This window comes from Pseudarthrobacter sp. NIBRBAC000502771 (assembly GCF_006517215.1).
Taxonomy (GTDB): domain Bacteria; phylum Actinomycetota; class Actinomycetes; order Actinomycetales; family Micrococcaceae; genus Arthrobacter; species Arthrobacter niigatensis.
This window is the reverse complement of sequence record NZ_CP041187.1, coordinates 2824477-2879571: the sequence shown is the minus strand read 5'-3', so window position 1 is coordinate 2879571 and position 55095 is coordinate 2824477. Positions and strand designations below refer to the sequence as shown.

The following is a 55095-nucleotide window of genomic DNA, read 5'->3' as shown; positions in this document are numbered from 1 at the left end:
TGGTGAAATTTTGCCCCAAATCGCAGAAAGTGGACAAAGCACCCCTTCCGAGCAGGTAAGCTATTTGAGTTGCGTTTCCAGGGAGCCGCTACGGTGGAATTCCCTTGAGGCACATGGTGGGCGTAGCTCAGTTGGCAGAGCGCCTGGTTGTGGTCCAGGAGGTCGCGGGTTCAACCCCCGTCGCTCACCCTCACGGGGCGGCACATGCAGCCGTCAACAAGGGAGGCCGCACCGGATATCCGGTGCGGCCTCCTTTGTCGTGCCCCACCGGGTACATGCATTGCAGCCGGGGACACCGAGAAGCCGAAGGACAACTGATATGACTGTTCTGCCTATCACCATCTGGGGCGAGCCTGTGCTGCACCGCCGCGCCGCCGAGGTGGAGGTTTTCGACGACGATCTGCGCACCCTGATTGCCGACATGTTTGAAACCAACGACGCAGCCAACGGAGTGGGCCTCGCCGCCCCGCAGATCGGTGTCGGCAAGCGGATCTTCGTCTACAAGTACGCAAACGACGACGGCGCTCCCCCAAGCGGCGTCCTGGTGAATCCCGTCCTGACCCTGTCCAAGGTCTCCGGCGCTGCTCCCGACCCCGACGAGGAGGAAGAGGGCTGCCTTTCCTTCCCGGGCGAACAGTACCCGCTCAAACGGGCGGAATGGGCCCGCGTGGAAGGCTTCGACGGATTCGGGGAACCCGTCCGGTTCGAGGCCACGGGCTGGTTTGCCAGGGTCATCCAGCATGAATACGACCACCTCGACGGCAAGCTGTATGTCAACCGGCTGATGGACCGGTATTCGCGCAAAGCCATGAAGCAGGCCAAGAAGAACGGCTGGGGCGTGCCGGGGCTCACCTGGATGCCCGGGGTGGACCCTGACCCCTTTGGCCACTGACCGTGTCCGGGCGGCGTCCGGTCAGCCTGCGGTGATGGTGGGCTGCTGGGGGCAGGAGGATAGGACCCGCCGCATGGCGTCTTTCTCTGCCGCCGTCACCCACAAGCCGTAGGCGGCTTTCACGGAGATCTGCCGGGCCACGTAATGGCAGCGGATTGCCGTGTTCTTTGGAAGCCAGGTAGCGGCGTCACCCGCACTCTTTTGCTGGTTGGCGGCGCCGTCCGCTGCGACGAGGTTCAGCGGATCATTGGCCAGGCTCTGGCGTTCCTTGGCCGTGAGCCGCTGGGCTCCCTTTTGCCAGGCGTCACCCAGGGCCACCACATGGTCGATCTGGACGGCGCGGCTGCTCTCGGATCCGCGCCGGAAGTCCACGTCCTGGCCCGTGTAGGGTTCCCGGAAGTGCCCGGCCGTCACTTTGCAGGAGGACCCCTCGGAGAACACAACGCCGGCAAGGTCCCTGCGAAGGATGTCGTTCCGCGTGTCGCAGCCGTTCCGGTCGACATCAAGCCAAGCCTGTCCGAAGGCCTCACGGCTGTAGCCGGTGTTGGGCGCCCTGCCTTTCACGGCCAGGCCGTCGAGGGCTGCGAGGGCGCTGCCGGAGGGCACCGGGTTGGGCTCCTGGACCGGTTTCATCCAGGCGGCGTCGAAGACCGGCGCCTCGGTGGGGCCATCTGCCGCCGGTCCGGCTGCCGCGAACTGGCCGGTGGTGAAGAACCAGACCAGGGCCACGAATATGGCTGCGGCGGCGGTGGCGAGCAGCACCCAGGCCTGCCGCGAACGGCGCCGCGCGCGGCGGTACGCAGACCAGCTGATGGTCACGGGGCTGACGCCGGGAAGGGAAAGTCGGGCACCCCAAAAGCCTAGGACAAAGGGCGCGCCCGGCCACTGATATCCACACTGTTGGGGAAGAGTGATGGGTCACAGCGCCCGGGGCTGCCCCGGGTTACTGTTCCCTGGTGACGCGCCGAAGGTCTTCTTCCGCCACGGCCAGCAGGCTCTCGAGCTGGCGCACCCGGTCATCGCTGACGTCCCCGGTCTTATGGGCGTCCCTGGCGCGTTCCAGCAGGCGCAAGGCTTCCTTATGGTTGGCCTTGGCCACGTCGAGTGCGTGCTCGAGGGTGGTTTCGTGCTGAAGTGTCGATTCGTTGTCCATGCCACCAGTGTGGTCCGCTTTCCCGGCTGATTCCAGTGAACCAGCCGGGAAAGACCTGAGCGTTACTAGACTGCGATGGCTGCCAGGGCGGCAGCGCTTTCCTTGGCGGGGAAGGACGGCGGGTTCACGCCTGCCATCTCTTCCATGACGCGGACCACCTGGCAGCTGTAGCCGAACTCGTTGTCGTACCAGACGTAGAGGACCAGGTTCTTGTCCGTGGACACGGTGGCCAGGCCGTCCACGATGCCGGCACGGCGGGAGCCCACGAAGTCGGTGGAGACGACCTCGGGTGAATCGATGTAGTCGATCTGCTTGCGCAGGTCCGAGTGCAGCGACATTTCGCGGAGGTAGTTGTTGACCTCGTCCTTGGTGGTGCCGTTCTCAAGGGTGAGGTTCAGGATGGCCAGCGAAACATCCGGGGTGGGGACGCGGATGGAACTGCCGGTGAGCTTGCCCAGGAGTTCGGGCAGGGCCTTGGCCACGGCCTTGGCGGCACCGGTTTCGGTGATCACCATGTTCAGCGCTGCCGAACGGCCGCGGCGGTCGCCCTTGTGGAAGTTGTCGATCAGGTTCTGGTCGTTGGTGAAGGAGTGGACGGTTTCGACGTGGCCGTGCACCACCCCGAACTTGTCGTTGATGGCCTTCAGGACCGGGGTGATGGCATTGGTGGTGCAGGATGCCGCGGACACGATCTTGTCCGACTCCGTGATGTCGCTGTGGTTGATCCCGTGGACGATGTTCTTCAGTTCACCCTTGCCCGGTGCGGTCAGCAGGACGCGGGCCACGCCCTTGCTTTGCAGGTGCTGGGACAGGCCCTCGGCGTCGCGCCAGCGGCCGGTGTTGTCGACTACCAGGGCGTTGCTGATCCCGTAGGCGGTGTAGTCGATCGTGGCGGGGTCGTTCGAGTAGATGACCTGGATCTGGACGCCGTTGGCCGTGATGGTGTTGGCGGCTTCATCCACGCGGATGGTGCCTTCGAAGGAGCCGTGGACGGAGTCGCGGCGCAGCAGGCTGGCGCGCTTGGAGAGGTCGTTGTCGGAGCCGCGCCGCACCACGATGGCGCGCAGGCGCAGGCCGTGGCCACCGCCGGCCTTTTCGATGAGGAGGCGTGCAAGGAGACGGCCGATCCGGCCAAAGCCGTAGAGTACGACGTCGGTGCTGGTGCGGTCATCGCCGCCCCGCTTGCCCACGATCTCGGCGAGTTCTGCGCGGAGGAATTCCTCAAGGGTGGCGCCGTTGCCCTCTTCCTTGAATTTTTGGTTCAGCCGGGCGATGTCGATCGCGGCGGCACCGAGCTCGAGTCCGGCCAGCGTGTTCAGCAGGGGCGCCGTGTCCTCCAGGAGCAGTTCGTCCTTGCTCATCCGGCGCGCAAATCGGTGCGCCTTGAGGATGTTCATGGTGGACTTATTGATCAGGCTCCGGCCGTGGATGCTGGTCACCACGTTGTTTTCGCGGTACAGCCTGCCGATCACGGGGATCATGGCCTCAGCGAGGGCCTCCCGGCCCATCCACGTATCAAGACAAGAATCAGACGTCTGGCTCACAGAAATACCTTCCTCGGTTCAGCCGTGTACGTCTTCGTACACGGATGTAGGCCACCTGATGATGTCCAGGGGCACCGGCACCTGCAGGGATGGCCCCCAGGCACCTGGATCGCGTGCAAAGAAAAACCGCCGGTTGCGGACGCAATTTTCGGCGGTAGAACTCCTGCGTCCGGGATCCATTCTAATTTGGCGCGGTCCAGGGAACACGCCCGCGCTGCGTGAAATCACTCACATGGCGGGACGGCGCCGGAAGGATACCGTGACGGGCGCCTCAGTTGTGGATGGCTGAGTACAGGTTCAGGCTGGCGCAGTAAACCAGCCACGAGAAGTACGGCAGCACCAGGCAGCCGGCGGTGGCGTCCACCGGGCCGAACCTCAGGATCAGGAACGCGAGGGTTGCGGCCAGGGCACAGATGACTGCAAAGGCCGCCCACAGGGCCACGGCTCCTAGCGCTGGGTACAGGGCGAAGAAGGTCACGGGCCAGGCGGCGTTGAGAAGCAACTGGGCTACGTACCAGGAGCGGGTGCCGCCGGCAAGGCGGCCTTTGCGCCAGACCAGCCACGCCGCGGTGGCCACGCCCGCATACAGCAGCATCCACGTGCCTCGGAACATCCACGACGGCGGCATCCACGGCGCTTTCACGGAGCCTGCGTACCAGCCGCCGGAGTTGAGGATGATCGGGACCGAGGAGAGCAGCCAGGCCAGCGCCGAAAGGGCCAGGAATCCGGCGAGCGCCAGACCTTGTGAACGGATGCCGGGAACGCCCGCTGCGGGCGCGGGACGGGTTTCAGGAATTGCGGGCACGGTTCAGGATCCCCGACGCATCGCGCGTGGTCAAACGCGGTTTATGGATGGGACAGCCGATACGCCGGGTTCTGAGGTTTCCCCGCCAGTACTAGGCATCGGGGCCGGTGATGGGCAATTCATGGGCAAACGACTCCAAATCCATCCTCACACCGCCGTCCGTGATGGCCGCCGCTTTCTGTCATCGTCCGGCCACAGATGCCCATACGTCTTCAGGGTCTCCGTGGCGTCTTTGTGCCCCAGCCTATGCGCAACCGCCACCGGCGACATGCCACCGGCGATCAGCTGGGACGCGTGATAATGCCGCAGCTGGTGCCATCCCGTGCCGGTTTCACCCAAGCCCGGGACCCTGTCACGGGCGGAGCGCCACACCTGGCTGGCGGACTTCCTGATGATGACCAGCCCGTCCGCATGGAACACCAACTCCGCCGGCCCCTGCGGCCCAGCCCTCAACGTCTTGAGTAGCTGCAGGGAGTGCGTGCCGATATGGATGTTCCGGCGGCTCGACGTCGTCTTCAGCGGACCCCACGCCGCGTCCTTGGAGTTCATAGACAGGAGCTGCCGATCAATGGTGATCATGGACGTGTCGAAGTCCACACGGTCCCACGTGAGCCCGCGCAGCTCAGCCGAGCGCAGACCGGTCGCCGCACAGAAAACCACCATGGGCCGGAACGGGGTGTAGATCTTCTAGGCGAGCAGCTGCACCACCTCCGTCCGGAGCGGCACCACGGGCACGTCCTCCACCGCGGGGAGCTTGATCCCGACGCATGGGGTCTTAGCGATGAGCCCATCCAAGACCGCAGCCTTGAAGAGGGCGGACAGATACCCGTAGGTGACCTTGACTGTAGACGGGGCCAGGGACTCGGCCCAGTCCCCCACCGCCGTCTGGACGTCGCGGCGCTGGATCGTGTCGAGGGATCTCTTCCCGAAGGACGGCACAATGTAGAGCTTGAACTTAGCGGCGATCTGCTCCCGTGAACTGTCACGCTGGTCCAGCTGGTGCCGCTGCCACGCCTCGGCGTAGTCGGCGAAGAGGACCTTCTTCTGTGAGGTCACATAGGTACCCTGATTGATCGCGCTGACTTGTTCGGCGAGGAACGCCATGGCCGCGGCCTTCGTCGTGAAGCTCTTCCGCTGCTTGTTCTCCCCAGGCGGGGTCCACTCGGCCCGGTACCGCTTACCCTTCCCGTAGACAGGTGTGCGGGTCTTGTCCTTCCTGACCCAGAGGTCTTCCACCCTGGCCATCAGAGGATCCTGGAGGCGAGGCGCGGCCGGTCCCGGTGGATCCGCCGGCGGAACAGCAGGTTCACGGTCTGCGGGTCCCACCGGTACGCCCCGAGGTGATCAATGAGGCGGTTGACCTCCTGCCAGAAGTGCACCGGGCCCAGCTGGAAAGCGTTCATGGCTTGGCGTTCCCGGGCTGCAGGGTATTTGTAGTCGGCGACGGCGAGACGGAGGATGCCTTTCTCCCGGTCAGTCAGCGTGCCCATTGATTTCCTTTCGGATGTGGATGAGTTCTTCCAGGGTCAGCGATTTCTCCCAGGCGCGGACCTCGTCGGGCATGACGTTGAGGCGGTGGGCGATGCTGACGAGGTCGTCAGTTAATTCGACCACGCGGCGCCCCTTCCCAAACAGCCCACATACCGGCCCCGCGAATGGGAACAGGAAGAAACACGATGAGCGTCTGCAAACACTGTGGATTTGTCGGTGGCTGGCACTACCCATGGTGCATCCACCCGAATCCACGCGAGCCGCTAACTACCCGTATCGAGTACTTCGGCCGCCTCCAAGTCCACCAACCCGTAAAGCCATGGAAAACACCATGAGCATTAGCGGCGGAAGTGGTTCCGTACGTCCTCGGCTTGCCCGGCGGTCGGATGCCAGCGGGTTTCGTCCGGCGGCAGCTTGCCATACTGACTCCGCAAATACTCCCGGATCCGCTTCTGATCCACGCCGAGCTCACGAGCCAAGTCTGCAGGGGTCACCTGGTCTTCATCGTCCATGGGGCGACAGTATCCAAACCCATGGTCATTGGAAATAGACACCTACGGCGAAGGAGCCCCAATGTGTGAAGCCGAAGAAGCACTCCAGAAACTCGCATTCGAACTGGAACTCCAATGGGGCGCCGGACGCATCGACTTCGGCAAACTCAAGAGCCTTGCCACCAGCGCCACCTGCACCCACAAGGAGTCCCCCTGGGGACCTCCTGTTGATACCCTTAGGCCAGTATTGCGCCCGACGCTGGGAGTATGATGCGCGAGATATACGAAGCACTGATGCCGCTTCCCGAGGGCAATTTTGAGTTTGAGTTCGGGCGAGCAGTGATAGTGCTGGATACCAATGTCATGCTGGACATGTACCGGTTCTCTCGGCCAACTTCCCAGAGGTTCCTGGAATTATTGGAACACGTCGTGGACCGCCTTTGGCTTCCCTACCAAGTCGGCCTCGAATTCTTGCGACGCCGAGCCTCAGTCCGAGATGACTTGACCGCAAATCACGGCGCAAGAATTGACGAACTCTCTAAACTCGTCAACAAATTTGAATCTGCCGAGAAAAAGTCCCATGTCGGGCACGACAAGGCGGAAGCGGAATTCATTGCTGCAACAAAAAAATATCTGCAGTTCCTTACAAAGGAACGAGATGATGTCAGAGCTTGGGCGAAGTCCCAGCACGAAGATCAGGTGCTGAGCGCCTTCCAGGATTATTACCGAGATCGAACAGGATCACGGCCGACAGCTGAATGGCTGAGCCAGCGCACGGCTGAAGGTGAGAAGCGGTACAAGTCAAAGACGCCTCCCGGCTACGAGGACTCGGCCAAAGAGTCCAATCAATACGGTGATTACTTCTTGTGGAGGCAGTGCATCGAGCACTGCGGCGCCGAGCAGCGACCGCTTTTATTTGTGACTGGAGATGTAAAACAGGACTGGTGGCAAACAGGTCGAGATAAAAAGCGGCTGGGGCCCCGGTTGGAACTCGTCGAAGAGTTCTTCGACGAAACAGGACAGCACCTGTTCATGCTGGACACGTCCCAGTTCTTTGAAAGGCTGAGGACCACGGTAGAAGCCTCAGTCACGGAGGACCTTGAAGCATCAGATGCCGCACAGACGGAAATTGATGCCGCCCAGGCCCAGAGAGAGCTCCGGGCGCGTCCGCACCAAAACCACTCATTTGACATGGTGTGGCGCAGCTATTTAGCGGCCGAGGAATTTAGAAAAGCGGACGAAGATGCTAATAAGTGGGCCAGCCACATACTGTTTGACCGTCCACGGCCCCGCGACTCTCGTTTCGTCGACGCCCTCGTGAAGTTGTGGGCGGTTAATCCACAAGCGTTCGAGCATGCGGTCCCAGATCGCAGCGACCGTGAGGAGCCAAACGATGCAGACTCCCCCGAGGATGTCGCGGCAATCGAAGATCCAACTGATGACGGCGATGAGTAACGTATGCGGCGCTAAAAAGCGTGATGGGAACCCCTGTGGTGCCCCGCCTATAAAAGGCGCAGGAGGTGCGTCCGTCATGGCGGAAAAGCGCCACAGGTCAAGGCGGCAGCAGAACGGCGGCTGGCTACCGCTGCAGCGCAAAGGCAGATGGAGTCCGCGATCAGGACCCTCGGCCTGCCCGTGGACGTCGACCCGGGCAAAGCGTTGCTGGACGAGATCCACTGGACCGCGGGGCACGTCGCCTGGCTACGGGAGAAAGTCCAGGAGCTACAGTCCGAGGACCTGGTGTGGGGCAAGGAGAAGCACGAGGACGGCGTCGGACCCCAAGGCCTCGTCGACGTCACCACCGAGAAAGCCGGACCCTCCGTCTGGTACGAGCTCTACCTCAAGGAACGCGACCACCTAGCCAAGGTCTGCGCCCTGGCACTGCGCGCCGGCATCGAAGAACGCAAGGTCAAACTCGCCGAATCCCAAGGCGCCCTCGTCGCCGACGTCATCCGCCGCATCCTCAACGCCGTCGCCCTCACCCCAGAACAACAGATACTTGTCCCCGAGGTCGTCCCTAGGGAGCTTCGGGCTCTTGCGTCTGGGATGTAGGTGGGCCAGGGTCGTCCGAGGCAGGTCCGGGTACTCCTGAGACCTGCAGGTTAGCGCTATCCACTGCCGAGCTTTCCGCCTCGGTCAACAACGGCGTCGCACTTTTCCACACCGAGTCATATTGATCGGCAATTAGCTTGGACGTGGATGGTTCGAACGTTGTAGCCAGCTAAAGTTCCCCTACTGGAAAAGCCCCGCCCTCTCTGGAGGGCGGGGCTTTTTTCTCGTGTCAGTCCACCTAACGCTGCGGCGGTTCCGGCACGGGGCCGTATGCGTTTGCCAAAAACTGTTCGTTGAACTCATCCACCCAAACTCTTCCGAGCTAGGGCCGTCTGCTGACTCATATTTGATGGTCAGCAGTGAGCCCTTCTCCGAGGCCCTAGCCCTCTGCATAGTCATGGACGTGATGATCCGCGGCAGGTCGCTGCCCATGCGAAGGAACAACGAGGCGCCGGGCATCTCATCGCCAAGGCCCAGCATGTCTCCCACTTGCCCATCGAATATCCAGCGGTCTCCCGCCTCGATGGCCGCAGCGTGCTGGGCACATACGGGCAGCGCCCCAGGCTGGTACTCGGGATATGGATTGAAGGAAGTGGTGGCTGTCGTGGCGCAGCGCAATACGGAACATGTTGTCATGGCACCCGACTCTACCTAGGTGGGGCGCTTTCGGTGGTTAGGTGGATTAGCCGCTGGCGTCAGGGTACGTCTAAGAACAGCGGGTGCCCGATTTGAGGGCTCGCTGGCGACCGGGGCTAGGCGCACTTTGAGCAGACAGGGCTCGTCTCAGTGCCGGTTCCAAATGGTCATCGTATGAATCTGCACTGATGCAAGGCCGAACCTGCAAAAATGCATGTTGCCGCCGCTCTTACTTGCCAGTAATTTTGTCGAGGCGGTTCGGCGCTTTCCCCCAAGGATCCGAGCCGCCGCATCGTTGGCCCCGTACCCCATCCCCCGATGGTGCGGGGCCTTCTTGGTGGTTAAGTGGGGCTATGGGACTCTTCGATAAGCCAGCGCGCTTCACCATTGACGGTACGGAGTACGAGCACGCGGATCCGCAACCTGATGTGCAGGTCGGCCATGTCTCCCGGTTCGAGCACCGCACCGAGCTGCAAGTCATCGCCCAGGTTCCCCTGGCGGCCGGTGGGACTGTCGAAGTGCACTGCTACGCGACTACGCGACGTTCTAGGACCGGGAATGGGTGAACGTGGTGTGGACTGACGAGAACTTCCAGCACCTTGATTGCTGGGTGCCCGCCGCCAATGTGAGGCGCCCCTCTGAGGGTGAATGGCATGGCCGGTACGTGCAGTTCTGAAGCCAAGGATTTCATGGGGAATTTATGGGCAAAACAGTCGACCATAAGCCGATTAAACCGTGTCAAACCGCGACAAGCGGTGGTTGCAAAAATGCCTAAGAATCAGGCCAAATCCCCGTCTGCATGAGGATCTTGGCCTGTTGAGTGGATGGGACAGCCGATACGCCGGGTTCTGTTCTCCCCTGCCGTTGCCGGCGAGGGAGCGACGGCCATCCATCTACGAGTACCGTTGCCGGCACCCTCCAGCGGCCTACCCGGACACTCGGGCGGGCAGCCCTCGAACGTGTCCTGTCTGGCCTTGCTCCGGGTGGGGTTTACCTAGCCTTCCCGGTCACCCGGGAAGCTGGTGGTCTCTTACACCACCGTTTCACCCTTACCTGCCCTCCCCGGCCGGGGCCGGAAATGCAGGCGGTCTGTTTTCTGTGGCACTGGCCTGCGGGTTACCCCGAGTGGGCGTTACCCACCACCCTGCCCTGCGGAGCCCGGACGTTCCTCGAGCCACTTGCGTGGCGCGCGGCCGTCTGGCTGTCCCATCCGGCTCCCAGTCTACCGGCGCCACCGGCCGCTTTTGTCGCCGGTAGGATCGGACGGTGCTGATTCTGCTTCCCCCTTCCGAAGGCAAGACGCCGGCGCTCCGCGGTCCCGCCGTCGACTGGACCGCCCTGGGCTTCCCGGAGCTCAACCCGTACCGCGCGAAGGTCCTCGAGGCGCTTGGTACGGTCAGCGCCCACCAGGACGCCCTCGCCCTGCTGGGCGTAGGGGCATCGCTGCGGGACGACGTCGAGCGCAATACCCGGCTGCACGCCGAGCCGGCGGCCCCTGCCCACAGCATCTACTCGGGTGTCCTGTACGACGCCCTGGGGTACCGGAGCCTGACGCCGGTGCAGCGCCGCAAGGCCGATGAGTCCGTCCTGGTGATCTCGGCGTTGTGGGGAGCCCTCCGCTTTGGCGACAGCGTTCCCGCCTACCGGTTGTCAATGGGCACTTCCCTGCCCGACGTCGGGCGGCTGGCTCCGTTTTGGAAGGAACAGCTTGGGGATACCCTCAGCGCCGCAGCGCAGGGGCACTTGCTGGTGGACTGCCGGTCCAGCACCTATGCGGCAGCGTGGGCTCCGCCGGCGCAGCAGACCGTCACGGTCAACGTCTTCACCGAAAGTGGAGGAGTCCGGAAGGTGGTGAGCCACTTCGCCAAGCACACCCGCGGCGAACTGGCGCGGCACCTGCTGGTGCGCCGTGGAAAGGCCCCCGGGGCGCCGTCGGACCTTCTGAAGGCTGCCCGCGAAAAGTGGGAGGCGGAGCTGGTGCCCGGCACCGCACGCAAACCGCACGCCTTGAACATCATCCTGCCGGGCTGACCGTCCGGCCGGTTGCCTTGCAGTCCGGTCAGGACCACTCGTCCGAACGGACCAGGATGGCGCCGGAGTCCGGGCAGAACACGATGTCGTCGGCAGCGGCTGCCTTGATCTCGGCGAGGTCGCCCGGGCTGAGCTTCATGCCCGAGGCTTCCGAGGTGCCGTGGAAGAGCCGCGCGGCGCCCACCCCGCGCTTCGCGAGCGTTTTTTCGTAAATTGCCAGCAGGCCTGCGTCCAGGCCTTGGGCAAAAACGCCCCGTTGGGTACGAAGCCCTGCCGCTTCTGTTTCCACGTCCGCCAGGGCCGCATCGAGCTCGGCCTTGATGGTTCCAAAGGACCCCTGGATGTCGTCGACAATCTGCTGCTGGGCCGCCTGCCGTTCCCGCAGCGAGTCCAGCCGCTCCATGACTTCCAGTTCCACGTCTTCAAGGTCGGAGCGCCGCTTGTTCAGCGACGCAATGTCCTTTTGCAGTGCCATCAGGTCCTTGGACAGGCCGGTGCCGCTGTTGAGCCGCGCTTCGTCACGCTGGATCCGGGAGGCAACCTGTTCGACGTCGGCCTCGGCCCGCTTCAGCGCAGCCTCGGCGTCGTGCACGGCCACCTTGGCCGCGCCCAGTTCACCGTTGGCGACGGACAGGGCGGCCTCGAGGTCCTTGATGCGGGGATCGTTTTCGAGCGTGCGGCGGCGGTTGGTGAGGCCTTTCAACCTGGCGTCAAGGCCCTGCAGTTCGAGCAACTTCAACTGTTCCGCCGGTGCTGCCTTGGCCACGTTTACCTCCGCTGGATCCTTCCGGCCTGGGCCGGGCACCGAACAGGCGCTTCCTAGACTCTAGCCGGGAGTGAGGATGAAGTCCCACGGATCGCTGTTGGTGGTGCTGACCAGGATCTCCACGTCATGGCCCTGGTCGGCCAGGACGTTGCCCAGAGCCGCGGCCGCGGCTGGCAGCCAGAGCCATTCGCTCGCAAAGTGCGACACGTCCACCAGGTACGGCCGTCCGTTGACGGCGGCCTCCCGCGCTTCCGACGCCGGGTGGTGGCGGAGGTCAGCGGTGACGTAGACGTCGGCGTTGCTGGCACGCACTTCGTTGAACAGCGAATCCCCCGCACCACCGCAGACCGCGATGCGCCGCACCAGCCCGTCCTTGTCCCCGGAGACACGCACGCCCCCGGCCACGGACGGAAGGATTCCGAAGACCCGGGCCGCGAAGTCACCCAGGCTCATGGCATCCGCGAGGTCCCCCACCCGCCCAATGCCCTCCTCCGGCAGCCCGTTGGCCGCCACGGTCAGGGGGGCGACATCCTGGAGTCCCAGGGCGTCGGCCAGGACATCGGAGACACCTCCTACGGCGGAGTCGCCGTTGGTGTGCACGGTCAGCAGTGCCGTCCCCGACTCGATAAGCCGGTGGACCGCCCTGCCCTTTGCCGACGTGGCTGCCACGGACGTGACGCCCTTCAGCAGCAGCGGGTGGTGGGTGATGAGCAGCTCCGCTCCCCACTCAACCGCTTCCTCAATGACTTCCAGGGTGGGATCGACCGCGAACATCACCTTCGTGACCGGTGCCGAGGGATGGCCCGCCACGAGCCCCACCTCGTCCCAGTTCTCCGCCAGGGATTCAGGCCACAGCTCCTCAACCGCAAGCAGCAGTTCGGCCAATGTGGGGGCGTCCGCGGAACCGGCCGCGGCCGGCGTGCCGGAAGAGGCGTCGCCGTCGTGATCTGCCTGGCCGCTAACGTCGGTGTCCACAGGTTCCATAGTCTTAGTTTTACCCCATTGGCCCCGCGCCGCCGCAGTTTGCGGCACTGGGCCGGGGTGCCGGGGAATCTTCCGGCACCGTCAACCATTGAAGAGGTCATGAAAACTTTTGTTTTGGGCGGAGGGTGCTTCTGGTGCCTGGACGCCGTCTACCAGAGGACCAAGGGCGTCACCTCAGTGGTGTCCGGCTACACCGGCGGCCACGATCCGCAGCCGGATTACTACTCGGTCTGCAGTGGAACCACCGGCCACGCCGAAGTTGTGGCCGTGACCTTCGATGAGGACATCATCCCCGCGGAGGTGGTCCTGGACATGTTCTTCGCCCTGCATGATCCCACCACGCTGAACCGCCAGGGATACGACGTCGGCACCCAGTACCGCTCCTCGATGTTCTACGAGACCACAGAGGAGAAGATCCTCTTCGAAGAGGCGATCGACCGCAACCAGGCATTATGGGCGCACCCCATCGTCACCGAGGTCAGCCGGCTCCCGCGGTTCCATGTGGCGGAGGAATTCCACCAGAATTACTACGCCAAGCACCCGGAGCAGGGGTACTGCCAGGTGATCATCAACCCTAAGCTGGCCAAGGCCCGGAAATATTACTCTGCATGGCTTAACGCTTAGCCCACCGTTACGCGGCCTCGTTAGGCTGACCTCAGTATCCACCCCTTAGAGATAGGCGTATGTACATGGCACGGATCTATGACGATGTAACGCAGCTGGTCGGCGGGACCCCGCTGGTTCGGTTGAACCGGCTCAGCGAGGGACTGGACGCCACCGTTGCCGTGAAGCTGGAGTTCTACAACCCGGCCAACAGCGTCAAGGACCGCATCGGTGTGGCCATCATCGACGCCGCGGAAAAGTCCGGTGCCCTGAAGCCCGGCGGCACCATCGTCGAAGGCACTTCCGGCAACACGGGCATCGCCCTGGCCATGGTGGGTGCTGCCCGCGGGTACAAGGTCATCCTCACCATGCCGGAGACCATGTCCACGGAGCGCCGGGTCATGCTGCGCGCATTCGGCGCCGAAATTGTGCTGACCCCCGGTTCAGAGGGCATGCGCGGCGCCGTGGAAAAGGCCCAGGAAATCGTGGCCAACACCGAGAACTCCATCTGGGCACAGCAGTTCGCCAACGAGGCCAACCCCGAGGTGCACCGCAGGACCACCGCCGAGGAAGTCTGGGCCGACACTGACGGCGCGGTAGACATCTTCGTGGCGGGCATCGGCACCGGTGGAACCATCACCGGCGTCGGACAGGTCCTGAAGGAGCGCAAGCCCGGCGTCCAGATCGTGGCTGTGGAACCCAAGGACTCCCCCATCCTGAACGGCGGCGCTCCCGGCCCGCACAAGATCCAGGGCCTGGGCGCCAACTTCATCCCCGAACTGCTCGACACCAACATCTACGACGAGGTCATCGACGCCACCCTTGAGGATTCGGTCCGGGTAGCCCGCGAATTGGGCATCAAGGAAGGCATCCTCGGCGGCATCTCCTCGGGCGCGATTGTCTGGGCCGCCCTGGAGCTGGCCAAGCGGCCGGAAAACGCAGGCAAGCTGATTGTTGCCGTAGTGTGCGACTTCGGTGAGCGTTACATTTCCACCGTGCTCTATGACGACATCCGCGGCTGATCAGTCCGCTGTCCGCCCGTTTCCTGTAGAAAGAACTTTGTGGGCTTTTTCGCAAGACTGAAGGAAGACCTCGACGCCGCCCGGTCCCACGACCCGGCGGCTCGAGGTTCTTTTGAGAACTTTTTCGCCTATTCCGGCCTCCATGCCATCTGGATCCACCGGCTGACGCACCGCATGTGGCAGAACCCGTCGCTTCGCTTCCCGGCGCGCCTGCTGTCCCAGCTGGGCCGGTCCTGGACCGGTATCGAGATCCATCCGGGTGCCACGATCGGCCGCCGCTTCTTCATTGACCATGGCATGGGTGTGGTGATCGGCGAGACGGCAGAGATCGGCGAGGACGTGATGATCTACCACGGTGTGACCCTGGGCGGACGTTCCCTGGCCCGGATCAAGCGGCATCCCACCATCGGCGACCGCGTGACCATCGGCGCCGGTGCCAAGATCCTGGGGCCAATCACCATTGGACGGGACAGCGCCGTGGGCGCCAACGCGGTGGTGGTCAAGGACGCGCCGCCGGAGTCGATCATCACCGGAGTTCCCGCCAAATGGCGGCACCGGGATGCGCAGCGGGAAACCAAGCCCGCCGTTGACCCGGCCGAATACGACATCGAGTACCGGATCTAGCGGACGCAATTCGGGCGGGGCCTGGTGCGTTGCTAACCGGGGAAACGCCTGTAGATGGCCCACAGAACGGTATCGAAGGCACGGTCCGGGAGCAGCCGGCGCAGCAGCAGGATGGCCCGCGCGCCCTTGCCCACCGGATACCGGGTCCTGGGCCGCGGCGACGTGGCTGCATGGACAATCGCCTCCGCGATAACTTCCGGATGCGAGGACATTGCCGAACCGTCGGTGGAGGCCAGCGCGGCTGCCACGACCTTGGCCTGCGCTGCATATGGTCCCGAGCCCGAATTGGCCAGCAGGCCTTCGGCGGAGATGGTGCCCCATTCGGACTGGGTACCGCCCGGCTCGATAATGGATACGTCGATTCCGTGTGGCTTGAGCTCCACCCGGAGCGAATCGCTAAGGCCCTCCACAGCGAACTTCGTGGCGTGGTACCAGGCACCCAGCGGCTCGTACATCTTTCCGCCGATCGATGAAATATTGATGATCCGGCCCCTCCCGGCGGCACGCATGGCCGGCAGCACGAGCTGCGTCATCCGGGCCAGCCCGAAAAGGTTGACCTCGAACTGCCGCCGGCCTTCAGCCAACTCCACTTCCTCCAGCGACCCGTAGGACCCGTACCCGGCGTTGTTGACCAGGATGTCGATCCTGCCGTGGGCTGCGAGCACTTCCCCCACGGCCGCACCCATTGACTCCTCGTCTGTCACGTCCAGCGGCAGGATCCGGACGCCGTCAGCCCTGAGCGGCTCCATTTTCTCCACCCGGCGGGCGCCGGCATAGACCGTGAAACCGTGGGCAGCGAGCTTCCTTGCGGCTTCAAAGCCGATTCCCGTGGACGCGCCGGTGACAAAAACGATGGGCTGGCTCATGGGCGGGACTCCTTGGGACGGGACGGGCAGGCAGCGCGGATCGACGGACGGTCCGGCCGGAAACACCAGCGGGCGGCGCCCCCAGAGTATCTAGTCGCGCCGGCCGCCAGGCTGGAAATGGTGCTGCCTAGTGCGTGTCCACCGCTTCAACCTCGGACTTGTCCTCGCCCCAGAGGGTGTGGAAGGTCCCTTCGGTGTCGACGCGGCCGTACGTGTGGGCGCCGAACAGGTCGCGCTGGCCCTGGATCAGGGCGGCGGCCACGCGCTTGCGGCGCAGTCCGTCGTAGTACGCCAGCGAGGACGAGAACACCGGTACCGGGATGCCGAGCTGTACGGCGGTGGCAACAACGCGGCGCCAGGCGGGCAGGGCGTCTGCGACGGCCTTGGTGAACGCCGGGGCGAAAAGCAGGTTGGCCGGCTTTTCGTCGGCGGCGTAGGCCTTGGTGATGTCCTTGAGGAGCTCGGCGCGGATGATGCAGCCTGCCCGCCACAGGGACGCGATTTCGTCAAGCTTCAGGTCCCAGCCGTATTCCTTGGCTGCGGAGGTGAGCATGTCCAGTCCCTGGGCATAGGAGACCAGCTTGGAGGCGTAGAGCGCCTGGCGGACGTCCTCGACAAACGTCTCGGGGACCTCCACGGTGGCTTCGTTGCCGGCCAGCAGTTCCTGGCCCAGCTTGCGCTGTGCGGCCTGGGAGGAGAGTGCGCGGGCAAAAACGGACTCGGCGATGCCCGAGACCGGTGAACCCAGCTCCAGGGCAGAGATGACCGTCCAGCGGCCAGTGCCCTTCTGGCCGGCAGCGTCAACGACGACGTCGACGAACGGCTTGCCGGTCTTGGCGTCAACGTGGCCCAGGACCTCGGCGGAGATCTCGATCAGGAACGACGAAAGATCACCCTTGTTCCACTCGGAGAAGATCTTTGCCTGCTCGGCCGGCTCGATGCCTGCACCGGAGCGGAGCAGGTCGAAGGCCTCGCCGATGACCTGCATGTCGGCGTATTCGATGCCGTTGTGGACCATCTTGACGAAGTGGCCCGCACCGTCGGTGCCGATCCAGGCACAGCAGGGCTCGCCGTCGACCTTTGCGGAGATTTTTTCCAGCAGCGGGCCCAGTGCCTTGTAGGACTCCTTGGAACCGCCGGGCATGATGGAGGGGCCGTTCAGGGCACCCTCCTCGCCGCCGGACACTCCGACGCCCACGAAGTGCAGGTCCTTCTTGGCCAGGGCCGCTTCCCGGCGGCGGGTGTCCTCGTAGTGGGAGTTGCCGGCGTCAATGATGATGTCGCCCGGCTCCAGCAGCGGCTCCAGCTGCTCGATTACTGAATCGACCGGCTTGCCGGCCTTGACCATGATGAGCACCCGGCGCGGCTTCTCCAGGGAATCGACCAGTTCCTGCAGGGTTTCGGTCCGGATGAAGTCACCTTCCGAGCCGTGTTTTTCCAGCAGCGCATCCGTCTTCTCCACGGACCTGTTGTGCAGGGCAACGGTGAATCCGTTGCGTGCCAGGTTGCGTGCCAGGTTGGCGCCCATGACGGCGAGGCCGGTGACACCGATGTGTGCAGACATCAATAACTCCAATTCATTGTTCGCCTCGGCTGCCGGCTTCCGCAGGCGGAAGTCACCGGGGCAGATCAGGGGGTCGGAATAAAGCATATATATTCTCGTGGTGGCGCGAAAGTGGCGGCCACGAACTGGGACCGATTATGTCGGCGCCCGTCCGGTACGCTGCCGGCCACATGGTTGCCAACAACTAGGCTTACAGCATGACCAGCAGCCTCCACCACCGTGCCATCGAGAACCTGGGCACCCGGATCGTCACGGGGGAACTCCCCGCAGGCCATGTCATGCTCGCGGAGCAGCTGGAGGATGAACTGAAGGTGTCCCGGTCCGTGATCCGGGAAGCGGTGCGGGTCCTGCAGTCCCTGGGCCTGGTGGAGACCACCAAGCGGGTGGGGATCCGGGTGATGCCGGCCAGCCACTGGAATCCCTTCGATCCGCAGGTCATCCGGTGGCGCCTGGCCAGCGATGCACGCGGCGCCCAGCTGCGCTCACTGGCTGAGCTGCGCGCGGCCGTGGAGCCTGCCGCTGCCGAGTTGGCAGCGCAGAATGCTCCGGCGGCCCTGCGGATGGAACTCGTGGACGTTGCCCGTGCCATGCGCGAAGCCGGCAACAACGGCGAGGTGGCGCGGTTCCTGGAGCTGGACATCCGCTTCCATTCACTGCTGCTCTCAGGCTCCGGTAACGAGATGTTCGCCAACCTCATGGGCCAGGTGGCAGAAACCCTGACAGGCCGTACGGTGCACGGCCTGATGCCCGACCACCCGCACCAGGCTGCCCTGCAATGGCATGAGGATGTGGCGGAGGCGATCGCCCGGGGTGACGCCGCATCAGCACGTGATGCGTCGGACCGGATCATGCGGCGCACGATGTCCCAGATGGCCGATACCTGGACCGAACAGCCACGGGTATTTATCCCCGTCCGGCAGTAAGCACGGCCCGGCAGCCGGGGACCCCCGGAAATATGACGAGGCGTGACTTTTTGTTTCCGGAAGTTCACGGTATATTCATCGCAGGCCCTCCACCGCGGCATCCCCCAATAGTCGCGGTGGAGGGTTTTCCAATGCCCGGGGGACGTAGCCCGGCCTCCTAGGCTGCCCCCGCCACCGGCTCCCTTAATCTCCAACCACCGCCCAGCCCGTCCCGCTGGAGATACATGGTGGTAAGTGCCGACCTGTCATTGTGCCCCAGCCTCACCTGGACCTGCAGGACTTCGACGTCGACGCCGCCGGCGCCTTTTGGCATCCTCCGGGTGGTTTCCCACCAGTTGATCCGCTCGAACCACCTCGTCGGCTCGGCGCCGACTGCCCATTCCCTCCCCCGGCTCAGCACCGCAGTGGGCATCCCTTCGCTGTCCGTATGCACTATGACGTGTTCCATGCCTGCAAGCTACGGCAAGGCACCGACAATCACGCCCGGCAGGAGGGATCAACAAAAAACCCCGCCGCCTCCGCCATCAGGCGGGGCAACGGGGTTTCCTTGGTGGGTCCTACCGGGATCGAACCGATGACATCCACGGTGTAAACGTGGCGCTCTACCAGCTGAGCTAAAGACCCGAATTGCGCTGTTTCCGGCCGTTCCGCCGTAACCAACGAACATAGACTCTACCCGACCGGGCACCGGAAACGCGAATCCGTGGAAGAAAGGGACGGCCTACAGTGGCGGTAGTTCCGCGGCGAGGTAATCCAGCGCCTGGCTGACCCCGGCTTCAAGCTTGATGGTTGCCTTGTCATCGCCGCGGGTGGCGCCCCGGTTGATGATGACCACGGGCTTGGATTCCTTGGCAGCGTGCCTGACGAACCGCAGGCCGCTCATGACTGTCAGCGACGAGCCGGCCACCAGCAAGGCTGCGGCCTCGTCCACCATTGCGTAGGAGCGCTCCACCCGGTCCTTGGGCACGTTTTCCCCAAAGTAGACGAAGTCCGGCTTCAGGGTGCCACCGCAGGCAGGACAGACTGCCACCACAAAGCTTTTGATCAGGGCCTGGTCCTCTACGGTGGCGTCAGCGTCCGGTGCCATTTCCACCAGGCCGCCCGCCGCTGCCCGTTCCAGGAAGCCGGGGTTCAGTTCCTCGAAAACACCAGCCAGCAAGCGCCGGGAGTAAGTGCGCCCGCAGTCCAGGCAGACCACCTGGTCATACCTGCCGTGGAGGTCCACGACGTTGGAACTGCCGGCGTCCTGGTGCAGCCGGTCGACGTTCTGGGTGATGAGGCCGGTGAGGTAGCCGCGCCGTTCCAGCTCAGCGGCGGAGTAGTGCCCTTGGTTCGGGTCCGCGTGCCGCATGTGGGACCAGCCGATGTGGTTCCGGGCCCAGTACCGTTGCCGGTTGGCTGCGTCCCGGACGAACTCCTGGTAGGTCATGGGCGAACGCGGTGGCGAATCCGGGCCGCGGTAATCCGGTATGCCGGAATCGGTGCTCAGTCCGGCACCCGTCAGCAGGGCGAAGGGGGCGCCCGCGAGGAGGTCGCGGATGCGGGCCAGGACATCGAGGTCATTTCCCGACGGCGGGGCAGGGGCCACCGGCGGCATGCTGGCGAACCCGGTAAGGCCTGTCCCCCGCCGCTGCCCGGCCATGGCTTCCTAGTCCCGCTTAAGGTCCGCGAGGGCGGAGCGGTATTCGCTGAAGTCCCGGGCCTGTCCGCGGGGGTTCACCACGCTGTAGCGGATCCTGCCGTCGCCGTCGATGATGAACGTGGCCCTCTTTGCCATGCCGCTGCCGGCGTCGAACACACCGTACGCGCTGGCGACAGCCCCATGCGGCCAGAAATCGGCCAGGAGATCGAAGCTGTAGCCCTCCTGCGCCGCGTAGGCGCGGAGGCTGAACTTGCTGTCCACGGACACGCCCAGGACAACAGTGTCCGAATCCTCGAACATGCCCAGGTTGTCCCGAATTTCGCATAGCTCGCCGGTGCAGATACCGGAGAAGGCAAAGGGGTAGAAGACCACAGCAACGTTCCGGCCGCGGAAGGAGGACAGTTTCACCGGCTCACCGTATTGGTTGGCCAGCTCGAAATCGGGAGCTTCGGCGCCCAGCGAGGGTATGGCTGCGGCGACGGGCTGGACCGCTGCCGTCACTTGTTCTTCCTGCTGACCAGGCGGACAGCGCTCCAGTCCTTTGAGACTCCGGCGGAGGTGGTGACGTGCAGGCCGGCGGTGGGGGCAGCTTCCTGGATTTCCGCAGGCGAAACGTAGCCGTCCCGGCCGGACTTGGGAGTGAGGACCCAGACAACGCCGTTTTCGCTGAGCGTTGTGAGGGAATCCATCAGGCTGTCCACCAGGTCCCCGTCGCCGTCACGCCACCAGAGGATGACGGCGTCCGCCACCTCATGGTCGTCCTCGTCGAGCATTTCGGAACCGGTGAGGTCCTCAATATCGTCACGCAAGTCGAAATCGACGTCGTCGTCGTAACCGAACTCCTGAATCAGATCCCCGTTCTTGAAACCCAATTTTTCCGCCACATTTACCGAAGTGGCGGCGTCGGCCTCGCTCACGTGTTCCTCCAATACCTCATATATGCGGTGCGCATAGTGATTTCCATTACTCCCAAGCCAACACCCTTTGTGCCTGCGCTTCAAGCTGCCGCCCCCTGGACTGCGCATATTCTGCGTCACATCCGGCCGCGGCATCCCCGTCGCAGGGGCTTTTCGTCACACAACCAGTATGACGAACGAAATACAACTGCAGCACCGGGCCGCGGCTACGCATCGTGTTCCGGTCAGGGCTAGAGTGGCTGGTGACAACTATGCCTGCGGGACGACTACCTTGTGACTCCGTGCAGACATAGGAGCGCTAGGAAGCTGCCCGGCACACATGCCCGGGCTGTTGTAACCGATACGTCGCACACGGCGTATGTACGCCGGGCAGTCATCCTGCCTGGCCTGAGTGCGCCGATTCATGCGCGCAAAGAGAGGTTGGACGTGGCTGCAGGAGAAGATACCTCCCATATCCTCAGCGGGTTGACTAACCAGCTGCCTGATCGTGATCCGGAAGAGACTGCCGAGTGGGTTGAGTCCCTGGACGCGTTGATCAGGGAACAGGGTACCGAGCGTGCCCAATACATCATGCGGAGCCTGCTGCAGCGTGCGGGCGCGCAGAGCGTGGGGGTGCCGATGGTGACCACCACCGATTACGTGAACACCATCCCGGTGGACCAGGAAGCGGCGTTCCCGGGCAACGAGGAGTTCGAGCGCCGCTACCGGGCGTACATGCGGTGGAACGCCGCGGTCATGGTGCACCGGGCGCAGCGGCCCGATATCGGGGTCGGCGGGCACATCTCCACCTACGCCGGGGCCGCGACCCTGTACGAGGTCGGGTTCAACCACTTCTTCCGCGGCAAGGACCACCCCGGCGGCGGGGACCAGGTCTTCTTCCAGGGCCACGCTTCCCCCGGCATGTACGCCCGGGCGTTCATGGAAGGCCGCCTCTCCGAGGAGGACCTGGACGGGTTCCGGCAGGAAAAGTCCCGCGAGGGCCACGCCCTCTCCTCCTACCCGCACCCGCGCCTGATGCCGCACTTCTGGGAATTCCCCACCGTGTCCATGGGCATCGGGCCGATGAACGCGATCTACCAGGCACAGAACAACCGCTACCTGCACAACCGGGGCCTGAAGGACACCTCGGACCAGCAGGTCTGGGCGTTCCTGGGCGACGGTGAAATGGACGAGCCCGAGTCCCGGGGCCTGCTCCAGCTCGCAGCGAACGAGAACCTGGACAACCTGAACTTCGTGATCAACTGCAACCTCCAGCGCCTGGACGGCCCGGTCCGCGGCAACGGCAAGATCATGCAGGAACTCGAAGCGTTCTTCCGCGGCGCGGGCTGGAACGTGATCAAGGTCGTCTGGGGCCGGGAATGGGACGACCTGCTCACCCGCGACACCGACGGGTCGCTTGTGAAGATCATGAACGAAACCGTCGACGGGGACTACCAGACCTACAAGGCCGAGTCAGGCGGGTTCGTCCGCGAACACTTCTTCGGCAAAACCCCGCAGACCAAGGACCTCGTCGCGGACCTCACCGACGACCAGATCTGGAACCTCAAACGCGGCGGCCACGACTACCGCAAGGTCTACGCCGCCTACAAAGCCGCCACCGAATTCAAGGGCAAACCCACCGTCATCCTCGCTCACACCGTCAAGGGCTACGGCCTCGGACCGCACTTCGAGGGCCGCAACGCGACCCACCAAATGAAGAAGCTCACCCTCGATGACCTGAAGAAGTTCCGCGACCACCTGCGGATCCCGGTCACCGACGAGCAGCTGGAGAAGGACTCCTACCGGCCGCCGTACTACCACCCCGGTAACGACACCCCAGAAATCAAGTACATGATGGAGCGCCGGGCGGCCCTGGGCGGATCCGTCCCGGAGCGCCGCGACACCCACGCCGAGATCGTGCTGCCGGAGGCCAAGTCCTACGAGGTGGCCAAGCGCGGCTCGGGCAAGCAGATGGCCGCAACCACCATGGCGTTCGTCAGGCTCCTGAAAGACCTGATGCGGGATAAGAACTTCGGCAAGCACATCGCCCCGATCATCCCGGACGAAGCCCGCACGTTTGGCATGGATGCGTTCTTCCCGACTGCGAAGATCTACAACCCCAAGGGGCAGAACTACCTGTCGGTGGACCGGGACCTGGTCCTGGCCTACAAGGAATCCCCCGCCGGGCAGCTGATCCACCCCGGCATCAACGAAGCCGGCGCCGTGGCAGCCTTCACCGCCGCCGGAACCTCCTACGCCACCCACGGCGTCCCCCTGGTCCCGGTCTACGTGTTCTACTCCATGTTCGGCTTCCAACGCACCGGCGACGCCTTCTGGGCCGCCGGCGACCAAATGACCCGCGGCTTCATCATCGGCGCCACCGCAGGACGGACCACCCTCACCGGCGAAGGCCTCCAGCACGCCGACGGCCACTCCCCCCTCCTGGCCTCCACCAACCCCGCCGTCCTCACCTACGACCCCGCCTACGGCTACGAAATCGGACACATCGTCCGCTCCGGCCTGGAACGGATGTACGGGCCGGACTCCACGGACAAAAACGTCATGTACTATCTCACCGTGTACAACGAACCCATCATCCAGCCCGCAGAACCCGAGAACCTCGACGTCGAAGGCGTCATCAAGGGCATCTACCTCCTCGCCCCGGCCAAGATCGACGGTCCCCGCACCCAGATCCTCGCCTCCGGCGTCTCCGTGCCCTGGGCCATCGAAGCCCAGCGCGTCCTCGCCGATGACTGGAACGTCTCCGCCGACGTCTGGTCCGTGACCTCCTGGAACGAACTGCGCCGCGACGGCCTCGCCGCCGAAGAAGAAGCCTTCCTCAACCCCGGCCAACCCGCCCGCGTCCCCTTCGTCACCCAGCAACTCGAAGGCGCCACCGGCCCCATCGTCGCCGTCTCGGACTACATGAAAGCGGTCCCCGACCAGATCCGGCAGTTCGTCCCCAACGAATACGCCACCCTCGGCGCCGACGGCTTCGGCTTCTCAGACACCCGCGCAGCAGCCCGCCGCTACTTCAAGAACGACACCCACTCCATCGTGGTCCGTGCCCTTGAAATGCTGGCACGCCGCGGCGAGGTGGATGTTGACGCCCCGGTCAAGGCAATCGAGAAGTACAAGCTGCTCAACGTCAATGCCGGCACCACCGGCAACGCCGGAGGCGAAGCCTAGCCTTCCGGCTGGACGGATCCAGCAGTGAACCACGACGGCGGCCCTCACCCCACAAGGTGAGGGCCGCCGTCGTTCTGTCCCGGGCGGACCAGCCGTGGGGCGGCGGGCGCTGTGACGCAGGGCAAGGCGCGTTGTAGCCTTCGCACAAATGGAGCTTGCGCGGCGGTGGCCGTATGCTCAGAGAATGCCAGCACCAGCCAGCCAGTCCTCGAAGCGGAAACCCTCGCCGCCGAAGGTCACGCCGGAGAAGTCCGAAACCCTTAAGCAGCTCCGCGCCAACGTGGGTCAACTGTCCACCACCACCATGCGCAAGCTTGAGCAGTCCCTCCCCTGGTACAGCCGGCTCAGCGCGGACGAGCGTTCCGCTCTCGGCATGGTGGCGCAGAACGGTATCGCCGCCTTTGTCACCTGGTACGAACGGCCCAGCTCACCGTCGTGGATCCTGACCGACGTCTTCGGGACGGCACCTACGGAGCTGACCCGTTCCATCAGCCTGCAGAAGGCGTTGCAGCTGATCAGGATCGTGGTGGAGGTGGTGGAGGACCAGGTGCCCGTCATTGCACCCGAGGCCGACCAGCCGTCCCTGCGGGAGGCCGTGCTGCGCTATTCGCGGGAAGTCGCTTTCGCTGCCGCGGACGTCTACGCGCGGGCCGCAGAGTCCCGCGGCTCGTGGGACACCCGGCTGGAAGCTTTGATTGTGGATGCCATCCTGCGCGGCGAGAACACCGATGCCCTGCGCTCCCGCATTGCGGCGCTGGGCTGGAAGGCACAGGAGCGCTTCACGGTGATGGTGGGTAATTCGCCGTCGGAACCAAGCGCCAGCTATGTCAGCGAACTGCGGCGGATGGCGGGCCGTTACGCCGAGGACGCGCTGGTGGGAATCCAGGGCGACCGGCTGATCCTTATCCTTGGCGGGGTGCAGGACCGCGAAACCGCTTACGTGAAGCTGAGCGACATGTTCGCCCCGGGGCCGGTGGTCTACGGACCCGAGGCCAGTTCACTGCTGGAGGCCAGCGGCTCTGCCCAGTCCGCGTTTGCCGGCCTGACGGCGGCGCGGGCGTGGCCGTCAGCGCCGCGTCCGGTGGCCGCGGACGACCTGCTGCCCGAGCGGGTGATTTCCGGGGATGACGCCGCCCGGCGTTCCCTGGTGAAGAACATCTACCGGCCGCTCCTGGCTGCCTCCAACGGCCTGGTCGAAACGCTGGGAACCTACCTGGAGCTGGGCCATTCACTGGAGGCCACCGCCCGGGAACTCTTCGTCCACGCCAACACAGTGCGCTACCGGTTGAAGCGGGTCTGCGACGTCACCGGGTGGGACCCGTTGCTCCCAAGAGAGGCCTTCGTGCTGCAGGCGGCACTGGTGGTGGGCCGTCTTTCAGCGCCGCCGAAGGCCGCCACGGAGCGCCAGCCGTCCCGGAACCAGGCCTGAGGCATTGTAGACTTCCTACAATCTGACCCCGTGAGCTTGGTGCGGAGAAACACCGCTGGATCACACAGTAATTTGGAAAGCTGGTTACGTGCTTGCAATAGTCTGCCCTGGACAGGGCTCACAGACCCCGGGTTTTCTTGCCCCCTGGCTGGAACTTCCCTCGGTGGCAGGCCAGCTGGCCTCCCTGAGTGACATGGCAGGCATCGACCTGATAGCCCATGGCACCACCTCCGACGAGGAAACCATCAAGGACACTGCCGTGGCGCAGCCCCTGATCGTTGCTGCCGGGCTTGTCGCCGCGGCCTCCCTCTTCGATGTGGAGCTCAATTCCCTTCCTGTCATCCTTGCCGGCCACTCGGTAGGCGAGATCACCGCAGCAGCCCTGGCCGGCGTGCTGACCGAAGCGGAAGCCATGACGTTCGTGCGGGAGCGTGCCAACAGCATGGCGGCAGCGGCAGCCGTCACCCCCACCGGCATGAGCGCTGTGGTGGGCGGTGACCCCGCCGAGGTCCTGGCCGCCATCGAGGCATCCGGGGCTTCCCCTGCCAACGTCAACGGCGCCGGCCAGACGGTGGCGGCGGGCACCTTCGACCAGTTGAAGGCCCTCGCCGAGAACCCACCCGCCAAGGCCCGGGTTATTCCGCTCAAGGTGGCCGGAGCATTCCACACCAGCCACATGTCGCCCGCTGTTGATGCGCTCAAGGCGCTGGCGCCGACGTTGAACCCGGTGGCCCCCAAGGTGCCCCTGCTGTCGAATTACGACGGCGGCGAAGTCACCGACGGTGGCGCCGCCGTCGAAAGCCTGATCGCCCAGGTGTCCCGCCCCGTCCGCTGGGACCTGTGCATGGAAACCATGGTGAAGCGGGGCGTCACCGGCGTGATCGAACTGGCGCCCGCCGGTACCCTGGCAGGCCTTGCCAAGCGCGGCATGCCCGGCGTCAAGACCGTTGCTGTCAAAACCCCCGATGACCTGTCCGCCGCACTGGCGCTCTTCGCAGAACTGGAGGGCAACGCATGAGCGTTCCCACGCTGAAACAGGCTCCCATCCAGGAGCACACCCGCATCCTCGGCCTCGGCGCTTACCGGCCGGACGTCATCGTCACCAACGAGGACGTGTGCCAGTGGATCGATTCCTCCGACGAGTGGATCCGCCAGCGCACCGGGATCGTCACCCGCCACCGCGCTCCTGCCGACGTCAGTGTGATCGATATGGCCGAAGGCGCCGCCCGCGAAGCCATGACGAAGGCAGGCATTGAAGCCTCGGAACTCGGCGCTGTCATTGTCTCCACGGTCACCCACCCGTACGCCACTCCCTCAGCCGCGGCCAGCCTGGCTGACCGCATCGGTGCCACGCCCGCGCCCGCCTTCGATATCTCCGCGGCCTGCGCCGGTTACTGCTACGGCATTGCCCAGGCCGATGCCCTGGTCCGGTCCGGCACCGCCAAGTATGTGCTGGTGGTGGGCGCCGAGAAGCTGTCCGACGTCATCGACAACCGGGAGCGCACCATCTCCTTCCTCCTCGGTGACGGCGCCGGCGCCGTCGTCGTGGGTCCTTCCGACACCCCCGGCATCGCTCCGTCCGTGTGGGGCTCGGACGGCAGCAGGTGGGATGCCATCGGCATGACCCGCTCACTGCTGGACGTCCGCGACCTGGGCCTGGCAGCCCGGCAGTCCGACTCCACGGGCGACCTCGCGCTGCTGGAGGAAGCCCAGGAGCTGTACCCCACCCTCCGCCAGGACGGACAGACGGTGTTCCGGTGGGCAGTGTGGGAAATGGCCAAGGTGGCCCAGCAGGCACTCGATGCCGCCGGCATCCAGGCTGAAGACCTGGTTGCCTTTATCCCGCACCAGGCCAACATGCGCATCATCGACGAGATGGTGAAGAAGCTGAAGCTGCCCGAGACCGTTACAGTGGCACGGGACATTGCCGAGGCCGGCAACACGTCGGCTGCCTCCATCCCGCTGGCAACCCACCGGCTCCTTCAGGAGAACCCCGGACTGAGCGGCGGGCTGGCCCTGCAGATCGGTTTCGGAGCCGGACTGGTCTTCGGCGCACAGGTAATTGTCCTTCCCTAGATACGCCCAAGGGTCGCATCCGCGGCCCGGACCGTTTCCGGCAGCCCCTGCCGGCAATACAAGAAAAGGAGCCACCAATGGCTAGCAACGAAGAGATCCTGGCCGGCTTGGCTGAAATCGTCAACGAAGAAACCGGCCTGGCCCCGGAGGCCGTCGAGCTGGACAAGTCCTTCACCGAGGACCTGGACATCGACTCCATCTCCATGATGACCATCGTGGTCAACGCCGAGGAAAAGTTCGGCGTGCGCATCCCGGACGAAGAGGTCAAGAACCTCAAGACCGTCGGCGACGCCGTCAGCTTCATCGCCGGAGCCCAGGCCTAACACCAGGCTTTTCGCCGTCTTACGGCTTGGCAGGGCTGCCGGTCCGGAATGACCGGACCGGCAGCCCGCCGTTTTTATCCGGCGCAGAACCCCGACCGGGACTGGCCGATCATCAATATGTGCGGGACCCTGCGACAGGTGCAGGCGGATTCCCCACCGACGAAAGAGTGATCCCATGACGCGCAAAGTAGTCATTACCGGTCTGGGTGCCACCACGCCCATCGGCGGCGATGTACCCACGATGTGGAACAACGCCCTCAAAGGGGTCTCCGGTGCCCGCACCCTTGAGGACGACTGGGTCGCCAAGTACGAGCTCCCCGTCCACTTCGCCGCACGCTGCAGCACCCCTGCGCTGGACGTTCTCAGCCGTGTCGAAGCAAAGCGGATGGACCCGTCCACCCAGTTCGGCGTCATCGCCGCCCGCGAAGCCTGGGCCGATTCGGGCATCACCGAATTCGACCAGGACCGGCTGGCTGTCGCGTTTGCCACCGGCATCGGTGGCGTCTGGACCCTGCTTGATGCCTGGGACACCCTGAAGGAAAAGGGCCCGCGCCGGGTCCTGCCCATGACAGTGCCCATGCTGATGCCCAACGGTGTTGCCGCGGCCGTCAGCCTGGACCTCGGTGCCCGCGCCGGCGCGCACACACCCGTCTCCGCCTGCGCTTCCGGTACGGAAGCCATGCACCTGGGCCTGGAACTCATCCGCTCCGGCAAGGCGGACGTGGTGATGTGCGGTGGGGCAGAAGCAGCCATCCACCCCATGCCGCTGGCGGCCTTCGCGTCCATGCAGGCGCTCTCCCGCCGGAACGATGATCCCCAGGGCGCTTCCCGCCCCTACGACACCGCACGTGACGGCTTCGTCATGGGTGAAGGGGCCGGCGCCCTGGTCCTGGAGGCCGAAGAGCACGCCCTGGCCCGCGGCGCACGCATCTACGCTGAACTGGCCGGCACGTCCGTGACCGCCGACGCCTACCACATCACCGCCCCGGACCCCGAAGGTCTCGGTGCCACCCGTGCACTCAAGGCTGCCATGTTTGACGGCCGCATCCAGGCTGAAGACGTGGTGCACGTCAATGCGCATGCCACCTCCACCCCCGTTGGCGACAAGCCCGAGTACACGGCCCTGCGCGCTGCGCTGGGCACCCACGTGGACAACGTGGCCGTCTCGGCCACCAAGTCGCAGATGGGCCACCTCCTGGGTGCTTCCGGCGCGGTCGAGGCGGTCCTGACCGTGCTGGCCGTCCACGAGCGCAAGGCACCGGTGACCATCAACCTTGAGAACCAGGATCCTGAGATCCCGCTCGACGTTGTCACCTCCGCCCGTGACCTGCCTGGCGGCAGCATCGTGGCGCTGAGCAACTCGTTTGGTTTCGGCGGACACAACGCCGTGGTGGCCATCCGCAGCGTCTAGCCATGTCCGGGCAATCAGCCCGGAAACCCAAGGGAGGCCCCGCCAACAGGCGGGGCCTCCCTTTTTGTTGCTATGGAAGTGTTGCGGGGGACAGGCCACCGCGGGGACGGACGACGGCGGTCAGCCCACCTGGTGGAGCCAGCGCACCGGGGCGCCCTCGGCAGCGTGGCGGAACGGTTCGAGTTCCTCGTCCCAGGCCTCCCCGAGGGCGAGGGAGAGTTCGTGGTAAACGGCGGCCGGGTCTCCGGCGCCGGACTCGTACGCGTAGCGGATCCGGTCCTCGGACACCATGATGTTTCCGTGGACGTCCGTGACGGCATGGAAGATCCCCAGCTCCGGGGTGTGCGACCAACGGCCCCCGTCCACGCCTTGGCTTGGCTCCTCCGTAACCTCATAGCGAAGATGCGCCCAGCCTCGGAGGCAGGACGCCAGTTTGGCTCCCGTGCCGGGGTTTCCGGTCCAGGACAACTCGGCCCGGAACATGCCGGGGGCGGCAGGCTGCGGGGTCCACTCAAGGTCCGTCCGCTTGTCCACGACGGCGCCAACCGCCCACTCAACGTGGGGGCACAGCGCCGTAGGGGCCGAGTGAACGAACAGCACACCGCGGGTCATTGCAACAGACATTCCATCCTCCATAGCTATAGGTACGTCTTCCCCAACGACCTCTGCCTGGATGGAACTGCCGTGCACTGCTCTGCGGTGGTGGTTCCTTGTGCATATTTAGATGTATCGAATAAAGCCGCGTCCGGACTTGCCGTGCAGCGCGAAGCTCAGGGAGCTTCAAGCCGCACTTGAAAGTTGCCGGACGTGACTCTTATTGTGCCGCACCCCGCAAAATTACGCCAGTGCGAATAGCCACACCGCTCAGGCCCTGGGATGCGCCTGCTGATAACTCTTCCGAAGGCGGTCCACCGAGACATGGGTATAGATCTGGGTGGTGGCCAGGCTGCTGTGGCCCAGGAGCTCCTGCACCGCCCGAAGATCCGCGCCCCCGTCCAGCAGATGCGTGGCGGCGGAGTGGCGCAGCGCGTGGGGCCCGGAAGCGGCAGTGTCCCCGAGCGCCTCGAAGAGGGTGTTGACCAGGACACGGACCTGGCGCTGGTCAACACGTCCACCGCGCGCCCCGAGGAAAAGGGCGGGTCCGCTGCCGTCCTTTACAAGGATCGGGCGCCCCCGGCGGAGCCAGTCGTCAACGGCCACGGCGGCCGGAACCCCGAAAGGGACGGTGCGTTCCCTGTTGCCTTTGCCGACCACCCGGAGCGTCCGGCGGTCCGGGTCAAGGTCGTCGACGTCGAGGCCGGCAAGTTCCCCCACCCGGATACCCGTGGCGTAGAGGAGTTCCACCATGGCCCGGTTCCTCACGGCAAGCGGTCCGCCGTCCGCGGCCTGCGCCTCGAGTCCCTCCAGGATGCGGGTGAGCTGCGAGGCCTGCAGCACGCCCGGGAGGGATCCTTCCCGTTTAGGTGCCTTCAGGCGAAGGGCGGGGTCGACGTCGATGACTTCTTCCCTGAGCGCCCAGGCCGTGAACACCCGGGCCGTGGCGGACCGGCGCGCCAGGGTGGCCCGGGACGCGCCGGCTGAGCTCTGGGTCCCAAGCCAGCGGCGGAAAGTGCCCAGTTCAAGGTCCTTCAGTCCTGCCACGCCTTCCGATGCCGCGTGGGCGAGGAGGCTGTGCAGGTCGCCCAGGTAAGCCCGCTTGGTGTGCTCCGACACTGCGCGCTCCCCCGACAGATAGCCGGCGAACGCGTCCATTGCCTTCCCGAGTTCCACGGGCAGTTGTTCATGTTCCACTCCTCTACTTTCCCAGCTGCGTGTGCTGCCCGGCGTGCTGACACGGTTACCCTTTGCCGCGTTTCCAGCCACCCCGCTCTGCCACGGCCAATCCCAGCAACCCCAGCCTGCCAAGTCCTGCCCGGACGGAATCCTGCGCCAGTCCTGCCACGACCGAAAGCTTTTCCACCGACGTGGTGGAGCGCAGCGGCAGCGCATCCAGCAGGATCAGGTCCTCCAGGGTCAGCCCGTCCTGGACGGCCGCTTCTGAAGCCCGTTGCTCAGGCAGTCCTGTTCCGCTCGGCGAGGCGAGCTCGGCCACTTCCGCCGCATCGGTGACGCAGACTGCCCCTCCGTCCCGGAGAAGCCGGTGGCACCCGGCGGAGTTGGCGCTGTGGACAGACCCGGGGACAGCGCCGACGGCGCGGCCCAGCGTCTCAGCGTGGTGTGCCGTGTTGAGGGCGCCCGACCGCCAGCGCGCCTCCACCACTACTGTCACCTCGGACAGGGCAGCTATCAGCCGGTTCCGCTGCAGGAAGCGGTAGCGGGTCGGGGCGGACCCCGGTGGTACTTCTGCCAGGACTGCGCCCTGGTTGGCGACAGCCCGCAGCAGGTCTTCGTTTCCGGACGGATAGAATCTGTCCACTCCCCCGGCCATGACGGCGATGGTAGGCACGGCTGCGGATCCGCCGGCAAGGGCAGCCCGGTGCGCATGGGCGTCAATTCCGTAGGCGCCGCCGGAAACAATCGTATAGCCGCGCTGCGCCAGGGAGTAGGCGAGGTCTCCGGTGACCGCTGCCCCATAGCTGGTGCTGTCCCGGGACCCCACGAGGGCGATGGACTTCTCCAGTGCAGGCAGCGGCTGTTCCTGCCCGCGCCACCACAGGCAGATGGGTTCTTGGATTCCCAGGTCCGCAAGCTGTGCAGGCCACAGCTCATCGCCGGGAATGATGACGCGTCCGCCCAGCCTGGCCATGGTGGCCAGGTCGCGTTCGGGGGCGAGGTCGGGGATCCGTGGCTGCCAACGCCTTAGAGCTGCTGCCAGTCCGGCCCAGCTGCCGGCCGATCCGCTGTCTGCCAGGAGTGCCGTGATGTCGCGCTCCAGGTCAGGGCCGGCCGCCACCCGGCCTGTGGCGATCCGCAGTGCCTCCGTCGCCCCAGCAAGCTGCACCAGGGCCAGGCCCGCCGCATCCTGCGGTTCCATCAGCCGTGAGAGGGCGGCCCGCGCCAGCCGTTCCGTTTCCATGTCCCGCGTCTTTTTCACGGCCCGTTCCCTTTCCACCCGCAGTTCCATTAGTCCGTTCCGTTCCTGGCCAGCTGTCATGCCGCGGCCGCCGTGGCCTGCCGGAGGCCCAACGCCTGCCCGATGTCGTTGGTATCGGGCGCGTCGCGGCGCCCCAGGTCCGCAAGGGTCCAGGCGAGCCGAAGGACGCGGTCGTACCCGCGGGCAGTCAGGACTCCGCGCTCGAGCGACTGGTCCAGGATCCGCGTTGCTGCGGAAGCGAGGCGCAGGTCCCCGCGCAGGATCCGTCCGGGCACCTGTGAGTTCGTCTCGAGGCCAAAGCGCTGAAGGCGTTCCGCCTGCCGGGACCGGGCCTCCCGGACCCGGCCCGCCACGGACGCGGTGTCCTCTTCGGCACCGGATTGACCGAAATCTGTCAACGAAACCCGCTCCACCTGGAGCTGGATGTCCACCCGGTCCAGCAGGGGCCCGGACATCCTGGCGAGGTAACGTCGGCGCATCACGGGAGTGCAGGTACAGTCCAGCCCTTTGCCCGAGGCCTTGCCGCACGGGCACGGGTTGGCCGCAAGCACGAGCTGGAAGCGGGCCGGGTACGCCGCGGTCCCGGCAGAGCGGTGAATCACCAATTCCCCGCTCTCCAGGGGCTGGCGCAGGGCATCCAGGACCCGCCGTTCGTATTCCGGTGCCTCGTCAAGGAAGAGCACGCCCCGGTGCGCACGGGAAGCCGCGCCCGGCCGGGGCAGCCCCGACCCGCCGCCGATGATGGCTGCAGCGGTTGCAGAGTGGTGCGGGTTCTCGAAGGGCGGCCGCCTCAGGAGCCGCACCGTGGAGGAGGGCAGGCCGCAAAGCGAATGGATGGCGGTGACCTCCATCGACTCATGGTCGCCGAGGTCGGGCAACAGGCCCGGAAGCCGTTCCGCCAGCATCGTCTTTCCGGCCCCCGGCGGCCCGGTGAGCAGCAGATGGTGGGCACCCGCGGCCGCGACCTCCAGGGCCCGCCGGGCGTCGCCCTGGCCGGAGACGTCCGCCATGTCCGGACACGGGCCGGGAAGGGCCCCGCCGTCAGCGGATTCCCCGGAATCGTCAGGCTCGAAGTCCAGGGCAAGTTCCTGCGGATCGGCGCCAAAGTCGAGGGCGAGCCTGGCCAGCGTGCGGTAGCCCCGTACCGTCGCGCCCGGGACAAGGGAGGCCTCGGCCAGGTTGGCGTGGGCCACGACGACCTCGGGGTAGCCGGCCCGCACGGCTGCCATGACCGCCGGCAGGATTCCCCTTACCGGCCGGAGCCTGCCGTCGAGCCCCAGCTCGGCGATGAAGACGGTGTTCCCGGTGGGCTTGATGTCGTTCGCGGCCCGCAGGACGGCCATGGTAACGGCGAGGTCGAACCCGGATCCGCGCTTGGGCAGCGAGGCCGGAATGAGGTTGGCGGTGATCTTCCGGCGGCTGAGCGGAATCCCGGAGTTCTTCGCCGCAGACCGGATCCGCTCCTTGGCCTCGTTCAGCGACGCATCCGGCAATCCCAGGATGACAAATGCCGGGAGGGTCTGGCCGATGTCCGCCTCAACCTCAACCATGTAGCCGTTCAGGCCCACGAGGGCCACTGAGTAGGTCCGTCCCAAGGCCATCACCCAACCCCCTTGAGGTGCTCCACCAGGGGTTCCCCGCCGCCGTCGTCCAGGACCGCGACGACGTCCACGCGCCGCAGGGGCATCCGCAGCTCGCGGTCACGGCACCATGCGGCACCCAGCCGGTGCAGCCGCGCAAGCTTTTCCGGGCCCACCGCCTCGAACGGGTGGCCGTAGTCCAGGGAGCGGCGCGTTTTGACTTCGGCGATGACCAGCACATCACCGTCCAGGGCAACGATGTCGATCTCACCCCCGGGGCACCGCCAGTTCCGCTCCAGCACCAGCATGCCCAGCGCTTCGAGATAACCCACGGCGAGGTCTTCGCCGCGCCGGCCCAACAGGTCTTTGGATTTCATGTCTACCTCCGCAACCAGCCTGGCGGCGGACGCAGGCCGAAAACAGACGGCCCCTGTCCTATGTGGACAGGGGCCGGTGTGGAGGGAAGGTTGGGGCTGCAGCCGGTGCCTAGTTTCCCAGGTCCACATCCTTGGGCAGCGCGAGCTCCTCGTTGCGGGGCAGCTCCTCGACGTTGACGTCCTTGAAGGTCAGGACCCTGACGCTCTTCACGAAGCGGGCGGAACGGTAGACGTCCCAGACCCAGGCGTCCTGGAGGGTCAGGTCGAAGTAGACCTCGCCGTCGGCGCTGCGGGCCTGCAGGTCCACGTGGTTGGCCAGGTAGAAACGCCGCTCGGTCTCGACAACGTAGCTGAACAAACCGACGACGTCGCGGTACTCACGGTAGAGCTGAAGCTCCATGTCGGTTTCATAGTTCTCAAGATCTTCGGCACTCATGCTTCCATCTTGCACCATCTCCGGCGCCCCCGGCGCCGGTGGCCGGTGTCAGTCCCCGTCCGGTACGTCCGCGTTGGAACCCGCTGCGTCCTGGAGTTCGCCGCCCAGGAGGCGCCAGCTCACCCGGTGGTAGGGCGTCGGCCCGGCTGCGCGGAGGACGGACCGGTGGGCTGCCGTGGCGTAGCCCTTGTTGATGTCCCAGCCGTAGTCCGGGTATTCGATGTGCAGGTGGCGCATCATCCGGTCCCGCTCCACCTTCGCGATGACGCTCGCGGCGGCCACGCTGAGGCACTGCATGTCGGCCTTGACCTTGGTATGCACCGGGGCCTCGCAGGCGGCCTCCACGACGGGCTGGTCGAAAAGGGACAGTTGGTCTGCGGGTGAGAGCCAGTTGTGGCTTCCATCCAGCAGCACAGCTTCCGGGACAACGCCCGCAGCGATGATGCTGCCCCAGGCACGGGTTCCGGCAAGCCGCAGGGCGGCGATGATGCCGAGCGAATCGATCTCCCCGGCGGTGGCGTGTCCCACCGCGGAGGCCACGCTCCAGCGCCGCACCAGAGGATCGAGCCGTTCCCGCTCGGCCGGACTCAGCAGCTTGCTGTCGCGCACCCCGGCGAGCGGCTTTTGGCGCTCAAGATCCACGACGGCGATTCCCACGCTCACGGGTCCTGCAAGTGCTCCCCGGCCCACCTCGTCAACGCCGGCCAGGAACCGGATTCCCTGGGCTTTGAAGGTGCGCTCATGCCGCAGCGTTGGCGCCTTGGTTCCGCTGGCGGGAGGCTTGCGGGCCGGACGCGCTGGGGTGGCTGGGGAAGCCTGTACCGCGGAGGACATGGTCAGCGGGCCGCCGGAACGCTCTTGAAGACGTCCGGGTAGTTGTCCAGCGTCTTGATCCTGTTCAGCGGCCATGCAATCACGGCAGCCTTGCCCTCGAGGTCCTTGAGGTCGACGAATCCGCCGTCGGTCTCCATGTGCGCGCGGGAGTCTGCGGAGTGGTTCCGGTTATCACCCATCACCCACACCTTGCCCTCCGGGACGGTGACATCGAAGTTGCGGACCTGCGGGACTTCGGCGGGGTTGATGTACGTCTCGTCGATGGCAGTGCCGTTGATGGTCAGTTTACCGCCGGTGTCGCAGCAGACCACGTGGTCGCCCGGCAGTCCGATGACCCGCTTGACGAGGTGCTGCTCAGAGTTGTCCGGCAGGAGCCCCACGAACGTCAGTCCGTCCTGGACCCAGGTGAAGGGGCCCTGTGCCTTGGCCGGGGCCGGCGGCAACCATCCCTTGGTGTCACGGAAGACGACGACGTCGCCGCGGCTCAGGGCAAAGGGCTCGGGAACCAGGAGGTTGACGAAAATCCTGTCGTCGACGTCCAGGGTGTTCACCATTGATTCGGACGGGATGAAGAAGGCGCGGAAGAGGAAGGTCTTGATAAGGAAAGACAGCACCACCGCGATGACAACCACGGTGGCAATTTCCTTCAGCCAGCCCAGGAAGGGATTCCCGGCGGACTTGCCGGCGGCTTTGGACCCCAACCTACTCCGCCTGCTGGCGGGAGCTTCCGGCCCAGTGCCTTCGCCCGGCTCGGAAGAAGAAGCTGGAACGGCCGGTTCCTCGGAAGCGCCGTCATGGCGCGGTTCAGGGTTCCGCGCTTGGTTCTCGGGCATTTACCGTCCGTTCTCTGTTGTGGGCCCCGGTGCAGGCGGCCGTGCTACTGGGGCAAATCTATCAAGCGGCCAGAGGATCTGGACCGGCCTGCCGATCACCCGGTCAAGTGGAACGAGTCCGCCTCCCGGAGCACCGAGCAGGCTGCGTGAATCGGCGGAAACAGAACGGTGGTCCCCCATCAGCCACAGCCTGCCCTCGGGAACCACCGTATTGAACTTCTGCGTGCTCGGCGCATCCCCGGGGAAGACATAGGGCTCATCCAGTGCTGTCCCGTTGACCGTGACTTTCCCTCCGGCATCACAGCAGACCACGGTGTCACCGGGAAGGCCGATCACGCGTTTGACGTAGGTAGTGTCGCTGCCGGCCAGCCCGACCCATTGCATCGCGGATGCAGTGGCATCTACCAAAGGGCCTTTGCCGCTGTTCAGGGGCGCAAAACTCCCGCGCCCGTCGAAGACGACAACGTCGCCATGCCGGATAGGTTCGGTTTGGAAATCGGTGCGGGAGACAAGGATCCGGTCGCCGCCTTCCAGGAGCGGTTCCATGGACTCCGAGGGAATGAAATAGACATCGAGCCACAAGGACCTGACCAAACCGCTGATGGCGATGGCAAGGATCAGGGCCGGAAAGACGAAACGCCAGCCCATTCTGCGGGGCTGGCGTTTTGTCTGGTGCATGGTCCGTATCCTGGCGCTGGTGCATTGCTCCGGCGCTTGCCGGGTACGGCCGCGCTCCAGCTGGCAGTAAGTCCGGAAGACTTACTTTGCGGTGCTGAAGTCGCGCTTTTCCTTGATCTTGGCAGCCTTGCCGCGCAGCGCACGCATGTAGTACAGCTTGGCGCGGCGGACGTCACCCTTGGTGACAACCTCGATCTTTTCGATGATCGGGGAGTGCACCGGGAAGGTACGCTCCACACCGACACCGAAGGAAACCTTGCGGACCGTGAAGGTTTCGCGAACGCCGTCGCCCTGGCGGCCCAGGACGAAGCCCTGGAAGACCTGGACACGGGTGTTCTTGCCTTCGATGATGTTCACGTGCACCTTGAGGGTGTCGCCCGCGCGGAACTGCGGAACATCGTTGCGCAGCGAGGCTGCGTCGAGGGAATCGAGAATATGCATGATTGCACTCCTGGTGAACGCCACAGGTCATTCACTTTGGGTCACGGCGGGCAAGTCCGGCTGCTGGAAAGCAGGCCGGGGGCTCACCGCCGAAGTAAAGTCCCGGCTGCTTCAAGGGTTGAGGGAGCCGGTTGTCGGGCTGTTGGCCGCGCTACCCCCTGTGGCAGGTGCGGACCCAGCAGACACAAGGGTTAATTTTGCCACAGCGGCAGGGTTACGCCAATTCGGGCGGAGTTAGTCCCGGCGTTCCGCCGCCGCTAGCCCGACTGTGCAGCTGCCGTGCCGGGGCGGCGGACAAGCCTGCCGTCCACGACGTCGTAGCCCAGGTTGTGCAGTTCGGTGCGGTCCGCGCGCGGGAGGCTGCCGGCGTCGAACCCTTCCAGCAGGTCCGGACGGCGCTCCGCCGTCCGGCGGTACTGTTCGTGGCGGCGCCACTGTGCGATCCGGCCGTGGTTGCCGCTGAGGAGCACCGGGGGCACTTCGCGCTCCCGCCAGACGGAGGGCTTGGTGTAGACCGGGTATTCCAGCAGCCCGTCGGAGTGTGATTCCTCCACCAGCGACTCGGGATTTCCCACCACCCCCGGCAGCAGGCGGCCAATGGCCTCCACCATGGCCAGGACCGCCACTTCCCCACCGTTCAGGACGTAGTCGCCGAGGCTAACGGGCCGGACCGTGAAGTGCTCCTGCGCCCATTCGATGACCCGCTCATCGATGCCCTCATACCGCCCGCACGCAAACGCCAGGTGCTGCTCCTCGGCCAACTCGTACGCGAGGGCCTGGGTGAACCGCTCCCCCGCCGGCGAAGGAACAATCAACACGGGCTTGCGGTCCCCATCCGGGTGCCCCTCGGCCACGGCTGAAAGTGCCTGCGCCCAGGGCTCGGGCTTCATGACCATCCCGGCGCCGCCGCCGTATGGGGTGTCATCGACGGAACGGTGCTTGTCCGTGGTGAAGCTGCGCAGGTCATGGACATGCAGGTCCAGGATGCCGTCCTGGCGGGCCTTGCCGATCAGCGAGAGCTCAAGCGGGGCGAGGTATTCGGGGAAGATGCTGACGACGTCGATCCGCATCTAGGCGTTGCCTTCCGCTTCCGGGGCGGCGGCTTCGTCCGAGTTGATGCCGAAGAGGCCGTCCGGCGGGGTGAGGAGAATGAAGCCTTCCTCGATGTTCACCTCAGGGACGATCTGTTCCACGAACGGAATGAGGATCTCGTCGCCACCCGGGGTGGTCACCACCAGCAGGTCCTGGACCGGCATGGTGTTGAGGGCTGTCACCTTGCCCACCACCCGGGACTCGACCCGGGCTTCCAGGCCGACCAGTTCGTGCTCATACCAGCCCTCGTCGTCGTCCTCGTCCAGCTCTTCGGTTTCGATGAAGAGCTTGGCTCCGCGGAGCGTCTCGGCTTGGTTGCGGTCCGCCACTTCCTCAAAACCGAGCAGCAGGATGTCCTTGTTCCAGCGCGCGCTGCTCACAGTCAGCGGGCCGGACGCTGCAGGCTCCACCACAAACTCCGTTCCGGGGACAAACCTGTCTTCCGGGGCGTCCGTAAGCACCTGGACGGTGACCTCCCCGCGAATGCCGTGCGGCTTGCCAATCCGTGCCACCTGAAGCTGCATCTGTTCCTCTGTTCCGGGTTGTGGTGGTGCTGGTGAAGCTTTGTGCTGGGAAAGAACTCCGGCCCCTCCACCTGGTGGTGAAGGGGCCGGAGCAAACTGGATATTGCCGAGCGCTCAGCGGCGGCGGTCGGTGTCGACGACGTCGACCCTTACCGGTTCGCCGCCGGCCAGTGCTGCCACCACGGTACGCAGTGCGCGTGCCGTGCGGCCCTGGCGGCCGATCACCCGACCGAGGTCGTCCTGGTGAACGCGCACCTCGAGGGTGTCCCCGCGGCGGTTGCTCTTTGAACTGACCTTGACGTCGTCCGGGGAATCAACGATCCCGCGGACCAGGTGCTCCAGCGCTTCTGCCAGCAATCTACTCAGCCTCGGTGGTCTCAGCTTCGGCGTCGGCCGGGGCCTCGGCAGCATCAGACTTGGAGGCCTTCTTGGTGATGGCTTCCGGGATGATGACCGAGCCCTTCTCCGGAGCAACGAAAGCTTCCTTCGCGACCTTGGTCTTGAGGGTGCCTTCCTGGCCCGGCAGGCCCTTGAACTTCTGCCAGTCACCAGTGATCTTCAGGATCGCGGCAACCTGCTCGGACGGCTGGGCGCCGACGGACAGCCAGTACTGGGCACGCTCGGAGTTAACCTCGATGAACGAGGGCTCTTCGGTGGGGTGGTACTTGCCGATCTCCTCGATGGCGCGGCCATCACGCTTGGTGCGTGAGTCCGCAACGACGATGCGGTAGTACGGGGCGCGCATCTTGCCGAAGCGCTTAAGGCGAATCTTTACGGCCACTTTTGTGGTCACTCCTGTTTCAGAAAAAGGGGTGAACCCGGCTTTCTGCACCCGTGGGGCGGGCCGTACTTGCGGGCTCGAAGGACAGGATCCGGACGCGGAGAGAGGGGCCACGCAGATCGAGTACCTGTTTATTGTGCCAGATGAACGCCGTTATTTCGACTTGGCGTAGCCGCCGGTGACGCTGCGGGAGGGTTTCCCGGGCGCGGCCGGGAGGGTCAGGCGGACCAGACGTAGAGTCCAGTCCGCTCGGAATCATTGATTCCGGCGGCAAGCGCCGCGAGCTGCTGCACATACGTCCGCGCCTGGGCGGCCCCGAACGGCATGTCCTCCTGGGCGGCCCACTGTTCGGCGACGTCGTCGAGGACGTTGCCCTCGCCTTCGGTTTCGTAAGTGAGAAGGTCCGCCAGGGCGCGGATCATGGCCGGCGGAACGGCGAGGAGGGAGTCGCTGGCGACATCCACCATCGTCAGCTCGTAGTCGGCTCCGCCGGCATGGACGGCCGTCCCGGCAAGATCGCCAAGCTGTTCCAGTTCAAAATCGCTGATTCCCTCAATCCGCACCGCAGCAGTGTCCCCCGCGGAGGCGCTGCGGCCTTCATCAAGGAGGCCGGCATGTTTCAGCGCGGCGTCATGGGTGGCGACAAAGATCTCGGTGAAGCCCATGGCTCGTGTCCTTCTTCCGTTGGCGGAACTGCGCGCCGGACACTTCCTGCCGCCCGGCCGTACGGAATCAGCCTAGTAGCTGCGGGGCCGCCCCCGCACGCCGGACCAGCCTCCCGCGGAGTGGCGCAGGAGGCCGCAGCGGTCAGCGGACGGCGACGCGGATCCGGTTGCGCCACGGATCCTCGAACCGAAGCTCCGAGCCGGTGTGGTGGGCCGGCACCCCGGCAACCTTGAGGCGGTCAGTCAGCGCTCCGACGTCGTCCCCGGACGGAACCTCGATGAGCACCTCGCCAAGCCCAAGGGTGTCCTTGCGCGGACCGGCGCCGCGGCTGTTCCAGACGTTCATGGCCATGTGGTGGTGGTAGCGGCCTGCGGAAACGAACAGTGCCTGCCCGTGCCAGCCTGCGGTCTTTTCGAACCCCAGAGTGCCCACGTAGAAATCCCGGGCGGTCTGCACATCGCCAACCTGGAGGTGGACGTGTCCCACGCCGGCGGCCGTTTGCCGCTGTCCCTCCAGGGACTCTTCGGTGAGGTACTGCTCGAGGTAGCGCTGCGGCGGGAGCGCCAGGCTGTCCATCACCACGTCCGTCCCGTTCCAGGACCAGTTGCTGCGGGGACGGTCCCAGTACAGTTCGATGCCGTTGCCCTCGGGGTCGGTGAAGTAGAAGGCTTCGCTGACCAGGTGGTCGGCGCTGCCGGTGAAGGCCCGCGGCTCGTACTGTGCGGCAGTGGCGACGGTGGCGGCGAGGGAAGCCTGGTCCTCGAAGAGGAGCGCGGTGTGGAACAGGCCCGCCTCTCCCCTGCCGGGAAGGTGCAGTCCGGGAGCCGGCGCAAGGTGGACCAACGGCCGGCCCAGGCGGCCAAGGTAGAGCCCGCCGTCCTGTTCGGCGACCACCTCAAGGCCCAGTGCGCGCTGGTAGTAGTCGGTCATGACCTTCATGTCGCCCACCTTGAGCATCACGGTGCCCATGGCGAGGTCGGCAGGAAGAAGATCCTGGCTGCTGGCTGATGCGGTCATTGAAGGCTCCTAGCATTGGTGGCCGTCCCATTGGCGGCCTCTCACATGTTAAAATTACTTGAAGCTTCAATTTATTCCAAGTCCTCCGTGAGCCGTATTTTGTCAGCGAATAATCCGCCCGCCCAGCACCACGTGCTCCAGGGCCGTAATGGTCTCCGGTACCGCCCGCGGGTCTTCCCGGCATACAACGACGTCGGCGCGGGCACCCTCCTCCATCCCGTCCGCTCCCAGCCACGCACGGGCTGCCCAGCAGGCGGCGTCCAGGGCCGCCTCCATGGGCAGGCCGGCGCCGTGCAGGGCGAGGATTTCGTCCGTGATCCTGCCGTGCCGTATCACGCTGCCGGCATCGGTACCGGCAAAGATGCGTACACCCGCGGCATGGGCTTGCGCCACCCGCTCCATCCTGCCTTCCCAGAGGACGCGCATGTGGGCGGCATAACGCGGGAACTTGGGCTCCGCCTGCGCAACAATGTCGGGGAAGGTGGCGATATTGATGAGCGTGGGCACGATCGGTACGCCCTGCTCCACGAACCGGGGCACGTGGCGGGGAAGGAGCCCGGTAGCGTGCTCGACGCAGTCGATGCCCGCGTCCAGCACCTGGTCCAGGGTGTCTTCAGCGAAGCAGTGCGCTGTTACCCGGGCACCTTCGTCGTGTGCCGCCTGGACGGCATCGCGTACGACGGCGGCAGGAAAGGACGGCGACAGGTCGCCGGCGCTCCGGTCAATCCAGTCCCCCACGAGCTTGACCCAGCCGTCGCCGTCGCGCGCCTGCTTCCGGACGGCCTCCACGAGGCCCTCGGGTTCCACTTCCTCGGCGAAGCCCCGCAGGTAGCGGCGCGTCCGGGCAATATGGCGCCCGGCCCGGATCAGCACCGGGAAGTCCACTCCGCCCTGCATCCAGCGGGTATCTGCCGGCGAGCCCGCGTCCCGGACCAGCAGGGTTCCCGCGCTAAGGTCCGCCTCCGCCTGGTCCCTGGCCGCCGCGGGCTCGACCGGACCAGTGGCCCCAAGCCCAATGTGGCAGTGGGCGTCCACGAAGCCCGGCAGCACCCAGCCATCCAAAACCCGGTCCGGAGCAGCCGCCGGCCGGCTGAACGTAAGCCTGCCGTCCACGGACCAGAGCCGTGCCGCACCGTGTCCGGTGCAGTCAGGACGGGGCCGCGGAAGTGGATGATGCCTGCCATGGGGCTCCTTTCGATGCCCGGCCAGGCTAGCACCGCAATTATGACAAGGCCGCTCCAGGCGCCTGTGGTAGCTTCGTTCCTGACCACACGGGTGCCCTTGCAGGGGCTGAGATCGGGCTGACGCAGCCTGCGACCGTTGAACCTGTCCGGGTAATGCCGGCGAAGGAAGTGAGTATTCCCTTGAGTACGCAAAACACCCAATTGAACCCTGCCCTCCAGCCGTCTGACAGGGTGCCCGGTGGCGCGTCAATGCCGCCGGAAACCCAGTCGTTGAAGTCGCATTCCCTCGCCTACCTCGCGGATGAGGCGTCCGGGATCCGGGTACCGGTGACGGAAATTGCCCTTGAGCCGTCCCCCAACGGCCAGCCGAACGCACCGTTCCGGACGTACCGGACGGCGGGGCCGGGAAGCGACCCCGTCCGCGGCCTGGAGCCTTTCCGCGCGGAGTGGATCGTGGCGCGCGGAGACACCGAGGCCTACAGCGGCAGGCAACGCAACCTGCTGGACGACGGCCGCTCGGCCGTCCGCCGCGGCGCCGCCTCCGCGGAGTGGAAGGGCGCGCAGCCCGTGCCCCGCCGCGCCGTCGACGGCCGGACGGTGACGCAGATGCACTATGCCCGGCAGGGCGTCATCACGCAGGAAATGCGGTTCGTGGCGCTGCGCGAGAACTGCGATGTGGAATTGGTGCGCAGCGAAGTGGCTGCCGGCCGCGCCATCATTCCCAACAACATCAACCATCCGGAATCCGAGCCCATGATCATCGGCAAGGCCTTCCTGGTGAAGATCAACGCGAACATCGGCAACTCGGCCGTGACGAGTTCGATCGCCGAGGAAGTGGACAAGCTGCAGTGGGCAACCCAGTGGGGCGCGGACACCGTCATGGACTTGTCCACCGGCGATGACATCCACACCACGCGGGAGTGGATCATCCGCAACTCCCCGGTGCCCATTGGAACCGTCCCCATCTACCAGGCCTTGGAAAAGGTCAACGGTGAGGCCAACGCCCTGACCTGGGAAATCTTCCGGGACACCGTGATCGAACAGTGCGAACAGGGTGTGGACTACATGACCATCCACGCGGGCGTGCTGCTCCGCTATGTCCCGCTCACCGCCAACCGCGTCACCGGTATTGTCTCGCGGGGCGGCTCCATCATGGCGGGCTGGTGCCTGGCCCACCACCAGGAGAACTTCCTGTACACGCACTTCGACGAGCTGTGCGAAATCTTCGCCAAATACGACGTCGCCTTCTCGCTGGGCGACGGCCTCCGCCCCGGTTCGACGGCGGACGCCAACGACGCCGCGCAGTTCGCTGAGCTGGACACCCTCGCCGAACTGACGCAGCGGGCCTGGGAGTACGACGTGCAGGTGATGGTGGAGGGGCCGGGCCACGTTCCCTTCCACCTGGTCCGCGAGAACGTGGAGCGGCAGCAGGAGCTGTGCAAGGGTGCGCCCTTCTATACCCTGGGGCCCCTGGTGACGGATGTGGCGCCCGGGTATGACCACATCACCTCGGCCATTGGCGCCACCGAGATCGCCCGGTACGGCACAGCCATGCTCTGCTACGTCACGCCGAAGGAACACCTGGGCCTGCCCAACAAGGACGACGTGAAAACGGGCGTGATCACGTACAGGATCGCAGCGCACGCCGCGGACCTGGCCAAGGGCCACCCCGGGGCGCATGAGCGCGATGACGCCCTGTCCAAGGCGAGATTCGAATTCCGCTGGCGGGACCAGTTCGCGCTGTCCCTGGACCCCGTGACCGCGGAGTCGTTCCACGATGAGACGCTACCGGCCGAACCGGCCAAGACGGCGCACTTTTGCTCCATGTGCGGTCCGAAGTTCTGCTCCATGCGGATCAGCCAGGACATCCGGGACGAATATGGCTCCGCGGACACGCAGGCGGCGCTGGCGGACCTGGCCGCCGGCATGCGGGGGAAGAACGAGGAGTTCCTGGCAGCCGGCGGCAAGGTCTACCTGCCGGAGCTGCGGGTCCCCGCTGACGGCTAGGACGCCCGGGCGGCCTGGCTCCTGCCGACCCCGCTGATGAACTGGCGGATGGCCCGGTCCCCGTCCCGGGAGTCCTGGGGCCGGTGCCCGCCCGCGGCAACGCGGTGCAGGGCGCCGGTCTCCCGGAGGTACCCGGCAATTTCCTCGTACAGCGGCTCCCAGCCACCAGTCAGGACCAAGGTGGGGACGCCGGGAACAATATGCAACGGCGCTTCCCAGGAAGGCTCCTGGAGCCGCAGCCGCCGCGCGGACCGCTTCTCCTCGGTGGTGGCAGGCTGCTGCAGGTCGGTGGCGTAGATCCGGCGGACAAACTCGCGCTGGAAGTCGTCATCGCTGAGCTGGTGGCGGACGTCGAACAGTGGCTGCATCAGGCGGATGTGGGCGGCCGTGGCCGGCAGTTCCGCCGTCAGGGACAGGCAGGCGGGCTCCACCAGCGTCAGGGAAAAGACCAGGTCCGGGCGTTCGACGGCGGCCATCATGGCGGCGATTGCCCCCTGGGCGTGCGCAACGACGTGTCCGCCGGCAGCGCCACGGCCGTCGTCGCCCAGGGACCGCAGGATGATCGCGGTATCTTCCGTGAACGACGAATCCACCGGCTCCGCGGCGGCATCGTAGCCGTGCCGGCGGAGGAACAGGGCGTCATAGGACAGCGCCATGCCGTGCTGGCGCGGCCATGCGGCGGCACCGAAACTTCCGGCGCCGTGCACGAAAACTACCCTCTGCTTGAACATGTCCCAACCCTATTCCACGCTGCCGACATCCCCACGAAAAAGCGCCAGGTGTCGTCTTGAGCGGTCAAAACGGCACCTGGCGCTTCCTGATGCTGGAAACTCCTACTTGCCCAGGAACTTGTCGAAGCCCTTGGGGAGGTTCAGCGAGGACGGGTCGAAGTCGCCGCCCTGCTGGCCGAACGCAGCGCCGGTGGGGAGCGCCTTGGCGGCGTTGGCACGGCGGGCTTCCGCGTCCTTGCGCTCCTGTGCGGCCTTGGCGGGGTTGCCGGATTTTGCCTTCTTCTTGGGTGCGTTCTTTGCGTTCTTCCGCGCGCCGCCCCCGGCTCCGGGAAGGCCGGGCATCCCTGGCATCCCCGGCATGCCGCCCTGTGCCATCTTCTTCATCATCTTTTGGGCCTGGGCGAAGCGCTCCAGCAGGCCGTTGACCTCCGACACATGTACGCCGGAACCACGGGCAATACGGGCCCTACGCGAGCCGTTGATGATCTTGGGCGCAAGCCGCTCGTGCGGGGTCATGGACCGGACGATCGCTTCGACGCGGTCGATTTCCCGCTCGTCGAACTGCTCCAGCTGCTGCCGGATGTTCTGGGCGCCCGGCATCATCATGAGCATCTTCTTCATGGAGCCCATGTTGCGGATCTGCTGCATCTGGGCCAGGAAGTCCTCGAGGGTGAAGTCTTCCTGGTCGGCGAACTTCTTCGCCATCCGGGCAGCTTCGTCCTTGTCCCACGCTTTTTCGGCCTGTTCGATGAGCGTGAGGATGTCGCCCATGTCCAGGATGCGCGAGGCCATCCGGTCCGGGTGGAAGAGCTCGAAGTCGTCCAGGCCTTCACCGGTGGAGGCGAACATGACCGGCTTGCCGGTGACCGACGCAACGGACAGCGCGGCACCACCCCGGGCATCGCCGTCGAGCTTGGACAGCACGATGCCCGTGAAGTTCACGCCTTCATCGAACGCGAGCGCCGTGTTGACGGCGTCCTGGCCAATCATCGAGTCGATCACGAACAACACTTCGTTCGGGACAATGGCGCGGCGGATCTGGCGGGCCTGCTCCATCATCCCGGCGTCCACGCCAAGGCGGCCGGCGGTGTCAACGATCACGACGTCGTGCAGCTTCTGGCGTGCTTCCTCCACGCCGGCGCGGGCGACGGCGACCGGATCACCGGCGGGCTGGTCCAGTTCCGTGGAGGTGGCTCCGGGGTGCGGGGCGAAGACCGGCACGTTGGCGCGCTGGCCTACCACCTGGAGCTGGGTGACTGCGTTGGGGCGCTGGAGGTCGCAGGCCACCAGCATGGGGCTGTGGCCCTGGGCCTTCAGCCATTTGGACAGCTTGCCGGCCAGGGTGGTCTTGCCCGCGCCCTGGAGGCCGGCGAGCATGATGACGGTGGGGCCGTTCTTTGCCAGCCGAATCCGCCGGGTTTCACCGCCGAGGATCTCCACGAGTTCCTCGTTGACGATCTTGACGATCTGCTGGCTGGGGTTCAGCGCGCCTGAGACTTCGGCGCCCAGTGCGCGTTCGCGGACGCGCCCGGTGAACTCGCGGACCACCGGAACGGCGACGTCAGCGTCCAAAAGGGCACGGCGGATCTCCCGGACGGTGGCATCAACATCGGCCTCCGTAAGGCGGCCCTTGCCGCGGAGATTCTTGAAGGTTGCTGTCAACCGGTCAGAGAGTGAATTGAACACGCGCCGTGAACTTCTTTCAGGAGATGATCGGGACTCGACTACCTAGGGTATCAAGTCAGGCACGGTAGATGGCATGCTGGCCAAATGACGAGCCAAACGACTGTGAAGACCTTGCTCATCCTCGGCGCCTCGGGCGACCTCACCGGCAGGCTCCTCCTGCCGGGCCTGGCCCGCCTTGTTGCGGCCGGCCGTGCGGAAGGCTTGGACCTGGTGGGCGCCGGCTCGGATCCGTGGACGCCGGAACAGTGGCGCGGGCGGGTGGAGTCATCCTTCGCCGCTGCTGCCGGCGCGGCAGGTGATGCCGGCAAGGAAGCCCTGGAGTCGATGCGGAAGGAAACGGCCTACCACCAGGTGGACGTGACGGAGAAGGGCGCCCTCGCAGCCCTGCTCGCCGGGCTGCAAGGGCCGGTGGCGGTCTACTTTGCCCTTCCGCCGCGTATCAGCCAGCTGGCCTGCGAGACACTCCAGCCGGAAGAGGTTCCGGAAGGCACCCGGCTGGTCATGGAGAAGCCGTTCGGTTCCAGTGAGGAGTCGGCCCGCTCGCTGAACCGGACCCTTGGCCGCCTGGTACCGGAGGACCACATCCACCGGGTGGACCATTTCCTGGGCAAGGCCACGGTCCTGAACATCCTGGGCCTGCGGTTCGCCAACAACTTCCTGGAACCCGTGTGGAACCGGCAGCATGTGGAAAAGGTGGAGATCTTCTTTGACGAAGACCTGGCGCTGGAAGGCCGTGCGCGCTACTACGACGGTGCCGGCGCCCTCCGCGACATGATCCAGAGCCACCTCCTGCAGGTCATGGCCATCATGGCGATCGAGCCTCCGGCCACCATCGGCGAGCGCGATCTTCGCGATGCGGTCTCCGCCGTCCTCCGCGCCGGCAGCGTCAAGGATCCCGTCACTGATTCCCGGCGGGCCCGCTACACGGCGGGTTCGGTGGCGGGAAAGCAGGTGCCCGACTACACCGCGGAGGACGGGGTGGATGCCGGCCGGGGAACTGAGACACTGGCCGAGATCGAGGTGGGAATCGACAACTGGCGCTGGCGGGGCGTTCCCTTCATCCTGCGCTCCGGCAAGGCCCTCGGGGACAAGCGCAAGGAAGCGGTGGTCACGTTCCTCCCGGTGCCCCACCTCCCGAAGGGGTTTACCGGCGTGGACTCCCCCAACCAGCTGCGGATCGGCTTTGGTCCGGACACGCTGGAGTTCGACGTCGACGTCAACGGACCCGGGAACATCTTCAGCCTGGGCAGGGTCACCCTGGAAGCGGAACTGAGCGCCTCGGACCTCCTGCCCTACGGTGAAGTGCTGGAGGGTGTCCTGGCCGGCGACCCGCTGCTGTCCGTCCGGAGCGACACGGCAGAGGACTGCTGGCGGATCGTTGAGCCGGTGCTTAGGGCGTGGGAACAGAACAGCGTCCCGTTGGAGGAGTACGACGCCGGCTCGGCCGGCCCGGCGTCGTGGCCCACCAACCGGCAGAAGGACTGAGCCCCGACGACAGGCAGGACGGGCGGGAACTTTTCGGTTCCCGCCCGTCCTGCATCAGTCTTCAGTTGTCCCCGGAGGGGCCGTGGTGTGCGCCTTAGATGGCAGCCACTCCGCGTTCCCCGGTCCGGACCCGCACCGCTTCATGGACGTCCATGGTCCAGACCTTGCCGTCCCCGGCCCGGCCGGTGTTCGAACTGGCAATGATCACGTCCAGGATGTCATCGGCCTGCTCGTCCGTGGCCAGGACTTCCACCCGGATCTTGGGCAGGAGGTCCACGTTGTATTCCGCTCCGCGGTAGACCTCGGTGTAGCCGCGCTGCCGGCCGTAGCCGCTGGCTGCGCTGACGGTCAGGCCCTGGACCCCATAGGCTTCCAGCCCTTCCCGGATTGCATCGAGCTTTTCCGGCCTGACGATTGCAGTGATCAGTTTCATGCCCCCACGCTTTCCTTACCTGTTGCCGGCTGTGCCTTTTGCGCACCGGATGATGACGGGACCGCCTCGGGGGACTCGCCCTGGCCCTTGCCGGTGATCATGTCGTGCAGCGGCTGGAAGCTTCCGCCGTGGCCGCTGAGGCCGAACTCGTAGGCGGTTTCGGCGTGCAGGCTGAGGTCCACACCCACCGTTTCCTGTTCCTGCGAGACCCGGAAGCCCATGGTCTTGTGGATGGCCAGCGCAATGATGGCCGTCAGGACCGCTGAGTAGGCGATGGCGATGCCGGCTGCCGCGAGCTGCGCCCACAGCTGGGTGAGTCCGCCGCCGTAGAAGAGGCCGCCGCCGGCACCGTCGGTGGGCAGTGCGATGAAGCCCAGGGACACGGTGCCGATGATGCCCGAGACAAGGTGGACGCCGACGACGTCCAGGGAGTCGTCGAAGCCCCAGCGGAACTTCAGGCCGACGGCAAGGGCGGAGGCCACACCGGCGACCACGCCGAGGCCGAGGGCACCGACGGGGCTGACGTTGGCGCAGGCCGGGGTGATGGCCACAAGGCCTGCCACGACGCCGGAAGCGGCGCCGAGGGAGGTGGGGTGTCCGTCGCGGATGCGCTCGGTCACCAACCAGCCGAGCATGGCTGCTGCCGGGGCTGCGAGGGTGTTGATCCAGATCAGGCCGCCCTGCTCGGCAGTGGTTGCCGCACCGCCGTTGAAGCCGAACCAGCCGAACCACAGGATGGCCGCGCCGAGCATGACGAACGGAATGTTGTGCGGGCGGTGGTTGGGGTCCTTGCCGAAGCCCTTGCGGTTGCCGATGATCAGGACCAGGATCAGTGCCGCCACACCTGCGTTGATGTGGACCACGGTGCCGCCGGCGAAGTCGATGGCGGGGCCCAGGGCCTTGCCGATCGCGCCTTCGGGACCGAACAGGCCGCCGCCCCACACCATGTAGGCAAGCGGGCAGTACACCAGCGTGACCCACACGGGAACGAAGACCGACCACGCGCCGAACTTGGCGCGGTCGGCGATGGCGCCGCTGATCAGTGCCACGGTGATGATGGCGAAGGTGGCCGCGTAGCCGACCTTGATCAGGCCGTCAGGGGTGGTGATTCCCTCAAGGCCGAACGTGGCGAACGGGTTGCCCACGATTTCCATGAACCCTTCCCCGGAGCTCATGGAGGCGCCCCACAGCACCCAGACGACGCCCACCATGCCGATGGAGATGAAGCTCATCATCATCATGTTCAGGGCTGCCTTGGCGCGGGTCATGCCGCCGTAGAAAAATGCCAGACCGGGCGTCATGAACAGCACCAGGGCTGCCGCTACCATGACCCAAACGTGACCTGCGGTAAGTTCCATGGTGCACGTCCTCTCTCATCGAATCTTGCGGAGTACTCCGCCTGCCAACGCCTTTTTGCGTCCTGTAATGAGTTTGTCGGCGGCGTGTTTCGCCCGCGGAGGATTTAGATTGCCGGCCTGTTACATCAACCTCTAGGAAGTAAATGGTGCATATCCGCCTTGTTACGGTTATGTTTCCGCACCCGCGCAGCCATCCGGCTCCCGTTCCAGCAAGGACTCCCGCACCATGACGGCACCACCCCGCCCCAGCCGCGCCACTTCGAGGTTTTTGGCCCGGCTGAGGCCGCAGCGGGAGAAACTCCCCCGCGACATCAAGGTGATGCTGGCCGCGGCGTTCCTTATCGCCCTCGGCTTCGGGCTTGTTGCGCCCGTATTGCCGCAGTTCGCAACAACCTTCGGAGTGGGGAACACGGAAGCCGCGGTGATTGTGGCCATCTTCGCCTTCATGCGGCTGGCCTTTGCTCCTGCCGGCGGTGCCCTGATCGGCAAGCGCGGCGAACGGCCCATCTATGTTGCCGGGCTGCTGATCGTGGCGTTGTCCACTGCGGCGTGCGCCTTTGCGCAGGACTACTGGCAGTTGCTGCTGTTCCGCGGGCTCGGCGGGGCCGGATCCGTGATGTTCACGGTGGCATCAATGGCGCTGGTGGTCCGGCTGGCGCCGCCCCAGAGCCGGGGCAGGGTGTCGGGAGCCTACGCCTCGGCCTTCCTGATCGGCAATGTGTGCGGCCCGATTGTGGGTGGCCTGCTGGCGGGGCTGGGCCTGCGGGTCCCGTTCCTTGCCTACGCCGCCGCGCTGCTGGTGGCCGCATTCGTGGTCCAGACGCAGCTGAGCCACCAGCGCCGGGGAGGCGGGGAGATACAACACCGTGCCCCTGACATGCGGTTTGGCGAGGCCCTGGCGGCCGGAACCTACCGGTCCGCCCTCATGTCCAGCTTCGCGAACGGCTGGGCAACGTTCGGCGTGCGGATGGCAACGGTGCCGTTGTTCGCCGCGGCCGCCTTCGGGGCGGGTCCGCAGGCCGCCGGCCTGGCGTTGGCGGTGTTCGCTGCCGGCAACGCCGCTGCCCTGGTGTTCTCGGGGCGGCTGGCGGACTCGGTGGGACGCAAGCCGATGATGATCTCCGGCCTGCTGGTGGCGGCCCTGTCCACTGCAGCCATTGGCATCACCTCTGACCTGCCCTGGTTCCTGGCGGCTTCGACGCTCGCCGGCGTCGGATCCGGGCTTTTCGGTCCCGCCCAGCAGGCCGCCGTCGCGGACGTCATTGGCAACGCGCGCTCCGGCGGCAAGGTGCTGGCCGTGTACCAAATGACGTCCGACGTCGGGGCGATTGTTGGTCCGCTGGTGGCGGGCATGCTCGCGGACGGGCTGGGATTCGGTTGGGCCTTCGGCGTGACCGGGGGGATCATGCTCCTGGCAGCCGCCGGCTGGGTGCCCACGCGTGAGACCCTGCGAAGGGCTGGCTCCTAGGCTGCGGTGCGGGCCCGGCAAACCCGTGCAGCAGTGCGGTTCAGCCGTCCATTCAACAGCTCAGTCCGAGCATCTCAGTTCAGCAGGGCGTCAACGAAGCCTTCGGTATCGAAGGGGGCAAGGTCGTCGGCACCTTCGCCCAGTCCAATGAGCTTGACGGGCACGCCGAGGGTTTTCTGGATGGCCACGACGATGCCGCCCTTGGCGGTTCCGTCCAGCTTGGTCAGGACGATGCCGGTGATGTTGACCACCTCAGAGAAAACCCGCGCCTGGTTCAGGCCGTTCTGGCCGGTGGTGGCATCGAGCACCAGCAGGACCTCGTCCACCTCGGCCAGCTTTTCCACGACGCGCTTGACCTTGCCCAGTTCGTCCATGAGGCCCACCTTGTTCTGCAGGCGGCCGGCGGTATCGATCATGACCACATCGACTTCCTGCTCGATGCCGGCCTTGACCGCCTCGTAGGCAACCGAGGCGGGGTCGGCGCCGTCGATGTCGGACTTCACGGTGGGGACACCCACGCGCTGGCCCCAGGTGGCCAGCTGCTCGGCGGCGGCGGCCCGGAACGTGTCGGCGGCGCCGAGCAGGACGTCCTTGTCCTCGGCGACCAGCACGCGGGCCAGCTTGCCCACGGTGGTGGTCTTGCCCACGCCGTTCACGCCCACCACCATCATCACGGCCGGCTTGTCCGCGTGCCGCTGGACGTTGAGGCTGCGGTCCATCGTGGGGTCCACAAGCTTGATGAGTTCTTCCCGGAGCATGGTCTTGACGTGTTCCGGAGTTCGGGTGCCCAGGACCTTGACGCGCTCCCGCAGGGCATCAACCAGCTGCATGGTGGGTTCGGTTCCCAGGTCCGCGAGCAGGAGGGTCTCCTCGACTTCATCCCAGACGCTCTCGTCGATCCGGTCGCTGGACAGCAGCGCCAGCAGGCCCTTGCCCATGACGTTGTTGGAGCGGGCCAGCCGTTCCCGCAGGCGCGCCAGGCGGCCGGCGACGGGCAGCGGGGTTTCGACGGGAATGGTTTCCAGGCCGGCCGCATTGTCCGGAACGGTGGTGGTGTCCAGCCCCTCAAGGTCCGCGCCCTCCGGCGCCCGGGCCCCGATTGTTCCTTCGCGGTCCGCCACCGCCGTGCTTCCGCCGGAGCGGGTTTCGGGGTCGTTGGCATCCCTGGTGCCCGGGTAGCGGGTGATGTTCCTGCGTGTCTTGAGCAGGACCGGAATCAGGCCGCCGATGACCACCAGCGCAGCAAGGATGGACAGGACAATGGGAAGGATGTCATTCACTCCCCTAGCTTCTCACAAACGCCCTGCCCGGTTCCGGCGGCCGGCAAGCAACTGACCTGCCCCTTTGCCCAGGCCGCCGGCTGCTGGATGGCACCGCCAACAGCAGGTGCAGGGGCTATACCTCGGCCCCGAGCCGCTGGCTGATGACGGTGGAGACGCCGTCGCCCCTCATGGTGACGCCGTACAGCGCGTCTGCCACTTCCATGGTCCGCTTCTGGTGTGTGATGACGATGAGCTGGCTGGATTCCCGGAGTTCTTCGAAGATGGTGATGAGCCGGCCCAGGTTGGTGTCATCCAGTGCCGCCTCCACCTCGTCCATGACGTAGAACGGCGAAGGACGGGCCTTGAAGATGGCCACCAGCAGCGCCACCGCGGTCAGGGAACGTTCGCCGCCGGAGAGCAGGGACAGGCGCTTGATCTTCTTGCCCGCAGGCCGGGCCTCCACCTCGATGCCCGTGGTGAGCATGTCCGTGGGGTCGGTCAGCACCAGGCGGCCTTCGCCGCCCGGGAAAAGCCGTTCGAATACCCGGATGAACTGGGCCTGGGTGTCCTCGAACGCTTCGGTGAAGACCCGCTGGACCCTGTCGTCCACTTCCTTGATGATGTCCAGCAGGTCGCGCCGGCTGGCCTTCAGGTCCTCGAGCTGGGTGCTCAGGAACTGGTGACGCTCCTCCAGGGCCGCGAATTCCTCGAGTGCCAAAGGGTTGACCTTGCCCAGGCTTGCCAGGTCACGTTCGGCTTTCCGCAGCCGCTTCTCCTGCTCCTGCCGGACAAACGGCTTGCCTTCCCTGATTTCCTCCCCGTCCGCATCAACGGGGGCGCGGAGGGCAGCCCACTTGTCTTCGGATTCCTCCGCGGGAACGGGCACCGGCACCTGCGGCCCGAACTCGCTGACGAGCGCTTCGGGGGTGATGCCGAGCTCGTCCACGGAGCGGGTTTCCACTGCCTCGATCCGGGCGCGATGCTGGGTCCGGGCCAGTTCGTCGCGGTGCACGGTGTCGGTGAGCTGGGCCAGTTCCCGGGACAGGGCCTCGTTCGCTTCCCGGATGTCCCGCAGGCCGCGGTCGCGCAGCTCCCGGTTCTCCTCGGCGAGGTCCCGTTCGTGCCGGGCCAGGTCGACCGAGACGTCCACGTAGCCGAGTGCCAGTTCCACTCCGGCGGATACGGCCGCTGCGCGCCGGGCCTGGATGCGGCGGCGCCGGGCCCGCTCCGCCGCTTCCTCGCGGGCCCGGCGTTCGGTGGCGGCTGCACGTTCCAGGGATGCCACCCTGTTGCGGGTGGCCGCCAGTTGCTCTTCGGCGCTGCGCAGGGACAACCGCGCCTCCACTTCGGCTGCGCGGGCGGCAGTGGCTGCGCGGGCCAGGGCGTCGCGCTGCCCGGTGGAGGGTTCCTCTTCCACCGGTGCTTCCTGCGCCGCGGCCAACCGGGCGGCGACGGCGGCGAGCGCCTCTTCCTCCGCCGCGACGTTGGCTTCGGCCCTGGACAGGGATGCCGCCAGCCGTTCGCTCTCGCCCACGGCGCTGCGCAGGACAGAGTTCAGGTGGCCCAGCCGTTCGGCCACGGCGGCGAGGCGGGCATCGGATTCGTGCAGCTTGTCCAGGGCAGCGTCCGCTTCCTCCTGCGCCCCCTTGCGCCGGGCCTCTGCGGCGGCCAGGGCGAACCTGTGCCGTTCAAGGTCCGCGGTGACCGCCGACAGTCCGCGGTCGGCGTCGTCCACTGCCGCCTGGACCTCAAGGAGGGACGGCGCCTTGGCAGAG

At 65.8% G+C, this 55095-nt stretch carries 58 protein-coding genes, 2 tRNA genes, 1 other RNA gene, 1 pseudogene and 1 riboswitch (1 of these 63 only partly in view); of the genes and pseudogenes, 19 read left to right on the top strand and 43 right to left on the bottom strand.

Annotated features, from left to right (window positions below):
* Window positions 1–116 precede the first annotated feature (116 nt).
* A tRNA-His gene (locus tag NIBR502771_RS13475) sits at window positions 117–189 on the top strand.
* Window positions 190–319: 130 nt separating this feature from the next.
* Complete coding sequence (def, locus tag NIBR502771_RS13470; RefSeq protein ID WP_141160192.1) at window positions 320–892, top strand: peptide deformylase; 573 nt, start codon at window positions 320–322, stop codon at window positions 890–892.
* A 21-nt stretch (window positions 893–913) separates the two neighbouring features.
* On the opposite strand, the gene NIBR502771_RS13465 is transcribed toward def, so the two are convergent.
* The 9 genes from NIBR502771_RS13465 to NIBR502771_RS20730 form a co-directional block, all read right to left on the bottom strand.
* Window positions 914–1711, bottom strand: a complete 798-nt coding sequence (locus tag NIBR502771_RS13465; RefSeq protein ID WP_141160191.1) for an HNH endonuclease family protein — start codon at window positions 1709–1711, stop codon at window positions 914–916.
* Between the two features lie 124 nt (window positions 1712–1835).
* Window positions 1836–2045 carry a hypothetical protein gene (locus NIBR502771_RS13460; protein ID WP_141160190.1) on the bottom strand — a complete coding sequence of 70 codons (210 nt, stop codon included), beginning with the start codon at window positions 2043–2045 and terminating at the stop codon, window positions 1836–1838.
* A gap of 65 nt (window positions 2046–2110) precedes the next feature.
* Complete coding sequence (locus tag NIBR502771_RS13455) at window positions 2111–3553, bottom strand: glyceraldehyde-3-phosphate dehydrogenase (protein WP_246839665.1); 1443 nt, start codon at window positions 3551–3553, stop codon at window positions 2111–2113.
* Window positions 3554–3860: 307 nt separating this feature from the next.
* The gene (locus NIBR502771_RS13450) at window positions 3861–4394 is read right to left on the bottom strand and encodes a TspO/MBR family protein (RefSeq protein ID WP_141160188.1); all 534 of its coding nucleotides are present in this window, start codon (window positions 4392–4394) and stop codon (window positions 3861–3863) included.
* A 147-nt stretch (window positions 4395–4541) separates the two neighbouring features.
* Window positions 4542–5057 carry a site-specific integrase gene (locus tag NIBR502771_RS13445; protein WP_141160187.1) on the bottom strand — a complete coding sequence of 172 codons (516 nt, stop codon included), beginning with the start codon at window positions 5055–5057 and terminating at the stop codon, window positions 4542–4544.
* A 24-nt stretch (window positions 5058–5081) separates the two neighbouring features.
* Entirely contained in the window at window positions 5082–5639 is a 558-nt protein-coding gene (locus NIBR502771_RS13440) for a hypothetical protein (protein ID WP_141160186.1), read from the bottom strand.
* Window positions 5639–5884 carry a DUF3263 domain-containing protein gene (locus NIBR502771_RS13435; RefSeq protein ID WP_141160185.1) on the bottom strand — a complete coding sequence of 82 codons (246 nt, stop codon included), beginning with the start codon at window positions 5882–5884 and terminating at the stop codon, window positions 5639–5641. Before NIBR502771_RS13435 ends, NIBR502771_RS13440 begins: the two co-directional genes overlap by 1 nt.
* Complete coding sequence (locus NIBR502771_RS20735) at window positions 5868–6008, bottom strand: hypothetical protein (RefSeq protein WP_168225744.1); 141 nt, start codon at window positions 6006–6008, stop codon at window positions 5868–5870. Before NIBR502771_RS20735 ends, NIBR502771_RS13435 begins: the two co-directional genes overlap by 17 nt.
* A 215-nt stretch (window positions 6009–6223) precedes the next feature.
* A complete protein-coding gene (locus tag NIBR502771_RS20730; RefSeq protein ID WP_168225743.1) occupies window positions 6224–6397 on the bottom strand; it encodes a hypothetical protein in 174 nt (57 codons plus the stop codon).
* Between the two features lie 61 nt (window positions 6398–6458).
* Between NIBR502771_RS20730 and NIBR502771_RS13430 the strand changes: the two genes are divergently transcribed.
* From NIBR502771_RS13430 to NIBR502771_RS13420, 3 genes are all read left to right on the top strand, one after another.
* Window positions 6459–6647: a hypothetical protein gene (locus tag NIBR502771_RS13430; protein ID WP_141160184.1), complete on the top strand. Its 189-nt coding sequence runs from the start codon at window positions 6459–6461 to the stop codon at window positions 6645–6647.
* Window positions 6644–7831, top strand: a complete 1188-nt coding sequence (locus NIBR502771_RS13425; protein WP_141160183.1) for a PIN domain-containing protein — start codon at window positions 6644–6646, stop codon at window positions 7829–7831. Before NIBR502771_RS13430 ends, NIBR502771_RS13425 begins: the two co-directional genes overlap by 4 nt.
* A 147-nt stretch (window positions 7832–7978) precedes the next feature.
* Complete coding sequence (locus NIBR502771_RS13420; protein WP_141160182.1) at window positions 7979–8428, top strand: hypothetical protein; 450 nt, start codon at window positions 7979–7981, stop codon at window positions 8426–8428.
* A 977-nt stretch (window positions 8429–9405) separates the two neighbouring features.
* On the opposite strand, the gene NIBR502771_RS13415 is transcribed toward NIBR502771_RS13420, so the two are convergent.
* Complete coding sequence (locus tag NIBR502771_RS13415; protein ID WP_141160181.1) at window positions 9406–9588, bottom strand: hypothetical protein; 183 nt, start codon at window positions 9586–9588, stop codon at window positions 9406–9408.
* 297 nt (window positions 9589–9885) lie between these two features.
* Window positions 9886–10273: RNase P RNA component class A (rnpB, locus tag NIBR502771_RS13410), an RNA gene on the bottom strand.
* A 57-nt stretch (window positions 10274–10330) separates the two neighbouring features.
* On the opposite strand from rnpB, the gene NIBR502771_RS13405 reads away from it, so the two are divergent.
* Complete coding sequence (locus tag NIBR502771_RS13405; RefSeq protein ID WP_141160180.1) at window positions 10331–11095, top strand: YaaA family protein; 765 nt, start codon at window positions 10331–10333, stop codon at window positions 11093–11095.
* A 28-nt stretch (window positions 11096–11123) separates the two neighbouring features.
* Here the strand turns inward: NIBR502771_RS13405 and NIBR502771_RS13400 are convergent, their stop codons facing one another.
* Together NIBR502771_RS13400 and NIBR502771_RS13395 are read right to left on the bottom strand one after the other, a co-directional pair.
* On the bottom strand, window positions 11124–11861 hold the full coding sequence (locus tag NIBR502771_RS13400) for a zinc ribbon domain-containing protein (RefSeq protein ID WP_141160179.1): 738 nt from the start codon (window positions 11859–11861) through the stop codon (window positions 11124–11126).
* Between the two features lie 60 nt (window positions 11862–11921).
* Complete coding sequence (locus tag NIBR502771_RS13395; RefSeq protein WP_210411221.1) at window positions 11922–12845, bottom strand: Nif3-like dinuclear metal center hexameric protein; 924 nt, start codon at window positions 12843–12845, stop codon at window positions 11922–11924.
* 99 nt (window positions 12846–12944) lie between these two features.
* Between NIBR502771_RS13395 and msrA the strand changes: the two genes are divergently transcribed.
* The 3 genes from msrA (at window position 12945) to epsC (ending at window position 15094) form a co-directional block, all read left to right on the top strand.
* Window positions 12945–13469 (top strand): peptide-methionine (S)-S-oxide reductase MsrA, encoded by a 525-nt coding sequence (gene msrA / locus NIBR502771_RS13390; RefSeq protein ID WP_141160178.1) that lies wholly within the window; start codon window positions 12945–12947, stop codon window positions 13467–13469.
* A gap of 65 nt (window positions 13470–13534) precedes the next feature.
* Window positions 13535–14470 (top strand): cysteine synthase A, encoded by a 936-nt coding sequence (cysK, locus tag NIBR502771_RS13385; RefSeq protein ID WP_141160177.1) that lies wholly within the window; start codon window positions 13535–13537, stop codon window positions 14468–14470.
* 39 nt (window positions 14471–14509) lie between these two features.
* Window positions 14510–15094 carry a serine O-acetyltransferase EpsC gene (epsC, locus tag NIBR502771_RS13380; RefSeq protein ID WP_141160176.1) on the top strand — a complete coding sequence of 195 codons (585 nt, stop codon included), beginning with the start codon at window positions 14510–14512 and terminating at the stop codon, window positions 15092–15094.
* 32 nt (window positions 15095–15126) lie between these two features.
* On the opposite strand, the gene NIBR502771_RS13375 is transcribed toward epsC, so the two are convergent.
* Complete coding sequence (locus NIBR502771_RS13375; protein WP_141160175.1) at window positions 15127–15960, bottom strand: oxidoreductase; 834 nt, start codon at window positions 15958–15960, stop codon at window positions 15127–15129.
* 127 nt (window positions 15961–16087) lie between these two features.
* Complete coding sequence (gndA, locus tag NIBR502771_RS13370) at window positions 16088–17524, bottom strand: NADP-dependent phosphogluconate dehydrogenase (RefSeq protein WP_141160174.1); 1437 nt, start codon at window positions 17522–17524, stop codon at window positions 16088–16090.
* A 197-nt stretch (window positions 17525–17721) separates the two neighbouring features.
* On the opposite strand from gndA, the gene NIBR502771_RS13365 reads away from it, so the two are divergent.
* Window positions 17722–18447, top strand: coding sequence for a FadR/GntR family transcriptional regulator (locus NIBR502771_RS13365; RefSeq protein WP_141160173.1), 726 nt, complete (start codon window positions 17722–17724; stop codon window positions 18445–18447).
* Window positions 18448–18604: 157 nt separating this feature from the next.
* On the opposite strand, the gene NIBR502771_RS13360 is transcribed toward NIBR502771_RS13365, so the two are convergent.
* From NIBR502771_RS13360 to NIBR502771_RS13340, 5 genes are all read right to left on the bottom strand, one after another.
* Window positions 18605–18895 (bottom strand): hypothetical protein, encoded by a 291-nt coding sequence (locus NIBR502771_RS13360; RefSeq protein WP_141160172.1) that lies wholly within the window; start codon window positions 18893–18895, stop codon window positions 18605–18607.
* 100 nt (window positions 18896–18995) lie between these two features.
* Window positions 18996–19071 (bottom strand) — tRNA-Val (locus NIBR502771_RS13355).
* Window positions 19072–19168: 97 nt separating this feature from the next.
* Window positions 19169–20089 (bottom strand): NAD-dependent protein deacetylase, encoded by a 921-nt coding sequence (locus tag NIBR502771_RS13350; protein ID WP_141160171.1) that lies wholly within the window; start codon window positions 20087–20089, stop codon window positions 19169–19171.
* 6 nt (window positions 20090–20095) lie between these two features.
* The gene (locus tag NIBR502771_RS13345) at window positions 20096–20590 is read right to left on the bottom strand and encodes a peroxiredoxin (protein ID WP_141160170.1); all 495 of its coding nucleotides are present in this window, start codon (window positions 20588–20590) and stop codon (window positions 20096–20098) included.
* Window positions 20587–21006 carry a DUF3052 domain-containing protein gene (locus NIBR502771_RS13340; RefSeq protein ID WP_141160169.1) on the bottom strand — a complete coding sequence of 140 codons (420 nt, stop codon included), beginning with the start codon at window positions 21004–21006 and terminating at the stop codon, window positions 20587–20589. The genes NIBR502771_RS13345 and NIBR502771_RS13340 overlap by 4 nt, the downstream gene beginning before the upstream one ends.
* 426 nt (window positions 21007–21432) lie before the next feature.
* On the opposite strand from NIBR502771_RS13340, the gene aceE reads away from it, so the two are divergent.
* The 6 genes from aceE (at window position 21433) to NIBR502771_RS13310 (ending at window position 29413) form a co-directional block, all read left to right on the top strand.
* Window positions 21433–24174: a pyruvate dehydrogenase (acetyl-transferring), homodimeric type gene (gene aceE / locus NIBR502771_RS13335; RefSeq protein ID WP_141160168.1), complete on the top strand. Its 2742-nt coding sequence runs from the start codon at window positions 21433–21435 to the stop codon at window positions 24172–24174.
* Between the two features lie 184 nt (window positions 24175–24358).
* Entirely contained in the window at window positions 24359–25603 is a 1245-nt protein-coding gene (locus NIBR502771_RS13330) for a CdaR family transcriptional regulator (protein ID WP_141160167.1), read from the top strand.
* Window positions 25604–25691: 88 nt separating this feature from the next.
* Window positions 25692–26621 carry an ACP S-malonyltransferase gene (locus tag NIBR502771_RS13325; protein WP_210411220.1) on the top strand — a complete coding sequence of 310 codons (930 nt, stop codon included), beginning with the start codon at window positions 25692–25694 and terminating at the stop codon, window positions 26619–26621.
* Window positions 26618–27679 (top strand): beta-ketoacyl-ACP synthase III, encoded by a 1062-nt coding sequence (locus NIBR502771_RS13320; RefSeq protein ID WP_141160165.1) that lies wholly within the window; start codon window positions 26618–26620, stop codon window positions 27677–27679. Before NIBR502771_RS13325 ends, NIBR502771_RS13320 begins: the two co-directional genes overlap by 4 nt.
* A 77-nt stretch (window positions 27680–27756) precedes the next feature.
* Complete coding sequence (locus NIBR502771_RS13315; RefSeq protein WP_009359314.1) at window positions 27757–28002, top strand: acyl carrier protein; 246 nt, start codon at window positions 27757–27759, stop codon at window positions 28000–28002.
* A 175-nt stretch (window positions 28003–28177) separates the two neighbouring features.
* Window positions 28178–29413, top strand: coding sequence for a beta-ketoacyl synthase (locus NIBR502771_RS13310; RefSeq protein WP_141160164.1), 1236 nt, complete (start codon window positions 28178–28180; stop codon window positions 29411–29413).
* A 120-nt stretch (window positions 29414–29533) separates the two neighbouring features.
* Here the strand turns inward: NIBR502771_RS13310 and NIBR502771_RS13305 are convergent, their stop codons facing one another.
* The 17 genes and pseudogenes from NIBR502771_RS13305 to NIBR502771_RS13225 form a co-directional block, all read right to left on the bottom strand.
* On the bottom strand, window positions 29534–30037 hold the full coding sequence (locus NIBR502771_RS13305) for a DUF3145 domain-containing protein (protein WP_141160163.1): 504 nt from the start codon (window positions 30035–30037) through the stop codon (window positions 29534–29536).
* Between the two features lie 240 nt (window positions 30038–30277).
* Complete coding sequence (locus NIBR502771_RS13300) at window positions 30278–31165, bottom strand: tyrosine recombinase XerC (protein WP_141161553.1); 888 nt, start codon at window positions 31163–31165, stop codon at window positions 30278–30280.
* Between the two features lie 85 nt (window positions 31166–31250).
* Window positions 31251–32429 (bottom strand): DNA-processing protein DprA, encoded by a 1179-nt coding sequence (dprA, locus tag NIBR502771_RS13295; RefSeq protein WP_141161552.1) that lies wholly within the window; start codon window positions 32427–32429, stop codon window positions 31251–31253.
* 74 nt (window positions 32430–32503) lie between these two features.
* A complete protein-coding gene (locus NIBR502771_RS13290) occupies window positions 32504–34048 on the bottom strand; it encodes a YifB family Mg chelatase-like AAA ATPase (protein WP_141160162.1) in 1545 nt (514 codons plus the stop codon).
* On the bottom strand, window positions 34048–34404 hold the full coding sequence (locus NIBR502771_RS13285; protein WP_141160161.1) for a YraN family protein: 357 nt from the start codon (window positions 34402–34404) through the stop codon (window positions 34048–34050). Before NIBR502771_RS13285 ends, NIBR502771_RS13290 begins: the two co-directional genes overlap by 1 nt.
* Window positions 34405–34513: 109 nt before the next feature.
* Entirely contained in the window at window positions 34514–34840 is a 327-nt protein-coding gene (locus NIBR502771_RS13280; protein ID WP_056335405.1) for a DUF2469 domain-containing protein, read from the bottom strand.
* Between the two features lie 48 nt (window positions 34841–34888).
* On the bottom strand, window positions 34889–35674 hold the full coding sequence (locus tag NIBR502771_RS13275; RefSeq protein ID WP_141160160.1) for a ribonuclease HII: 786 nt from the start codon (window positions 35672–35674) through the stop codon (window positions 34889–34891).
* 2 nt (window positions 35675–35676) lie between these two features.
* Window positions 35677–36507 (bottom strand): signal peptidase I, encoded by an 831-nt coding sequence (gene lepB, locus NIBR502771_RS13270; protein WP_141160159.1) that lies wholly within the window; start codon window positions 36505–36507, stop codon window positions 35677–35679.
* Window positions 36508–37185 (bottom strand): signal peptidase I, encoded by a 678-nt coding sequence (gene lepB, locus NIBR502771_RS13265; protein WP_141160158.1) that lies wholly within the window; start codon window positions 37183–37185, stop codon window positions 36508–36510. It abuts the gene before it with no gap.
* An 81-nt stretch (window positions 37186–37266) separates the two neighbouring features.
* A complete protein-coding gene (gene rplS / locus NIBR502771_RS13260) occupies window positions 37267–37626 on the bottom strand; it encodes a 50S ribosomal protein L19 (RefSeq protein WP_141160157.1) in 360 nt (119 codons plus the stop codon).
* 257 nt (window positions 37627–37883) lie between these two features.
* Window positions 37884–38696, bottom strand: a complete 813-nt coding sequence (gene trmD / locus NIBR502771_RS13255; RefSeq protein WP_141160156.1) for a tRNA (guanosine(37)-N1)-methyltransferase TrmD — start codon at window positions 38694–38696, stop codon at window positions 37884–37886.
* Window positions 38697–39242 (bottom strand): ribosome maturation factor RimM, encoded by a 546-nt coding sequence (rimM, locus tag NIBR502771_RS13250; protein ID WP_141160155.1) that lies wholly within the window; start codon window positions 39240–39242, stop codon window positions 38697–38699. It lies immediately after the preceding gene.
* 114 nt (window positions 39243–39356) lie between these two features.
* Window positions 39357–39599 (bottom strand): RNA-binding protein, encoded by a 243-nt coding sequence (locus NIBR502771_RS13245; protein WP_013601399.1) that lies wholly within the window; start codon window positions 39597–39599, stop codon window positions 39357–39359.
* 1 nt (window position 39600) lies between these two features.
* Window positions 39601–40023, bottom strand: coding sequence for a 30S ribosomal protein S16 (gene rpsP / locus NIBR502771_RS13240; protein WP_018768286.1), 423 nt, complete (start codon window positions 40021–40023; stop codon window positions 39601–39603).
* 218 nt (window positions 40024–40241) lie between these two features.
* On the bottom strand, window positions 40242–40688 hold the full coding sequence (locus NIBR502771_RS13235) for a hypothetical protein (protein WP_141160154.1): 447 nt from the start codon (window positions 40686–40688) through the stop codon (window positions 40242–40244).
* A gap of 142 nt (window positions 40689–40830) precedes the next feature.
* Window positions 40831–41706 carry a VOC family protein gene (locus NIBR502771_RS13230; protein WP_141160153.1) on the bottom strand — a complete coding sequence of 292 codons (876 nt, stop codon included), beginning with the start codon at window positions 41704–41706 and terminating at the stop codon, window positions 40831–40833.
* 102 nt (window positions 41707–41808) lie between these two features.
* Window positions 41809–42890: pseudogene (locus tag NIBR502771_RS13225) on the bottom strand (amidohydrolase family protein).
* Between the two features lie 77 nt (window positions 42891–42967).
* A riboswitch (TPP riboswitch) is annotated at window positions 42968–43075 on the top strand.
* Here NIBR502771_RS13225 and thiC point away from each other — a divergent pair.
* Window positions 43071–44897 carry a phosphomethylpyrimidine synthase ThiC gene (gene thiC, locus NIBR502771_RS13220; protein WP_141160152.1) on the top strand — a complete coding sequence of 609 codons (1827 nt, stop codon included), beginning with the start codon at window positions 43071–43073 and terminating at the stop codon, window positions 44895–44897. It overlaps the preceding riboswitch by 5 nt.
* Here the strand turns inward: thiC and NIBR502771_RS13215 are convergent.
* Complete coding sequence (locus NIBR502771_RS13215; protein ID WP_141160151.1) at window positions 44894–45628, bottom strand: alpha/beta fold hydrolase; 735 nt, start codon at window positions 45626–45628, stop codon at window positions 44894–44896. The two genes, thiC and NIBR502771_RS13215, sit on opposite strands and share 4 nt — an antisense overlap.
* Window positions 45629–45730: 102 nt before the next feature.
* On the bottom strand, window positions 45731–47314 hold the full coding sequence (gene ffh, locus NIBR502771_RS13210) for a signal recognition particle protein (RefSeq protein ID WP_141160150.1): 1584 nt from the start codon (window positions 47312–47314) through the stop codon (window positions 45731–45733).
* Window positions 47315–47398: 84 nt separating this feature from the next.
* Here ffh and NIBR502771_RS13205 point away from each other — a divergent pair, with 84 nt between their 5' ends.
* Window positions 47399–48799: a glucose-6-phosphate dehydrogenase gene (locus tag NIBR502771_RS13205; protein ID WP_141160149.1), complete on the top strand. Its 1401-nt coding sequence runs from the start codon at window positions 47399–47401 to the stop codon at window positions 48797–48799.
* A gap of 94 nt (window positions 48800–48893) precedes the next feature.
* Here NIBR502771_RS13205 and NIBR502771_RS13200 read toward each other — a convergent pair whose 3' ends face one another.
* Both NIBR502771_RS13200 and NIBR502771_RS13195 read right to left on the bottom strand, forming a co-directional pair.
* Window positions 48894–49232 carry a P-II family nitrogen regulator gene (locus NIBR502771_RS13200; RefSeq protein ID WP_141160148.1) on the bottom strand — a complete coding sequence of 113 codons (339 nt, stop codon included), beginning with the start codon at window positions 49230–49232 and terminating at the stop codon, window positions 48894–48896.
* On the bottom strand, window positions 49229–50590 hold the full coding sequence (locus tag NIBR502771_RS13195; protein WP_141160147.1) for an ammonium transporter: 1362 nt from the start codon (window positions 50588–50590) through the stop codon (window positions 49229–49231). The genes NIBR502771_RS13200 and NIBR502771_RS13195 overlap by 4 nt, the downstream gene beginning before the upstream one ends.
* Window positions 50591–50816: 226 nt before the next feature.
* On the opposite strand from NIBR502771_RS13195, the gene NIBR502771_RS13190 reads away from it, so the two are divergent.
* Window positions 50817–52058 carry an MFS transporter gene (locus NIBR502771_RS13190; RefSeq protein ID WP_141160146.1) on the top strand — a complete coding sequence of 414 codons (1242 nt, stop codon included), beginning with the start codon at window positions 50817–50819 and terminating at the stop codon, window positions 52056–52058.
* A gap of 74 nt (window positions 52059–52132) precedes the next feature.
* Here NIBR502771_RS13190 and ftsY read toward each other — a convergent pair whose 3' ends face one another.
* Window positions 52133–53338 (bottom strand): signal recognition particle-docking protein FtsY, encoded by a 1206-nt coding sequence (gene ftsY, locus NIBR502771_RS13185; RefSeq protein WP_141160145.1) that lies wholly within the window; start codon window positions 53336–53338, stop codon window positions 52133–52135.
* Between the two features lie 115 nt (window positions 53339–53453).
* On the bottom strand, window positions 53454–55095 hold the final stretch of the coding sequence (gene smc / locus NIBR502771_RS13180) for a chromosome segregation protein SMC (protein WP_141160144.1). Its footprint extends 1946 nt past the window's final position; only the last 1642 of its 3588 coding nucleotides appear in the window; its start codon lies beyond the right edge, outside the window; its stop codon occupies window positions 53454–53456.

Coding starts and splice junctions, on each gene's coding strand:
- def (WP_141160192.1), top strand. CDS start 320: ATGACTGTTCTGCCTATCACCATCTGGGGCGAGCCTGTGCTGCACCGC.
- NIBR502771_RS13460 (WP_141160190.1), bottom strand. CDS start 2,045: ATGGACAACGAATCGACACTTCAGCACGAAACCACCCTCGAGCACGCA.
- NIBR502771_RS13455 (WP_246839665.1), bottom strand. CDS start 3,553: ATGGGCCGGGAGGCCCTCGCTGAGGCCATGATCCCCGTGATCGGCAGG.
- NIBR502771_RS13445 (WP_141160187.1), bottom strand. CDS start 5,057: ATGGTGGTTTTCTGTGCGGCGACCGGTCTGCGCTCGGCTGAGCTGCGC.
- NIBR502771_RS13440 (WP_141160186.1), bottom strand. CDS start 5,639: ATGGCCAGGGTGGAAGACCTCTGGGTCAGGAAGGACAAGACCCGCACA.
- NIBR502771_RS13435 (WP_141160185.1), bottom strand. CDS start 5,884: ATGGGCACGCTGACTGACCGGGAGAAAGGCATCCTCCGTCTCGCCGTC.
- NIBR502771_RS20730 (WP_168225743.1), bottom strand. CDS start 6,397: ATGGACGATGAAGACCAGGTGACCCCTGCAGACTTGGCTCGTGAGCTC.
- NIBR502771_RS13430 (WP_141160184.1), top strand. CDS start 6,459: ATGTGTGAAGCCGAAGAAGCACTCCAGAAACTCGCATTCGAACTGGAA.
- NIBR502771_RS13425 (WP_141160183.1), top strand. CDS start 6,644: ATGATGCGCGAGATATACGAAGCACTGATGCCGCTTCCCGAGGGCAAT.
- NIBR502771_RS13420 (WP_141160182.1), top strand. CDS start 7,979: ATGGAGTCCGCGATCAGGACCCTCGGCCTGCCCGTGGACGTCGACCCG.
- NIBR502771_RS13395 (WP_210411221.1), bottom strand. CDS start 12,845: ATGGAACCTGTGGACACCGACGTTAGCGGCCAGGCAGATCACGACGGC.
- msrA (WP_141160178.1), top strand. CDS start 12,945: ATGAAAACTTTTGTTTTGGGCGGAGGGTGCTTCTGGTGCCTGGACGCC.
- cysK (WP_141160177.1), top strand. CDS start 13,535: ATGGCACGGATCTATGACGATGTAACGCAGCTGGTCGGCGGGACCCCG.
- NIBR502771_RS13375 (WP_141160175.1), bottom strand. CDS start 15,960: ATGAGCCAGCCCATCGTTTTTGTCACCGGCGCGTCCACGGGAATCGGC.
- gndA (WP_141160174.1), bottom strand. CDS start 17,524: ATGTCTGCACACATCGGTGTCACCGGCCTCGCCGTCATGGGCGCCAAC.
- NIBR502771_RS13365 (WP_141160173.1), top strand. CDS start 17,722: ATGACCAGCAGCCTCCACCACCGTGCCATCGAGAACCTGGGCACCCGG.
- NIBR502771_RS13360 (WP_141160172.1), bottom strand. CDS start 18,895: ATGGAACACGTCATAGTGCATACGGACAGCGAAGGGATGCCCACTGCG.
- NIBR502771_RS13350 (WP_141160171.1), bottom strand. CDS start 20,089: ATGGCCGGGCAGCGGCGGGGGACAGGCCTTACCGGGTTCGCCAGCATG.
- NIBR502771_RS13330 (WP_141160167.1), top strand. CDS start 24,359: ATGCCAGCACCAGCCAGCCAGTCCTCGAAGCGGAAACCCTCGCCGCCG.
- NIBR502771_RS13320 (WP_141160165.1), top strand. CDS start 26,618: ATGAGCGTTCCCACGCTGAAACAGGCTCCCATCCAGGAGCACACCCGC.
- NIBR502771_RS13315 (WP_009359314.1), top strand. CDS start 27,757: ATGGCTAGCAACGAAGAGATCCTGGCCGGCTTGGCTGAAATCGTCAAC.
- NIBR502771_RS13310 (WP_141160164.1), top strand. CDS start 28,178: ATGACGCGCAAAGTAGTCATTACCGGTCTGGGTGCCACCACGCCCATC.
- NIBR502771_RS13305 (WP_141160163.1), bottom strand. CDS start 30,037: ATGTCTGTTGCAATGACCCGCGGTGTGCTGTTCGTTCACTCGGCCCCT.
- NIBR502771_RS13300 (WP_141161553.1), bottom strand. CDS start 31,165: ATGGACGCGTTCGCCGGCTATCTGTCGGGGGAGCGCGCAGTGTCGGAG.
- dprA (WP_141161552.1), bottom strand. CDS start 32,429: ATGGAAACGGAACGGCTGGCGCGGGCCGCCCTCTCACGGCTGATGGAA.
- NIBR502771_RS13290 (WP_141160162.1), bottom strand. CDS start 34,048: ATGGCCTTGGGACGGACCTACTCAGTGGCCCTCGTGGGCCTGAACGGC.
- NIBR502771_RS13285 (WP_141160161.1), bottom strand. CDS start 34,404: ATGAAATCCAAAGACCTGTTGGGCCGGCGCGGCGAAGACCTCGCCGTG.
- NIBR502771_RS13280 (WP_056335405.1), bottom strand. CDS start 34,840: ATGAGTGCCGAAGATCTTGAGAACTATGAAACCGACATGGAGCTTCAG.
- NIBR502771_RS13275 (WP_141160160.1), bottom strand. CDS start 35,674: ATGTCCTCCGCGGTACAGGCTTCCCCAGCCACCCCAGCGCGTCCGGCC.
- lepB (WP_141160159.1), bottom strand. CDS start 36,507: ATGCCCGAGAACCAAGCGCGGAACCCTGAACCGCGCCATGACGGCGCT.
- lepB (WP_141160158.1), bottom strand. CDS start 37,185: ATGCACCAGACAAAACGCCAGCCCCGCAGAATGGGCTGGCGTTTCGTC.
- rplS (WP_141160157.1), bottom strand. CDS start 37,626: ATGCATATTCTCGATTCCCTCGACGCAGCCTCGCTGCGCAACGATGTT.
- trmD (WP_141160156.1), bottom strand. CDS start 38,696: ATGCGGATCGACGTCGTCAGCATCTTCCCCGAATACCTCGCCCCGCTT.
- rimM (WP_141160155.1), bottom strand. CDS start 39,242: ATGCAGCTTCAGGTGGCACGGATTGGCAAGCCGCACGGCATTCGCGGG.
- NIBR502771_RS13235 (WP_141160154.1), bottom strand. CDS start 40,688: ATGGGCTTCACCGAGATCTTTGTCGCCACCCATGACGCCGCGCTGAAA.
- NIBR502771_RS13230 (WP_141160153.1), bottom strand. CDS start 41,706: ATGACCGCATCAGCCAGCAGCCAGGATCTTCTTCCTGCCGACCTCGCC.
- NIBR502771_RS13215 (WP_141160151.1), bottom strand. CDS start 45,628: ATGTTCAAGCAGAGGGTAGTTTTCGTGCACGGCGCCGGAAGTTTCGGT.
- NIBR502771_RS13205 (WP_141160149.1), top strand. CDS start 47,399: ATGACGAGCCAAACGACTGTGAAGACCTTGCTCATCCTCGGCGCCTCG.
- NIBR502771_RS13200 (WP_141160148.1), bottom strand. CDS start 49,232: ATGAAACTGATCACTGCAATCGTCAGGCCGGAAAAGCTCGATGCAATC.
- NIBR502771_RS13195 (WP_141160147.1), bottom strand. CDS start 50,590: ATGGAACTTACCGCAGGTCACGTTTGGGTCATGGTAGCGGCAGCCCTG.
- NIBR502771_RS13190 (WP_141160146.1), top strand. CDS start 50,817: ATGACGGCACCACCCCGCCCCAGCCGCGCCACTTCGAGGTTTTTGGCC.